Source organism: Alkalinema pantanalense CENA528 (assembly GCF_050753345.1).
Lineage (GTDB): Bacteria > Cyanobacteriota > Cyanobacteriia > Leptolyngbyales > Leptolyngbyaceae > Alkalinema > Alkalinema pantanalense.
Map to the genome: position 1 here is coordinate 1 of NZ_JBLZFX010000001.1, position 57,671 is coordinate 57,671.

Annotated in this window: 51 protein-coding genes and 1 tRNA gene (1 of these 52 running past the window's edge); 31 read left to right on the forward strand and 21 right to left on the reverse strand. The window is 49.7% G+C overall.

What is annotated here, in order from left to right; all coding sequences use genetic code 11:
* The first annotated feature begins 370 nt into the window (after window positions 1–370).
* Window positions 371–2,065, forward strand: coding sequence for a mechanosensitive ion channel family protein (locus ACN4EG_RS00005; protein WP_431627030.1), 1,695 nt, complete (start codon window positions 371–373; stop codon window positions 2,063–2,065).
* Window positions 2,066–2,104: 39 nt separating this feature from the next.
* Here the strand turns inward: ACN4EG_RS00005 and ACN4EG_RS00010 are convergent.
* From ACN4EG_RS00010 to ACN4EG_RS00025, 4 genes are all read right to left on the reverse strand, one after another.
* Window positions 2,105–2,178, reverse strand: a tRNA-Pro gene (locus ACN4EG_RS00010).
* A 128-nt stretch (window positions 2,179–2,306) separates the two neighbouring features.
* A complete protein-coding gene (locus ACN4EG_RS00015; protein WP_431627031.1) occupies window positions 2,307–2,672 on the reverse strand; it encodes a DUF1818 family protein in 366 nt (121 codons plus the stop codon).
* A 38-nt stretch (window positions 2,673–2,710) separates the two neighbouring features.
* Entirely contained in the window at window positions 2,711–3,235 is a 525-nt protein-coding gene (locus ACN4EG_RS00020) for a hypothetical protein (protein WP_431627032.1), read from the reverse strand.
* 129 nt (window positions 3,236–3,364) lie between these two features.
* Window positions 3,365–3,628, reverse strand: a complete 264-nt coding sequence (locus ACN4EG_RS00025) for a DNA-directed RNA polymerase subunit omega (RefSeq protein ID WP_431627033.1) — start codon at window positions 3,626–3,628, stop codon at window positions 3,365–3,367.
* 563 nt (window positions 3,629–4,191) lie between these two features.
* On the opposite strand from ACN4EG_RS00025, the gene ACN4EG_RS00030 reads away from it, so the two are divergent.
* Together ACN4EG_RS00030 and rdgB are read left to right on the forward strand one after the other, a co-directional pair.
* Window positions 4,192–4,911, forward strand: a complete 720-nt coding sequence (locus ACN4EG_RS00030; RefSeq protein WP_431627034.1) for a GDSL-type esterase/lipase family protein — start codon at window positions 4,192–4,194, stop codon at window positions 4,909–4,911.
* A 163-nt stretch (window positions 4,912–5,074) separates the two neighbouring features.
* On the forward strand, window positions 5,075–5,659 hold the full coding sequence (gene rdgB / locus ACN4EG_RS00035) for an RdgB/HAM1 family non-canonical purine NTP pyrophosphatase (protein WP_431627035.1): 585 nt from the start codon (window positions 5,075–5,077) through the stop codon (window positions 5,657–5,659).
* A gap of 61 nt (window positions 5,660–5,720) precedes the next feature.
* Here rdgB and ACN4EG_RS00040 read toward each other — a convergent pair whose 3' ends face one another.
* Both ACN4EG_RS00040 and ACN4EG_RS00045 read right to left on the reverse strand, forming a co-directional pair.
* Complete coding sequence (locus ACN4EG_RS00040; RefSeq protein ID WP_431627036.1) at window positions 5,721–5,966, reverse strand: DUF4351 domain-containing protein; 246 nt, start codon at window positions 5,964–5,966, stop codon at window positions 5,721–5,723.
* Between the two features lie 13 nt (window positions 5,967–5,979).
* A complete protein-coding gene (locus tag ACN4EG_RS00045) occupies window positions 5,980–6,939 on the reverse strand; it encodes a DUF4351 domain-containing protein (protein WP_431627037.1) in 960 nt (319 codons plus the stop codon).
* A gap of 313 nt (window positions 6,940–7,252) precedes the next feature.
* On the opposite strand from ACN4EG_RS00045, the gene ACN4EG_RS00050 reads away from it, so the two are divergent.
* Together ACN4EG_RS00050 and ACN4EG_RS00055 are read left to right on the forward strand one after the other, a co-directional pair.
* The gene (locus ACN4EG_RS00050; RefSeq protein ID WP_431627038.1) at window positions 7,253–7,480 is read left to right on the forward strand and encodes a hypothetical protein; all 228 of its coding nucleotides are present in this window, start codon (window positions 7,253–7,255) and stop codon (window positions 7,478–7,480) included.
* 428 nt (window positions 7,481–7,908) lie between these two features.
* Window positions 7,909–8,310: a hypothetical protein gene (locus tag ACN4EG_RS00055; protein ID WP_431627039.1), complete on the forward strand. Its 402-nt coding sequence runs from the start codon at window positions 7,909–7,911 to the stop codon at window positions 8,308–8,310.
* A gap of 302 nt (window positions 8,311–8,612) precedes the next feature.
* Here the strand turns inward: ACN4EG_RS00055 and ACN4EG_RS00060 are convergent, their stop codons facing one another.
* Window positions 8,613–8,987, reverse strand: a complete 375-nt coding sequence (locus tag ACN4EG_RS00060; RefSeq protein WP_431627040.1) for a DUF1823 family protein — start codon at window positions 8,985–8,987, stop codon at window positions 8,613–8,615.
* Window positions 8,988–9,124: 137 nt separating this feature from the next.
* Here ACN4EG_RS00060 and ACN4EG_RS00065 point away from each other — a divergent pair, with 137 nt between their 5' ends.
* The 11 genes from ACN4EG_RS00065 to ACN4EG_RS00115 all read left to right on the forward strand — a co-directional run bounded on the left by ACN4EG_RS00065 (window position 9,125) and on the right by ACN4EG_RS00115 (window position 22,429).
* Window positions 9,125–9,406, forward strand: a complete 282-nt coding sequence (locus ACN4EG_RS00065; RefSeq protein ID WP_431627041.1) for an acylphosphatase — start codon at window positions 9,125–9,127, stop codon at window positions 9,404–9,406.
* A gap of 231 nt (window positions 9,407–9,637) precedes the next feature.
* On the forward strand, window positions 9,638–11,050 hold the full coding sequence (locus ACN4EG_RS00070; protein ID WP_431627042.1) for an aminopeptidase P family protein: 1,413 nt from the start codon (window positions 9,638–9,640) through the stop codon (window positions 11,048–11,050).
* Between the two features lie 61 nt (window positions 11,051–11,111).
* Window positions 11,112–11,663 carry a hypothetical protein gene (locus ACN4EG_RS00075; RefSeq protein ID WP_431627043.1) on the forward strand — a complete coding sequence of 184 codons (552 nt, stop codon included), beginning with the start codon at window positions 11,112–11,114 and terminating at the stop codon, window positions 11,661–11,663.
* 68 nt (window positions 11,664–11,731) lie between these two features.
* Complete coding sequence (locus tag ACN4EG_RS00080) at window positions 11,732–13,351, forward strand: cyclic peptide export ABC transporter (RefSeq protein WP_431627044.1); 1,620 nt, start codon at window positions 11,732–11,734, stop codon at window positions 13,349–13,351.
* Between the two features lie 264 nt (window positions 13,352–13,615).
* Window positions 13,616–13,834: a hypothetical protein gene (locus tag ACN4EG_RS00085; protein ID WP_431627045.1), complete on the forward strand. Its 219-nt coding sequence runs from the start codon at window positions 13,616–13,618 to the stop codon at window positions 13,832–13,834.
* A 1,255-nt stretch (window positions 13,835–15,089) separates the two neighbouring features.
* Window positions 15,090–16,310 (forward strand): hypothetical protein, encoded by a 1,221-nt coding sequence (locus ACN4EG_RS00090; RefSeq protein WP_431627046.1) that lies wholly within the window; start codon window positions 15,090–15,092, stop codon window positions 16,308–16,310.
* The gene (locus tag ACN4EG_RS00095) at window positions 16,291–16,776 is read left to right on the forward strand and encodes a hypothetical protein (protein WP_431627047.1); all 486 of its coding nucleotides are present in this window, start codon (window positions 16,291–16,293) and stop codon (window positions 16,774–16,776) included. Before ACN4EG_RS00090 ends, ACN4EG_RS00095 begins: the two co-directional genes overlap by 20 nt.
* A 466-nt stretch (window positions 16,777–17,242) precedes the next feature.
* Window positions 17,243–19,126, forward strand: a complete 1,884-nt coding sequence (locus tag ACN4EG_RS00100; RefSeq protein WP_431627048.1) for a sensor histidine kinase — start codon at window positions 17,243–17,245, stop codon at window positions 19,124–19,126.
* A 154-nt stretch (window positions 19,127–19,280) separates the two neighbouring features.
* A complete protein-coding gene (locus tag ACN4EG_RS00105) occupies window positions 19,281–19,910 on the forward strand; it encodes an HD domain-containing protein (RefSeq protein WP_431627049.1) in 630 nt (209 codons plus the stop codon).
* 93 nt (window positions 19,911–20,003) lie between these two features.
* Window positions 20,004–21,158: an SPFH domain-containing protein gene (locus ACN4EG_RS00110; RefSeq protein ID WP_431627050.1), complete on the forward strand. Its 1,155-nt coding sequence runs from the start codon at window positions 20,004–20,006 to the stop codon at window positions 21,156–21,158.
* Window positions 21,159–21,217: 59 nt separating this feature from the next.
* Window positions 21,218–22,429, forward strand: coding sequence for a TFIIB-type zinc ribbon-containing protein (locus ACN4EG_RS00115; protein ID WP_431627051.1), 1,212 nt, complete (start codon window positions 21,218–21,220; stop codon window positions 22,427–22,429).
* A gap of 146 nt (window positions 22,430–22,575) precedes the next feature.
* On the opposite strand, the gene ACN4EG_RS00120 is transcribed toward ACN4EG_RS00115, so the two are convergent.
* On the reverse strand, window positions 22,576–24,513 hold the full coding sequence (locus ACN4EG_RS00120) for a sensor domain-containing diguanylate cyclase (RefSeq protein WP_431627052.1): 1,938 nt from the start codon (window positions 24,511–24,513) through the stop codon (window positions 22,576–22,578).
* A gap of 786 nt (window positions 24,514–25,299) precedes the next feature.
* Here ACN4EG_RS00120 and ACN4EG_RS00125 point away from each other — a divergent pair.
* The 3 genes from ACN4EG_RS00125 to nfi all read left to right on the forward strand — a co-directional run bounded on the left by ACN4EG_RS00125 (window position 25,300) and on the right by nfi (window position 27,759).
* On the forward strand, window positions 25,300–26,175 hold the full coding sequence (locus ACN4EG_RS00125; RefSeq protein WP_431627053.1) for a hypothetical protein: 876 nt from the start codon (window positions 25,300–25,302) through the stop codon (window positions 26,173–26,175).
* Window positions 26,176–26,266: 91 nt separating this feature from the next.
* A complete protein-coding gene (locus ACN4EG_RS00130; RefSeq protein WP_431627054.1) occupies window positions 26,267–26,905 on the forward strand; it encodes a ThiF family adenylyltransferase in 639 nt (212 codons plus the stop codon).
* A 179-nt stretch (window positions 26,906–27,084) separates the two neighbouring features.
* Window positions 27,085–27,759, forward strand: coding sequence for a deoxyribonuclease V (gene nfi / locus ACN4EG_RS00135; RefSeq protein WP_431627055.1), 675 nt, complete (start codon window positions 27,085–27,087; stop codon window positions 27,757–27,759).
* 97 nt (window positions 27,760–27,856) lie between these two features.
* Here the strand turns inward: nfi and trxA are convergent, their stop codons facing one another.
* Entirely contained in the window at window positions 27,857–28,174 is a 318-nt protein-coding gene (gene trxA / locus ACN4EG_RS00140) for a thioredoxin (RefSeq protein ID WP_431627056.1), read from the reverse strand.
* Between the two features lie 108 nt (window positions 28,175–28,282).
* Here trxA and ACN4EG_RS00145 point away from each other — a divergent pair, with 108 nt between their 5' ends.
* Both ACN4EG_RS00145 and ACN4EG_RS00150 read left to right on the forward strand, forming a co-directional pair.
* Complete coding sequence (locus ACN4EG_RS00145; protein ID WP_431627057.1) at window positions 28,283–28,837, forward strand: RNA 2'-phosphotransferase; 555 nt, start codon at window positions 28,283–28,285, stop codon at window positions 28,835–28,837.
* Complete coding sequence (locus ACN4EG_RS00150) at window positions 28,837–29,724, forward strand: GNAT family N-acetyltransferase (protein ID WP_431627058.1); 888 nt, start codon at window positions 28,837–28,839, stop codon at window positions 29,722–29,724. The genes ACN4EG_RS00145 and ACN4EG_RS00150 overlap by 1 nt, the downstream gene beginning before the upstream one ends.
* A gap of 32 nt (window positions 29,725–29,756) precedes the next feature.
* On the opposite strand, the gene ACN4EG_RS00155 is transcribed toward ACN4EG_RS00150, so the two are convergent.
* On the reverse strand, window positions 29,757–31,928 hold the full coding sequence (locus ACN4EG_RS00155) for a S8 family serine peptidase (protein WP_431627059.1): 2,172 nt from the start codon (window positions 31,926–31,928) through the stop codon (window positions 29,757–29,759).
* A gap of 179 nt (window positions 31,929–32,107) precedes the next feature.
* Between ACN4EG_RS00155 and dxr the strand changes: the two genes are divergently transcribed.
* Both dxr and ACN4EG_RS00165 read left to right on the forward strand, forming a co-directional pair.
* Window positions 32,108–33,289, forward strand: a complete 1,182-nt coding sequence (gene dxr / locus ACN4EG_RS00160; protein ID WP_431627060.1) for a 1-deoxy-D-xylulose-5-phosphate reductoisomerase — start codon at window positions 32,108–32,110, stop codon at window positions 33,287–33,289.
* Between the two features lie 109 nt (window positions 33,290–33,398).
* Window positions 33,399–33,506 carry a photosystem I reaction center subunit VIII gene (locus ACN4EG_RS00165; RefSeq protein ID WP_431627061.1) on the forward strand — a complete coding sequence of 36 codons (108 nt, stop codon included), beginning with the start codon at window positions 33,399–33,401 and terminating at the stop codon, window positions 33,504–33,506.
* Window positions 33,507–33,716: 210 nt separating this feature from the next.
* Here ACN4EG_RS00165 and ACN4EG_RS00170 read toward each other — a convergent pair whose 3' ends face one another.
* The 6 genes from ACN4EG_RS00170 to ACN4EG_RS00195 form a co-directional block, all read right to left on the reverse strand.
* Window positions 33,717–33,836 carry a photosystem II reaction center protein J gene (locus ACN4EG_RS00170; protein WP_431627062.1) on the reverse strand — a complete coding sequence of 40 codons (120 nt, stop codon included), beginning with the start codon at window positions 33,834–33,836 and terminating at the stop codon, window positions 33,717–33,719.
* Window positions 33,837–33,917: 81 nt separating this feature from the next.
* Window positions 33,918–34,043 carry a photosystem II reaction center protein L gene (locus ACN4EG_RS00175; RefSeq protein ID WP_431627063.1) on the reverse strand — a complete coding sequence of 42 codons (126 nt, stop codon included), beginning with the start codon at window positions 34,041–34,043 and terminating at the stop codon, window positions 33,918–33,920.
* Between the two features lie 23 nt (window positions 34,044–34,066).
* A complete protein-coding gene (gene psbF, locus ACN4EG_RS00180; protein WP_190574651.1) occupies window positions 34,067–34,189 on the reverse strand; it encodes a cytochrome b559 subunit beta in 123 nt (40 codons plus the stop codon).
* A gap of 33 nt (window positions 34,190–34,222) precedes the next feature.
* Window positions 34,223–34,489: a cytochrome b559 subunit alpha gene (gene psbE / locus ACN4EG_RS00185; protein ID WP_431627064.1), complete on the reverse strand. Its 267-nt coding sequence runs from the start codon at window positions 34,487–34,489 to the stop codon at window positions 34,223–34,225.
* Between the two features lie 357 nt (window positions 34,490–34,846).
* Window positions 34,847–35,887: a photosynthesis system II assembly factor Ycf48 gene (locus ACN4EG_RS00190; RefSeq protein ID WP_431627065.1), complete on the reverse strand. Its 1,041-nt coding sequence runs from the start codon at window positions 35,885–35,887 to the stop codon at window positions 34,847–34,849.
* Window positions 35,888–35,916: 29 nt separating this feature from the next.
* Window positions 35,917–36,339: a rubredoxin gene (locus ACN4EG_RS00195; RefSeq protein WP_431627066.1), complete on the reverse strand. Its 423-nt coding sequence runs from the start codon at window positions 36,337–36,339 to the stop codon at window positions 35,917–35,919.
* A gap of 361 nt (window positions 36,340–36,700) precedes the next feature.
* On the opposite strand from ACN4EG_RS00195, the gene ndhC reads away from it, so the two are divergent.
* The 4 genes from ndhC (at window position 36,701) to ACN4EG_RS00215 (ending at window position 40,819) form a co-directional block, all read left to right on the forward strand.
* Window positions 36,701–37,063, forward strand: a complete 363-nt coding sequence (ndhC, locus tag ACN4EG_RS00200; RefSeq protein WP_190574647.1) for a photosynthetic/respiratory NAD(P)H-quinone oxidoreductase subunit C — start codon at window positions 36,701–36,703, stop codon at window positions 37,061–37,063.
* A complete protein-coding gene (locus ACN4EG_RS00205) occupies window positions 37,060–37,773 on the forward strand; it encodes an NADH dehydrogenase subunit K (RefSeq protein ID WP_431627180.1) in 714 nt (237 codons plus the stop codon). Before ndhC ends, ACN4EG_RS00205 begins: the two co-directional genes overlap by 4 nt.
* 1 nt (window position 37,774) lies before the next feature.
* Window positions 37,775–38,296 carry an NAD(P)H-quinone oxidoreductase subunit J gene (locus ACN4EG_RS00210; protein WP_431627067.1) on the forward strand — a complete coding sequence of 174 codons (522 nt, stop codon included), beginning with the start codon at window positions 37,775–37,777 and terminating at the stop codon, window positions 38,294–38,296.
* A gap of 375 nt (window positions 38,297–38,671) precedes the next feature.
* Entirely contained in the window at window positions 38,672–40,819 is a 2,148-nt protein-coding gene (locus ACN4EG_RS00215) for a polyribonucleotide nucleotidyltransferase (protein ID WP_431627068.1), read from the forward strand.
* Between the two features lie 186 nt (window positions 40,820–41,005).
* Here ACN4EG_RS00215 and ACN4EG_RS00220 read toward each other — a convergent pair whose 3' ends face one another.
* From ACN4EG_RS00220 to ACN4EG_RS00230, 3 genes are all read right to left on the reverse strand, one after another.
* A complete protein-coding gene (locus ACN4EG_RS00220) occupies window positions 41,006–42,469 on the reverse strand; it encodes a GTP-binding protein (protein ID WP_431627069.1) in 1,464 nt (487 codons plus the stop codon).
* A 334-nt stretch (window positions 42,470–42,803) separates the two neighbouring features.
* Window positions 42,804–44,126: a hypothetical protein gene (locus tag ACN4EG_RS00225; protein WP_431627070.1), complete on the reverse strand. Its 1,323-nt coding sequence runs from the start codon at window positions 44,124–44,126 to the stop codon at window positions 42,804–42,806.
* A gap of 613 nt (window positions 44,127–44,739) precedes the next feature.
* Window positions 44,740–47,001, reverse strand: coding sequence for a RelA/SpoT family protein (locus tag ACN4EG_RS00230; RefSeq protein ID WP_431627071.1), 2,262 nt, complete (start codon window positions 46,999–47,001; stop codon window positions 44,740–44,742).
* A gap of 746 nt (window positions 47,002–47,747) precedes the next feature.
* On the opposite strand from ACN4EG_RS00230, the gene patD reads away from it, so the two are divergent.
* The 3 genes from patD to ACN4EG_RS00245 all read left to right on the forward strand — a co-directional run bounded on the left by patD (window position 47,748) and on the right by ACN4EG_RS00245 (window position 51,398).
* Complete coding sequence (gene patD, locus ACN4EG_RS00235; RefSeq protein ID WP_431627072.1) at window positions 47,748–48,269, forward strand: heterocyst frequency control protein PatD; 522 nt, start codon at window positions 47,748–47,750, stop codon at window positions 48,267–48,269.
* Window positions 48,270–48,332: 63 nt separating this feature from the next.
* A complete protein-coding gene (locus ACN4EG_RS00240; RefSeq protein ID WP_431627073.1) occupies window positions 48,333–49,964 on the forward strand; it encodes a dipeptide ABC transporter ATP-binding protein in 1,632 nt (543 codons plus the stop codon).
* 597 nt (window positions 49,965–50,561) lie between these two features.
* On the forward strand, window positions 50,562–51,398 hold the full coding sequence (locus ACN4EG_RS00245; RefSeq protein WP_431627074.1) for a glycoside hydrolase family 24 protein: 837 nt from the start codon (window positions 50,562–50,564) through the stop codon (window positions 51,396–51,398).
* A gap of 110 nt (window positions 51,399–51,508) precedes the next feature.
* On the opposite strand, the gene ACN4EG_RS00250 is transcribed toward ACN4EG_RS00245, so the two are convergent.
* Window positions 51,509–51,991: a hypothetical protein gene (locus ACN4EG_RS00250; protein ID WP_431627075.1), complete on the reverse strand. Its 483-nt coding sequence runs from the start codon at window positions 51,989–51,991 to the stop codon at window positions 51,509–51,511.
* Between the two features lie 288 nt (window positions 51,992–52,279).
* Between ACN4EG_RS00250 and aroA the strand changes: the two genes are divergently transcribed.
* The gene (gene aroA, locus ACN4EG_RS00255; RefSeq protein WP_431627076.1) at window positions 52,280–53,629 is read left to right on the forward strand and encodes a 3-phosphoshikimate 1-carboxyvinyltransferase; all 1,350 of its coding nucleotides are present in this window, start codon (window positions 52,280–52,282) and stop codon (window positions 53,627–53,629) included.
* Here aroA and ACN4EG_RS00260 read toward each other — a convergent pair.
* Window positions 53,626–57,671 carry the 3' portion of a response regulator gene (locus ACN4EG_RS00260; protein ID WP_431627077.1) on the reverse strand. 229 nt of this gene lie beyond the right edge of the window, so the window shows 4,046 of its 4,275 coding nt (coding positions 230–4,275); the start codon falls outside the window, past its right edge — the gene reads right to left on this strand; it ends in the stop codon at window positions 53,626–53,628. The genes aroA and ACN4EG_RS00260 overlap by 4 nt on opposite strands.

A 57,671-nucleotide genomic window follows, 5' to 3' on the forward strand; every position in this document is an offset into this window, starting at 1 on the left:
GTACAATATTTTCCATATGGCTATCCATCCGGTGCGTTTTGGATTAATTTGCACCCTATCCGATGGATAGCTTCTCTGTCCACTCCTGCCTCGCTAAAATTGTCCGGACTATTGAAATTAGAAACATAAGATTTAAGCTACTGGAATAACTCCTAGATTGATTTAATGATTTTCATAAATTAGACGGGAAATTCATTAATACAGCATTTTCATAATCTTTATATTTCAGTTTCACTGTTCTTTATTCGTAATGTGGATGATACGAAATCTCTTCTCTTTTCAGCGATCGCTTACTCGACGATCGCTTACTCGGCGATGGCCTACCATGCGTTCCCAGGCAACTTCCTCTAAATCAATGTTCTCAAAATCAATGTTCTCAAAAGTGGCGATGATCGTCACTGTAGGGTTACTCAGCTTGGCTTGCAGTTTGGGATGGGGGTTCAATTCTGCGATCGCTCAGCCTGCAACTGCCCAGCCCACCGCTTCCCCAGCCGCCGTTGTCATTGATGGGCAGCCGATCTTCCAAGTCAGTGCCTTTGGCCAATTTAGCGCGCAGGAACGAGCCGATTTAATTAATCTCCAAATTAAAGAAGCGGTGCAAGCCTCGGAGCCCATGCAGGTCAAGTTAGAAGAACGCAATGGCGCACCCACTATTCTTTTAGATAATCGCTATTTATTAACCGTCACCAATCCCGATACCGTTTCTGGCAATTCCCCATCTAACCAAGCGACTCTCTGGGTAGCGCAGATCCAAAACGCGCTCCAGCAGGCTCAAGCGGAACGATCCACCAGCTACCTACGCCAAACGACAGTACTTGCGGTGGGCTTAGTGATTGTGGCCTTTGGGGTGCAGCGGTTGCTGAGATGGTTAGAGCAACGATCGTGCCAACGTCTCCTGCAACGGATTGCAGCCACTGAAGGAGATTCGTCCAGCACCGATAATACTAAACTTTTAAAATTAATTTTTAAGCTCGGTGGGACGATCGCGCGGGTAGGATTGTGGATTGCGACAGCCCTATACATTACCAATCTTTTCCCCTTCACTCGTCAATGGAGCTACCACATCACTCGCATTCTCCTCTCAAGTTTTACATCGTCTATTTTGACCTTGGGGAACAAGTCCTATACGGTCATTGACGTACTGATCTTGGTGGGATTGTTAATCAGTTGGTTTATCCTAGCAGGCACCTTAAGCAATTTGCTGCGATCGCGGGTGTTGAGTTTTGCTGGGATCAATCGTGGGGTTCAAGAGGCGATCGTCATCCTCACTCGCTACAGTTTGATTGCCATTGGCACTTTGGTTGTGCTGCAAGTGTGGGGATTGGACATTAGTTCCCTAGCCATTTTAGCCAGTGCATTGGGGTTGGGAATTGGGCTAGGTTTGCAGAATATTGCCAAGAATTTTAGTAGTGGATTAGTCCTCGTGTTTGAGCGACCTATCCAGGTGGGGGATTTTATTGAAGTGGGAGAGCTGAAAGGTACTGTGGAACGCATTGGAGGGCGCAGTACAGAAATTCGCACCTTGGATCATGTGTCCATCATTGTGCCCAATTCGCGTTTTTTGGAGATGGAGGTGATTAACTGGAGTCATAGCAATCCGATTTCTCGCTTACATATTCCCGTAGGGGTGGCCTATGGCTCCGATCCCAAGGTGGTGCGATCGGCGTTGCTGGAAGCGGCCCAGGGCTATCCGGACATTCTCAAAACTCCATCCCCGAATGTTCTTTTTACGGGCTTTGGAGATAGTGCTTTAAATTTTGAGTTGTTAGTTTGGACTCGGGAACCCAGTCGGCAGTTTGTGCTCAAGAGTGAGCTGTTCTTTCGGATTTATGACGTGCTGACAGCCAAGCACATTGAAATTCCCTTCCCCCAACAGGATCTGCACCTCAGATCGGGTGCTTTAAGCTTTTCACCCCCGATCGAGTCGGCTCTGATTCAACTCTCGAGCCAACTGGCTCACCCGTCTCCCGCTGAGCCGAAAATTTCAGAAGGCCCGATCGAGGAGAGCCAGGAAGATGTCAAGAACAGCAATGGCACTAAACCAGACTTCAACAGTCAAAGCTAAAAAATGATAAAACCCGCTCTAAGAGCAGGTTTTAATCTATCGGAGCGGCGGGATTTGAACCCACGACCCCCACTACCCCAAAGTGGTGCGCTACCAAGCTGCGCTACGCCCCGTAACCAGTTAACTGAACTCGCGTTCAGCGCTCAGCTATACTAACACTACCAAATTCATTTATGCAACTCTTTTCTCAAGAAACTTATGGAACAAGTTTGCTGAAAAAGTTTGGAGGCCAATCTTGCCATCAAAACACCCGGATGGTTTGTAACACCTGCAAGAATTCTGCAACGACTGCACAGGGCCAAAACCCTTCTGCCCTTCTGCCTGTATTCAGAATGCAGCGCAGGCTGTAGGCATGGGGAAAGCCTTCCGCTTCCAACCAGAGCCGATCGGTTTCCAACTCACAGGCGATCGTTTCTTCGTCCATCAGTTCCGTGGCGATCGCCTGCATTGTCTGATCTAGCTGCGCTGCCAACTGGCACAAATCCTCAAATTCGGCGGCGGTCAGTTCGATCGCCCAATCTTCCGAACCTACTAGGGCCGGAAATTCCTCTGCCGTCGGATCCCAGCCGATCCGCCACCCTGATCCAGACTTCACCAACCGCGACATACTGTTTTTTGCTTAGCCAATGCGTTTGCGTTTGGATGTCACTTTAGCAAAGACGCGCCCCCCGTGCGAGGGTTGACGGGTTGGGGCTGAGCGGTTGGCATTGGAGTTGGCCGACTAGGGCGTTTGGCAGCGTTCAGCGTGTCTACCAGAGCTTGTACCAGGGCGTTACGCTGGGCACGATCGAGTTTTTGTATGGCCGATCGATCGGCCTCCATAGGATTGCTTTTCAGGGTGCCTGCGCCGGGATAGGTGGCGGGATCCATAATTTCGTTGGCCCCCAGATAATCGGCGAGGGTCAGCTTCCAGTCCAAGCGATAGTTGGCGGGTCGGCCCTTGGTGTAGAGGTGATAGCGAATAACCCGATTGATTAACGTGCCTTTGACATCTTGCTTGCCTGTAACGCGGCTCACGTACTGATTTTCCAGGGGCAGGAAGGGAAGTTGCTGATAGATTTGCTGACTGGCCTCGTTAGCACCTACGGTTTGGGCTACTAGGGGCTGGAGGGGCTGGGCGATGAGAAGCACCGCGATCGTGAGCGAGAGTCCAAAAAAACGCTTAAACATAGTGGATCTCAGAGCGGGTCATACAGGCCGTCATTCCTTCAGAAACAACGAAGAGACAAGCGAAGGGTTCCAAATTACCCTTAGCCTATCTCCTCAAATTCGGTGCCGTACAGCAGGTTCGGTTCGCTGTTATTCCCCAATAATTTCCGGCTGGGTCAGTTCATCGGACATTTCGATGATGGCTCGCATAACCGGCTTCATCATGGGATCTTCCACCGCATCAAATTCCTCAAAGCGACGACGCTTAGCTCGGTTAGCCACCTGCACGGTGATCCGGTAGCGGTTGGACGCGGCACTAATCAGATCATCCGCCCGCCGCATAAGCTGCTCAGTATCCAGGGTTGAGCGTTTATGAAGGGATCCGGACTTGGATGTAGTCTTGGACTTACGCAAAGCAGCCTCTCTCAAAAGATAAGACAACAGAAACTTTAAACTATCGACGTTTAATCGACTGTGAATCGATTTTGACCGATCGAGCTTGTAACCGATCGAACTTTGAATCATCAAAGAATCATCAAAGCTAAGGCAGATCAAACCGCTTCGATATCCAGCGTAGATCAAATTTCCCTAGATTGACAGGATAGCCTAGCACACTTTTTGGGGTTGTGACCCACGATCGTGCCCGGTGAGCCAATGGAGAAAGGGAAGTTTGGGAGAATTTACAATGACTTCGGTCACAGCGATAGTCAGCACTTCAGCCAAAATAAACTTGGACAACGGAATATGAAGATTTGAAAATTTTTCGGGGTAATGGTAGATTCCAAGCCAGGAAGGTTGGGTGGTTTACCGGATCGATCACGGCGATCGGTTGACGTGATCCCGTAGGTCTGCCCTGGGGACTAGACCCACGTTGCGCCTACGCTTTAATCTTCCCATCCTAGCCAATCTAAATTTAGTAATATCCACTCCTGACTGCGATTTCTGGATTCAACCCCTCTATTCAAAGCTCTGAATTTATGCACTTTTCGACTGCTACGATCGCGCAACCCATTCGGCTCAAACAACAAACCCAGCGCTGGATCGTCATGGGAGATAGCCTGGTTTATGGCTTTGGGGATCCGATTGGAGGGGGCTGGGTGGAACGGTTGCGTCGCCAGTGGATGAGCCCAGATTGTACTGACCATGTGCTCTATAACTTGGGGGTGCGGGGTGATGGCATCAATCAGGTGTTGCAGCGGTTGGAGACGGAATTTCGGCTACGGGGCGAGGTGCGCAATCGGCAGCCGGATGCGTTGATTTTATCGGTGGGAACGAATGATTCCCCGAGACTGGGCCGATCGGATGGCCGGAATTTTTTAGAGTTTGAGGCGTTCCAGTCGGCGATCGCGCAATTGTTGGATCAGGCGCAGAGCCTATGTCCGGTGTATTTTGTGGGGATGGTGCCTGTCAACGAAGCGGCGATGCCATTTTTGGACTGCTTGTACTACAACCATGCTGATCAGTTCCGCTACAAAGAGGCAACACGCAAAGCCTGTGAGCAACGGGGCATTCCCTATCTGGATTTATTTGAGCGCTGGATGGCCAAGGGCACGACCTGGTGCAATCATCGGTTGACGCAGGATGGCTTACATCCCAATGTGTTGGGCTATGAGACGATGGTGGCGGATGTGTTGGCGTGGGATGCGTTGGCGGCGTTAAGCCAGCAAGCGGGGAGAATGCAGGCGGGGGGCCATTGAACTGGATTTGATTGAACCGTGCCCGATCGAGGTTGGGATGATCGAGGTTGGGACGGTCGATCGGTTGGGGCTTGGGCGCATTGGGGCTAAGCTATTCTGGGGATGTTCGTTGTTTGACGTTCGCTCCGGTTGATCGTTGAATTGTGTTTGGGAAGGAAAAAGCATGACGGTGTTGGTGGTCGCCACTGGCAATCCTGGAAAGTTGCAGGAAATTCAAGCCTATTTCAGCGAGGATTCCGGCTGGGAGTTAGAACTGAAGCCGCCGGAGTTGGATGTGGAGGAAACGGGTGTCACGTTTTTGGAGAATGCTTGTTTGAAGGCGTCGCAGGTGGCGCTGGCGACGGGGCACTGGGCGATCGCCGATGATTCGGGGTTGGCGGTGGATGGGTTGCAGGGTGCGCCGGGGGTGTTTTCGGCGCGCTATGGCACGAGTGATGACGATCGCATCGATCGGGTGTTGCGGGAGCTAGGTTCGACGACGGAGCGGCGGGCGCAGTTTATTTGTGCGCTGGCGGTGGCGCGTCCGGATGGGACGATCGTGATCCAAGAGGAGGGGATCTGTCCGGGGGAAATTTTGTCGGAGCGGCGCGGTGAGGGCGGCTTTGGCTATGATCCGATCTTTTTTGTGCCGGAGATCCAGAAAACGTTTGCGGAGATGTCGCCGGAGGTGAAGCATCGGCTGAGTCACCGGGGACGGGCGTTTGAGCAGGTGTTGCCGCAGTTAGCGCAATTGCAGGGGCAGTTGTAGAAGGTTGGACTGTGCGGGAATTGTTGATGGATTTTCCCGCAGGCTCTGTTTTTTTTACTTTTTAGGTCACATTCGAAGCATCCAGCCAGGTGGTGAGGTCTTCGATCGATGTGAGGTCGAAGATCGCGAGGGCTAGGGCGTTGAGTTGCTCGATCGAGAGTTGGTGAATGCGCTCGTGAATGGGTTGGGGTAAAGAGCCAAATTTTCGTGCGAGTAACTGCAAGATAAGCAGTTCTTGGCCTTGTTGACGGCCTTCTTGGATGCCGCGTTCGTAGCCGATTTGTTCAACGCTGGTGACGTAAGGCATTCGACGATCCTCTTTAGGTCACATTCGCAGCATCCAGCCAGGTGGTGAGGTCTTCGATCGATGTGAGGTCGAAGATCGCGAGGGCTAGGGCGTTGAGTTGCTCGATCGAGAGTTGGTGAATACGCTCGTGAATGGGTTGGGGTAAAGAGCCAAATTTTCGTGCGAGTTGCTGCAAGATGAGCAGTTCTTGGCCTTGTTGACGGCCTTCTTGGATGCCGCGTTCGTAGCCGATTTGTTCAACGCTGGTGACGTAAGGCATTCGACGATCCTCTTCGTAGCGTTTTAAGTCTTCCCAGAAAGTTCGTTTTAATCCTTCTGGCAATATCATAACCCAGTCGATAAAGCGGAAGAGGTTGAGGATGGCCGATCGATTGTAGCCGCGTTCGTAGAGGCATTTGACGAGGCTGAATTTCCAGGTTTTGCGGGCGGAGGGGTCGGTTTTGGTTTCTTGGGCTTTGAGGTGGGCCATGACGACGATCGCGAAGGGGTTGGGGTTTTGTTCGAGGTCTGGCCAGCGCGATCGATAGTCGAGGAGTTTGATGGCGGTGAATTGGAATTGGAGGGAGCTGCCGGGGGTTTGGCTGGTGTATTGTTGGGGGTGCCAAGTGGGGCGGCTATCGCAGAGGATAGCGAGACTGGAGGGCATTTGGTGAAAGTATTCGAAGATGCGGATGGCGTAGGTGAACATGCGTTCGGGGAAGTGGTGTTCGGGTGCGGCTTGGATTTCGAGGTGGATGAGGAGGATGAGGGGGGTGCCGCGTTTGCGATGGACTTTGACGAGTTGGTCGGCGAAGCGTCGGCCTAGTTCTGCGTCGGGGGTGATTTGCTGAAATTCTTTGTCGAGGAATTCGATCGGGTGTGTCCAGTCGATGAGCCGATCGATTGCGGGAAAGAAGAAGGCGATCGCGTCGGGGAAGTGTTCCCGTAGAACCAGTTTCCAGGGGGAGTCTTGGTCGATCCGGGGGTCTTGCATGGTGAGGCGGGGCAATGATTGCAAATTATCTCAGTACTTGACAGGAGTTTGGTTTGTTCGTAGGCTTAGTTCTCATAGCTGAGTACAACCGTGTTTGACTTCCCGATTGAATCAGCTTGTTTCCCAAAAATTAAGGCGCTACCCAATGTTGATTGAGGCCAACAGAGGGCAGCTAAACCCCCAAGCTGAAACAGGCAGCTGGGCGGTCTGACACGGATTGTAACATTCGATCGGGCCACCCTACTTGTCTTGCGCAAAAGGGTGGTCTTAATTTTTGGGGTTTCTTCCCATCTCTACAAGTAGGAGAAATCCCATGTTTATTGGTTTTGATGAAGTCGATCGCGTAATCAACGACGATCGGCAGCCGTTGCAGTTTTATCTATTAGGCAGTCGCAGGGAAGTGCAGGCAGCAATCGATCAGTTGCATGTTTTGCGTTTCTCCGACCGTGTGCTCTGGAGCAGGCCGGTTCCGGTGCCGAGGTCTGAGTGGAAGTATGTGAGCCGGATGCAACGGCAGCAACCCACGGATTCGATCGGTTGAGCGGTGGTGTTCGGTCGGATGATGTAGCGGATTGATCGATCGATGCAACGGATCTGTTCTTAAAGTTCCCCTAGCTTCTAGGGAGAGGCTTAGCTAGGCACAAGGGGGAAATCCATCACACTGCTGTAAATTTCCCCTTTACAAACATCTTCAACAATCTATTTCACAGTTTTCAGCAAATAGATTGTGAATCAGAGTCAATTAGCAATGAAAACAATTCAAAATCAAAAATTAATCTAGGAAAAATCAGTGAGTTCGATCGTAATAACATCGCAACGATATCAAAGAAACATCGCAACGGTAACGGAATGACATCACAATCACGATATTCACTCAGTCAAATTCCGGTTTCTCTGGCTCCATTTTCCCTCAGTCTTTATGCAATACTAAACTTAACAATTCTCTAATCTAAGTTGAACCCCTGACCCATGAGCCAATACGAGCGTTTAATGATGATGGCGGAGGATGAGCTGACTCAGTACAGCACCGACGCCCGAAAACTGGAAAAACTGCGCCGCAAAGTCGGCATTTCTACCACTTTGGCCGATCGCCAAGAGGTCAAGGAGCAACTCAACCAAGAACTTCCGACGGATCCAATCAGCAAACTGGTGATGAACCAACGGCAAACCGTGGCACTGCCATTTTGGGGCATTGCGGGGCTGGGGCTGCTATTTGGTATTTCCTTTATGCAACCCGTCGATCTGATCGCCACGATCGCAGGGGGTGGACTCGCGATCGCAATTCAACGCTGGGGCTGGAAACTGCAAGCCAAACGACTGATTTGGCAAACCTTAGATGACCTCGAAAATCCTAAACCGGACGACAAATAATCGGTTGAACCTAACTCACAAATCAATGGAAAGTGAATCCCGCTGCTTAGTCCCGAATCCAGAAACCACAGGGATCTACAGCCGATCGTGGATCATTAATTGCCATTGGTGAATGTTCACTGTACCGTTTTCTGAGTACCGAATCATTATCATTGACTGTATAGCCGAAAGGGTTCGATCGGACAATCGCGATCGAACGATCGAACCTGTACTTCTAACTGAGCCTCTTCTGCTGCCAACTCGTAGGAAGGCCCCAAATTTAGAACTCCCCGTGCTTTATGCCGTTCCGCCTCAACTCCCACCTAGAGCGATAACGGGTGAATCGCCATGTAACTGAGCAGCCAATTCGTCATCGTCGCGCGGCGCGTTTTTCGGGGCACTAGCTCGTTGACTTTGTATCCTTCAAACCCCAACTGTTCCTTCAAAAGTTGCTTATTTTCTGCGGGAATCGATCGGGTCAGCTTCACCGTCGCCGGACGACTCTCAATGAAATTGGGCGGTTCTGGGTAGGCTTCCCGCCAGTCTTCATCAACCTGGGTATTGTCCCATTGAGCCGTTTCAGGATCGAACCGATAGCCTAGATAGTGCCAAACCAGTTGATTGGCCGTATCGTCATCGATCGCATCGCGTAGGATACCCCAGAGGGTTTCGGTGTTGAGCGGTGGTAACTCAGTCATAGAATTTGTCAACTTTCTGTAACGATTCTGTTGCCAATATTCGTAGATTACAGGGCTGCGGAACGCCATGCATAGGATAAATTGAAATATTTGGGGACTGAAAATTCATTCCAGAAAATTTTCGTAGGGAGGTTGCCATGAGTCAAGAGGTGGTTTGTGTCCATGTGTGGATTTCGGGCCGCGTGCAGGGCGTCGGCTATCGCTATTCAGCCAAGGCACAAGCCAATATTCTAGGGTTGAGCGGCTGGGTCAGAAATTTACTCGATGGTCGGGTAGAAGCCGTTTTTCAGGGCGATCGGGCTCAAGTTGATGCCATGCTGCGCTGGTGCCACCAAGGGCCACTCTCCGCCAAGGTCAACCAAGTCATCGTCAATAACGAAGACTCCCAACCCTTTGAAGGCTTTGAAATCCGCCGTTAGTTTTTTCCCCCTCGACAGTTCCAGCCACACCTGGGCTGAACTCTAGGCGGTTGGTGGAGGCACGAGTTGAGCCATCTGAGTTTGAGCCATCCGAGTTTGAGCCATCCAAGTTTTACCTGTCTGATATTGGATGATGCACCGTACAATGTGCGCCGTATGATGTGCGCCGTATGATGATAGTCAGGGCATTTTTCAACCCTAATCGCCATTTTCCCCATACTTGCCATCACCATGCCGATCGCCCAAATTCTGCAACAACGACGCCAAAAACTCGCGACACTGGTTGATTTTCCAGTACTTTTGTGGTCGGGCGATCGGCCCTCTCGGAATTTTCCGGCTAATCAATATCCCTTCCGCGCCAGTAGCCATTTTCTCTACTTTGCAGGTTTGCCCCTGCCCAATGCCGTTATTCATTTGCAAAATGGCCGCTTGACTCTGTTTATGGACGAGGCCCCGGCGGGAGCGGCGCTGTGGCATGGCGAGTCGCCCACAAGGGAACAGATCGCTGCTGAAATCGGGGCCGACGCAGCCTATCCCCTCGCGGAACTCTGGCCCAGGGAATTACCCACCGCGCAAACGGTTCTGCAACCTTCTAAATGGACGATCGATGCGGCGACGATCGGACTCTGTAATGAGCAACGCAGCGACCAATGCTACGTCCTCGATCGCAGTGTGAATGCGCCAAACTATCCGGAAGATCGCGATCTGGCCTTAGCCGAGGCGATCGTACAACTGCGGCTGGGCCACGATGCCGCCGCGATCGCGGACATGCGCCAAGCGGCAGCCGTCACCGTCCAAGCCCACAAAGCCGGGATGGCCGCCACTCGATCGGCCCAGAAATTAGCCCAGACGGAGGCCGCCGTGCGAGCCGCCATGGAACAGGTGATTCTGGCCCACAACATGACCACGGCCTACAACAGCATCGTCACCGTCCACGGCGAAGTCTTGCACAACGAGCATTATCACCATGTCCTACAACCCCAGGATTTATTGCTGGCGGATGTGGGTGCAGAAACGGCAAATGGCTGGGCAGCGGATGTAACGCGCACCTGGCCAACTTCGGGCAAGTTTTCACCCACCCAACGGGCGGTGTATGAGGTCGTTCTTGCGGCCCATGACGCAGCGATCGCAGCGGTCAAACCGGGGATGGAGTACCGGGAAATTCACCTGCTGGCCTGCGCCACCCTGGCAGCGGGGCTGGTTGACCTGGGAATTCTGCGGGGCGATCCGGAGGATTTAGTGGCAACCGATGCCCATGCCTTATTTTTTCCCCATGGGGTGGGGCATTTGCTGGGATTGGATGTGCATGATATGGAGGATTTGGGGGATTTAGCGGGCTATGCGGCGGGGCGACAACGCAGCGATCGCTTTGGCTTGGGCTATCTACGCTTAGATCGGCCTTTGCAAGCGGGCATGGTGGTGACGATCGAACCCGGATTTTACCAAGTGCCTGCGTTGTTAAATGATGCTAGCCGTCGTGACCAATATGCCGATCGGGTGAATTGGGAGCGGTTAGCCGAATTTGCCGATGTCCGAGGTATTCGGATTGAGAATGATGTTCTTGTGACGGACAACGGTTCGGAAGTCATCACGGCAGCACTACCAACAACAATTACTGAAATTGAAACGTTAATGGAAGTCTAAATCAATTTTTCAATCTCTAGAGATTGATTTGCCAACCATTCAGCCTCCAGGAAATTTGTCTATGAAAACGATTTTGAAGATTACGGTGATGGTAGCCTTCGCGATCGGGGTGCCCACCCTGCCAGCTTTGCAGAAAGCAACTGTTGCCCAGGAAACGGCTCCGACCACTGCACCGTCAATTTGGAAGCAATTCACCTCAGAGACCGGAAAATTCACGGTGTTGATGCCGGGAGAGGTCAAAGAACAGGTAGATCGAGATTTGCATTGGTTTGAAGTGGAGCGGACGCAGGAGGAAGTGCGCTATTCCGTCGCCTATGAGGATTTTTCGGCACCCATTTATCAAACAACTGCCGAATTAGAAGACGCCTTTGCAGGATTGCGCCGCACGATCGGCCAGGAAAATGGCAAAATTTTGGCGGAAAGTCGTATGACACTGAAGGGCTACCCCGGTATTGAGTTTAAGCTGACTTTTCCCAAGGAAGGGGCGACGGGACGAGCGCGGGTATTTATTGCGAAACAGCGAGTTTATACCTTAGTGGTCAAAACCAATCGAGAGAAAAATTTGACCCGCAGTGTGGATGGGTTTTTCCAGTCGTTTCAGCTATCCGATTAGTCGTTTCAATCTTTGATCCATTGAGACTTCGTCACGCCTTCGTCCCACTGTCACCTGTTACATCCTCCATGAACATTCTCTGGCTCCTGCTCAAAGCCTCCTGGCAAAACGTCACGATCGCGATTCTTACAGGATTAATTAGCGGTGGTTGCAGTGCGCAATTAATTGCTTTGATTAACCAAGCGATCGAGGGTAAATCCATATCGATCGGGCTGTTTGTTGTCCTGACGCTGCTGTCTTTGTTAACCACAGTGATGGCGCAGTTTTTACTAATCCGATTGGCACAAACGTCCATTTATCGACTGCGACTACGGTTGAGCCACGCCATTCTCAGCACACCCCTCTCCCAACTAGAAGCCCTCGGCCCTAGCAAGCTTCTGGCAGCATTGACGGAGGATGTGCAAACGATCGCCAATACCGTCTTTGCGATTCCCTTTCTCTGCGTGGACATTTCCATTATTGTGTCCTGCATGATTTATCTAGGATTCATTTCGATTCCTGTTTTTCTGGGACTTTTGGTGTTCATGGCGTTGTCGATCGTCAGTGTGCAGTATTTCCTAGGGCGAGCGAGGAAGTATTTAAAGCTGGCACGGGCAGAGGATGATTTTCTGTTTAAGCATTTCCGCACCTTGACCGATGGCGTTAAGGAACTGAAGCTGAGCTATGAGCGACGCCGATCGTTTATCAAACAGGATTTAGAAACCAGTGCCTTGAATTCCAAACTCTACAATGTGCAGGCACTGACGCTATTTTCCTTGGCGACGGGTTGGGGTAATTTACTGTTTTTTATGATTATTGGCATGGTGCTATTTGCATTGCCAAAATTGATTAACATTCCATCCAACACCCTGGCAGCTTTTATCTTAACGCTGACATTTTTAATGTTGCCCTTTCGGAATTTATTAGAGCGTTTACCGTTGTTGTTTAAAGCAAACGTCGCGTTGCAGAAAGTGGAATATATGGGGTTGACGCTGGAAAGTAATAAGGAAATTCCGGTGACCAGTGCGACCTTTATATCTTCCCGACAGGTGCCCCCCCAAGCAATTCAGCTTGACCAGATTGTTCATACTTACCGCACCGATCGCGATGAGCATCCCTTCCGTTTAAGCATTCCTGAACTCACGATTCCTGCGGGACAAATGGTATTTATCGTCGGGGGGAATGGCAGTGGCAAGTCAACGCTTGCGAAATTGCTGGTGGGATTGTATCGGGCGGAAACGGGAGCGGTGAAGTATGGCGGCACCACCATTACCCCGGCAACGCTGAGCGCCTATCGAGAAAATTTTTCCGTGGTGTTTGCGGATTTTCATTTGTTTGAACGGGTGGTAGGGCAGGACAGTCACGACCTCGATCGCCAAGCCCAGGATTACCTAGAGAAATTACAAATTGCCCACAAGGTGCAAGTGCAGGATGGATTGCTATCGACAACGGCCCTATCAACGGGGCAACGGAAGCGATTGGCATTGCTCCATGCCTATTTAGACGATCGACCGATTTATTTGTTCGATGAATGGGCATCGGACCAAGATCCGGTCTTCCGCGATTTGTTCTATAACCACATTTTGTTTGACCTAAAACAACGGGGTAAAACAGTATTGGTCATCAGCCACGACGATCGCTATTTCCATTTGGGCGATCGGATTATCAAGCTGGACTACGGTGAAATTGAGTATGACAAGTTGGTGTAGGTGGCTAGGCAGGATGAAGGGCTGTCTACGGGGGGGAATGGTCGATCTACCATGGGGACAGCATCTCCATGAGGTGAGGTGCTCAATGGTGCCGAGTTAAAGTTTTACAAGACGAATTGACAGAGACTCTACCTACAAAAAGCTAGTTGAGAATTTTAACAGTTGAGAATTTTAACATTCGATCGAGCCATTCTTGTTTGTGCTGTCAAACGGGGTGGCTCTCAATTTTTCATTTTTTCGATTCATAACAGGAGAAGCTTAATTATGGCAAAAGGTTCTAGCGATCGGAGTGATCGTGAAGTTCAACATGAGCGTCAACGCTTACAGATCCACTTAATCGGTCGTCCAGAATTCATTCAGGACACGATTAATCAATTGCATGTCCATCGGATTGCAGACAGAATTTATTGGAGTCAACCAATGAAGAGCATCCATTCCGACGGCCAATACATCAGCATCCTTAGCCGCGAACGACTGCGTTAACGATTGCAGCATCAGTGTCCCGCAGGTTACATGAGTCGTTTTATAGCCTGTGGGCACTTCAGCTAAGGAGATCAAGATTCTAGAAAAGGCGATCGGCTCATTTTCCCAGGAACCCGTCCACGGAAGCAGAGATGGTTGTCGTTGAGAGCGATCGGGGTGCTTTCTCCCTCATTTGTGTGATGCAAAGCTCGATCGACCTTTCAGATTGTTTTGTGGGCAGTCGTTTTCAGGCAAAAATCTAGAAAAACTTCATGATTAGCCCAGCCTAACCGATCGTCGCACCTAACTGGCGATGCTACACTGGTTCCAGCCAAATCAACTTGCAGCAGATGAACTTTGCATTGTGCCGCTGAGTTCAATCGTTGAGACAGTTTTTGAAGCTTGTATGTCAGTTTTCATGATTGAGGGTAGATGATTTGCTGAACGAGAACGATGCTGAACTTTGGGAACGCTATCTGGGTATTGAAGCAAGAGTCTCAGTCAGAGTGCAAAGACAGCTTCAGACAGGATTGCCAGCACAAATTTCTCATAACAGTAGAATAGTCTTCGTAACTTATGCCTATGCAGATCTTGAACTACCCAAAGAGTTTAGTATGATGTTTTGGGTTAATTGTGACGAGCGTGTGCGTTCCAACGATCGTGATGATTGCACATCGCTTCGACCTCACCATCTCGCCAGTGTCATTCACGCAAAAAGCCGTGTTGTTGCAGTCACCCAACAAATGGCTGTACCATGGCCAATCGTACAGCACGGGTGGAAGACAGTATGTGTGATTGAATTCCCAGAGGGCGTTCCATCCATGATTGATGACTTACCTCAAGTATCTGAATGGGGTATATCACGACACATGGTTTGTCTATGTGATTACCCAACCTGGTCAGCTTTGGTTGATAGAGATCCTTGTTAGTTAATCATGGTAGAGAACCGCTGCCAAACGCATAATGATTCCCATGGAAACCAATTTTCAAGTAAGGAGAAATTCGGCCAAATTCCCCCTAAATAAGCGGGAATTTAGGGAAATCTTATAGATTGCAATGACCAGTTGATTTGGTATTGTCATGCTCCAAGTGTCACTGAAAGGCCGATCGCTGGGAATGATGAGTTGGACTCAGATGATTTTAGCCAACAAACCATATGGATGCTAACCGTCTCTCTTTAGACTCCGTCTGGTACTCAGTCGATCTTCCTGGTTACCGGGAGCATATGGAAGACTGTGCGACCTATTCTCCCTTTCCCTATGCATTTTTGCCAGAAGTGCTGATTGAACAATTTCAGGGCAACTTTGAGTGGCTAATTGAAGCACACGCTCCCTATCACGATACTAATCTCGCCATTTTCCAGGGGGAGACCGATATTACTCAAGGAGCATTGCCCTTACCCGCCCAAGTTACAGTCATAGAAGAGAAAGCATCTGAGTTAGGGCTGAGATTGCCACCAGCCTGGGTGCAATTTCTGAAATCCGCAGAACTTTTTTGTCGTATCCGCTCAGTCACTTGCTGTTACTTTGAGTTAGGCGAAAGCTTTATTCCATTCCCGGTTGAACAGACTGGAGAAAACGGCTATTTAATGTTGTTTTTATCTGATTCCCAATCTTGTGTTCTCTGGTATCTCTATATCAATCCAGTCGGTGAACATTGTGTCATTAGTAGCAATCGTCGTCTCTACCCTGGTATTTTTGAAGATCAACAAACAGAAAAAGAAGAATTAGGGGATAACTGGGATGAAGATCTGGATGCCATCCACCTCCATTTCTGTGCTTCCAGCTTTGAGGAATTCATTTATCGGTTTTGGATCGAGAATGAAATTTGGTTCAAAGTACAACCTCCACGCCAATGTGAAATTCATAGAGAAGCCCCACTTTCAGAAGCACAACAAGCTTATGCAGATCATTACCGTAACCCAGTACAGTATTACGAAAAATTACGGCGGCAAATTCGGCAAATGATCACACAGGCTCCGATATCACCTTGGCAACTCGTGGCACAACAAGACTTCACAGTGCTAGATTCCGTAGGCTATGGGAGAGGAAGCGATTATATTTTATTGATCAGTGATACATCGCGCCAGGTTTACGATTGCCTTACAGGAAATCAATTGGCAGAAGTGATGCATGATGAAAGTGATGATTCTTGGTTTGATTCTGTAACATTATCTGTTGCCGGAATTGGGCCGTTGCAAGATCAATTGATCGCGCTGTCGGGGACAGATTCAGATATCCAAAGAGGAGAATTTAGACAATATACTGAGGATGGTTTTGGACTCTGGAAGATTGCGCCAACCTGGCCAGATTATCGTATCCTGCTCTCTCCCCCTGGTGCAGTCTTGCTGGAAAATTTGGATCAGTTTATCCAAGTTGCTCAGTACTATGAGTCTATGATTTGTGGATTTTCGCCAACGAGTCAGAGCTTTATTGTGGCAACCACACAGCAACTATTGATTTTTTCGCGAACCAGCCATGAATTACAAACAGCTTGAAGAAGAAATTCACAGTCTGCTCTCTAGTGCTGAACACAACCAGCTAATTCAGTTCTCCCTCGAATCCATTGAAATCCTTCACTTAGCGAGTACTAAGGCGATCGAAGCCGAACTAGAAGATTCAGAGCAAGATTTTCTCAATGAAATTTTACTCAACATTGAACATAGACCAGTAGAGGAAGTTCGATCGCACCTCGACGCGCTAGCTATCAGCATGACCGAAGATGATGTCCGAGCGGTTGAGTTTTCTTGTGAATTGGTTGAACTACTGGCCTGTATCGAGAGCTTCCTCCAATACAGAGTTACCCAGAGCGCAGATCAGATCTTTGATCTCTGTATTAGCATGATCAATTGGGCAGATTACAACACGAATAGTGATGAGTATTCCCTCGATAACATGCTGGGTGACCCCACGATGCGAGCAGAAATTGAGCGGCAGAGGAGACGCTTAGGGAGGCAAGCATAAGGGATATCATTCTCAGATTTGAGGTGCGGCTTGCAGCGCACCGTCCAAATGAGGGCCATCCGTAGAACCTTGTGCCAGAGCGGACTCGCAAGAGTTAATCTATAAGCAATACCTGGTTTGAAGTCGTTCACTGCAAACGTTAGTCGAATGATTGGGGTAGATCGCGCCAATCCATTCAAACACAGACTCGACACCATATACTACAGCTTGGCAGAAGCAGAAACTACATTATTAAATTCAGGAAATTCAATAGAACAAGCAACCCCATTGGAAACGACTTCAGCGATCGGCCACATCAATCCCCCCTGAGTTCGCTGAGGTCACCAGATGGACTGCGGTAATTACGGTAGCACAAGCACAGTCAGATTATTGATGGATGAAGCTCATCCTCTCAAAATGGGCATATTAACGCTAGCCTGCGTGACCTCCTTTGGGCAGAATACGGATCACCATTGTCATACTTGCCATGTTCTCTGAGACTTCTGAACCCAAGTCTGATTTACCTGCTTCGCCTTCCCGTAGTTTCCTATCTAACCTGTTATGGTGGTTTAACAGCCTGAAACTTCAACACAAAATTGCGTGGAGCATGGGCTTAGTGACCAATGTTGCGATCGTTGGTATGACCACAGGTTGGGGCATTGCAGAAAGTCATCTCAACCGTGCAAAGGCAGAGATTGCAGAGAGTGAAGCCGAGAATCACATGCTCAATGAGCTACAAGTGAGGCTACTGAAAATGCACCTGCACCAAAAAGGCAGTATTCTGACCTTGAACAATACATCCCAGTGGAAAGGGGTATACGATACCTTTATCGCCGATCGCAATCAATTCGATGCTAGCTGGACAACCTACATTGCCACCCACGGAATTGTTGAGGGCGATACTTCCTCTGATCAAAAGGAACGCCAGTTGATTGAAGATCTCAAGGCGAGCCACAAAAAGTTTTCTAAGGATCTTGATATCCTAATAGTTAAGTTAAATCAGCTCAAACTGGGTCAATTATCTGACTCACAGCGTCGGGCTTTACAAGTAGAACTCACTCAATTTAACAATGAATCATTGCGTCAAGATGCTTATCAGGTTCTTAACCTGGTGCAACAACTCAGTGATATTGAGGAGATACAACTCCAAGAGGCAAAAATAGCGTTAAATCAAGCAGATTTTTTACGAACGATCATGTTTGCTGGCAGTGTGATCGCTTCCATCGCGATCGCCTTTCTACTCCTTTCGCTCCTCAGTCGAAAAATTTCTGCTTCCGTCGAAAAAACTGCGGCCATTGCGGAAGAAGTCATTAAAACCGCCAATTTTGATCTCCAGGTACCCATCACCAGTACAGATGAAGTCGGTCAGCTATCTCTTTCCCTTAACCGCTTGATTACCCAAGTCAAACAACTCTTGCAGCAAGAGCAAGCCAAAACTGAATCCCTAGAACAAGCCCTCAGTGAAATTCAAGCAACCCAGTCCGTTTTGCTCCAAAGTGAGAAGATGTCTGCCCTTGGGCAGATGGTGGCTGGAATTGCCCATGAAATTAATAATCCAGTCACCTTCATCCATGGCAATCTTGAACATCTCACGTGCTATGTGCAAAATTTGTCCTATGCAGTGGAGCTATATCAACAACATTGTTCAGAACTCCCGCCAAGCATTGTACAAGCGCTAGAAGAAATTGATTTAGATTACCTGATTCAAGACATTGGCGATATTGTGAAATCCATGCAAATGGGAACCCATCGGATTTGTGACATTGTATTAGCATTGCGTAACTTCTCTCGTCTCGATGAAGCTGAAATTAAATGCGTCAACATCCATGACGGGATTGATAGTACCCTGATCATTTTGGCCCACCGGCTTAAGGCCAACAATCAACATCCTGAGATTCAAGTCATTAAGCACTATGACAGCCTGCCCCAAGTCGAATGCTATGCAGGTCAACTGAATCAGGTATTTATGAATATCCTGAGTAATGCGATCGATGCCCTTGAAGAAAGTAACGCAAATCGAACCTATCAGGAAATTGCAAGCAATCCCAATCAAATTCATATCTACACAGAAGTCATTGATCACAATCAGGTCAAAATTCGCATTCAGGATAACGGCCCTGGCGTTCCAGAACACATTATTGGCAAACTATTCGATCCCTTTTTTACAACCAAGGATGTGGGTAAAGGCACAGGCTTAGGGCTGTCCATTAGCTACAAAATTGTTACTGAAAAGCACCGAGGATCCTTGCACTGTTACTCTCAGCCTGCCCAAGGAACCGAATTTATCGTGCAACTGCCCATTTACCAATCTCAAGATCAGATTTCCCTGCCCGTCGCTGCGGCACTCAAGTATAAAACTGCTAGCGTATAAATGCGATCGCGAAATTAGCTCTGGTAAACAGCGATCGACTAATCCGCTTGCACACCGCCCGTATTCAGTTGTTGGTTGCATTCGACAAGTTACCAGCAGCGGGTGATTGGGAACGTTAACTGATCGATCGAGCAATGTGGGGCAGAAAACTAAGATGAATATTCGATGGCATACCCTACTACAATCCTGGGCAGTCAATGAACACGAAATTGCGAAAACCTATCGAGAAATTATAAAAGCCTACTCAGAAAGCCATCGCCACTATCACACCCTCCAACACATTACCCACGTCTTGGAAACCCTAGAAACCCTACAGCCCCAAGCCCAAGATTGGATTGCATTACAGTGTGCAGCCTGGTTTCACGACATCGTTTACGATCCCACCCAGCACAATAACGAAGCTCAAAGCGCTCTCGTCGCCCAACGTTATCTAGAAGCTTGGCAAGTCGATCGTGATCGCATTCACCACGTCATTCAACTCATCTTAGCCACCCAAACCCACCACATCCCTGCCGATTTACCCGATGCCGCCTTACTCCTAGATGCCGACCTCGCCATCTTAGGCAGTGCTCCCCAGGACTACGATCGCTACGCCGCCGCCATCCGCCAAGAATACCACTGGGTATCGCTGGCCGAGTATCAACAAGGTCGCATTGCGGTTTTACAATCCTTTCTCCAGCGCGATCGCATTTACCATACCGATCGCCTCTTTACCCAACTGGAACAACCCGCCCGCCACAACCTACAGACTGAGATCCGACACCACCAGCGATCGACGCAGTAGCCAACAATCCTGCTTTAACCTGATTCCCCGGAATCGCCCATGGGTACGCTGTAGATATCTATTGCATTTCAATCCATCGCGAGGCAGGCTCCCGTGGGACTTTTTGACAAAATTCGGGCTGAGTTTATCGATATCATCGAGTGGTTGGACAATACCAACGACACGATCGCCTATCGATTTGAGCGCTTCCAAAACGAAATTAAAATGGGCGCAAAACTAATTGTGCGACCCGGCCAAAAAGCAGTGTTTGTCAACGAAGGTCAAGTCGCCGACGCCTTTGAACCCGGAACCTACGAACTTACCACCCGCAACCTGCCTATCCTCAGCACTCTGCAAGGCTGGAAGTATGGCTTTAACTCTCCCTTCAAAGCGGAAGTTTACTTCTTTAGTATCCGCATCTTTACCAACCTGAAGTGGGGCACCGCCAACCCCATCATTGTTCGAGATGCGGAACTTGGCCCCGTGCGGCTGCGGGCTTTTGGGTCATATAACATTCGCGTTGCCGACCCCACCCAACTGCTGCAAGAACTGGTCAGTACCGACGGCCTCTTTCAAGTCGAAGAAGTCAGCGATCAAATTCGCAACATGATCATGACAGCCTTTGCCCATTCCGTCGGCGGCAGTCAAATTCCCCTATTAGATCTGGCCTCCCGCTATGGTGAATTGGGCGATCGTATTCGTCAAAATATGTTGCCTGAAGTGCAACGCTTCGGCCTAGATTTAACACAACTACTGATCGAAAATATTTCCCTACCACCGGAAGTGGAAGAAGCCTTGGACAAACGCGCTTCCATGGGCATCTTGGGCAATATGCAGCAGTACGCCCAGTTCCAAGCCGCCAACGCGATCGAAGCATCTGCCAATAATCCCAATGGCGGCGGCACCCCGGCCCTTGATTTTGGCGTCGGCATCGCCATGGGACAGCAACTCATGGGAGCCTTTGCCCAACAAAATCTGCAAACCATACAGGCGATGCAGAATCCCCAAATGCAAGCCCCCCCGCAGACCAATCCCCAACAGCCCGCTCCCTCCATGGCTCCCCCGCCCCCCGTACCGACTGTCCAGTGGTTTATCTCCCGTGGTGGACAAAACTTTGGCCCCTTTGCACCGGAGCAATTACTGCAAAATGGTCTGACTGCTGAAACCTACGCATGGCGATCGGGGATGGCAGGCTGGCAACGGGCCCAGGATATTCCAGAACTGGCCGCAATCCTCAACAGTGCGCCCCCACCCCCACCTGCCCTGTAATGCTGGCTCCGTGATCCCAGCCCTGTTATTTTGTTTAGACTGTACTCTCCCTTCCCGTCATGATGACTACGCCGTTGACTAACCTGCAAGAGTTTCCCTGCTCAAGTTGTGGTGCCAAGCTCGAATTTAATCCCAAGGCTGGGCAGTTGAAATGTCCCTATTGCGGCCATGAGGAAGCCGTTCCCGAGTTGCCCGATGGCTTGCAGGAAATTTCGTTCGAGTCCTTTTTGGCAGAACGAAAAGTCAAAACGGTACTCCTGTCAGACAGTGCCCTGGAAGTGGCCTGTCCAGGGTGTCGGGCCCGCATTACTTTCCAGCCGCCGGATGTGGCAGGTAAATGTCCCTTCTGCGGCACGGGTATTGTCGGTAAGGGCGAAAAAGCCCATCCCGTCGTAGAACCGGGGGGCGTCCTGCCCTGCAAAATCACCTCTAACCAAGCGCGGGATAAAATTCGTAAATGGTTGGGGAACAACTGGTTTGTGCCGAATGGATTGCAGGAAATGGCCCAGCAGCAGGGTTTACAAGGGGTGTATCTCCCGTTCTGGACCTACGATGCCCAAACCCACAGTTCCTACAGCGGACAGCGGGGAGAATACTACTACGTCACCGAAACTCGGACATACACCAATTCCGAGGGGGAAACGGTCACAACAACCGAAGAAGTGCGCCATACCCGTTGGTATTCGACTTCGGGTTATGTCTCCCGTTTTTTTGATGATGTGTTGATTCCCGCAACTACCCAGCTTCCTGAAAAACAACTCAATCGCTTAACCAATTGGAATTTAAAACAATTAGTGCCCTATAGTCCTGCCTTTTTGGCGGGTTTTAAGGCCCAACGCTATCAGGTGTCTTTGGAATCAGGACTCGATCGCGCCAAACAAAAGATGCAAGACACCATTCAGCAAGATGTCCGTCACGACATTGGCGGCGATGAACAGCATGTAGATTCTCTATCCACTCAACATAGTGAGATCACGTTTAAACACATTCTGTTACCTGTGTGGCTATCGGCCTATCGCTATAACAACAAAGTCTTTCAAGTGATTGTCAATGCTCAAACGGGCCAAGTCATGGGCGATCGCCCCTATAGCGCAGTGAAAATTGCGATCGCGGTCACGGCTGGTCTTGTGGTGTTGGTGGGAGGCTTCTTCCTGTTTTCCCGCATGGCTGGGTCATCTAGCCGGACGCCTAGTCGTTATCGTTCAACACCCACCTATCGCCTGAATCGATCGGCTTTGCCGGAATCTACGCTAACGCAATGGTTGAGCTAACAAGATTGAATACGAACTAATAATCGTAAGACCACATCAATTTGTGATTGCAACACATCATGACTGCTAAATCTCTGCGCTACGCTTGGGGGCTAGGGGAGCGGATTTGTAGGATTGATCTATCAATTAGGTATCAGCTAGCCAGATTAGAGCGCAACCTCTTGAGTCACGGCTTGGTTTCTGCCACTGAGTTTGGCTTGGTACAGGGCATGATCCGCGATCGTCACAATTTTTGAGGCATCAATATCATGGAGCGGCACCATGGTTGCAACACCAAAACTGAGGGTAACCCAGGAACTCACCTGGGACTGTTCATGTTGAATTTTTAAGTCGCTCAATTTGGTTTGAATACGGTCTACAATTTGAGCTGCTCCTCGGGCCGTTGTATTCGGTAAGATAATGCTGAACTCCTCGCCGCCATAGCGAGCCACAATATCCCCAGGCCGCTTAACTGCCCGTTGCAAGACAGCTGCCACCTGCCGCAGACATTCATCACCCATCTGATGGCCGTAGGTATCATTAAAGGCTTTGAAATAGTCAACATCACAGAGAATCAGGGACAGGGGCAAACCAGCACGTTCCAATCGTCGCCATTCCGCTTGCAAACATTCATCGAAGTGACGACGATTGGCGACTTGCGTCAGCCCGTCAATGTAGGCAATGCGCTGGAGCTCTTGATTCGCTGATTGCAAGGCCGATTCAACCACCATGCGTTCACTAATTTCCTGCTGGAGCTTCGCCGTTCGTTCACTAACTTTATCTTCTAGCAGACGGGAATATTCTTCCAATTGTCGCCGGGATTGTTGGATTTCTTGGATCATTTGGTTAAACGATCGCGCCACAACGGAAAATTCTGCAATGGGGCCCACCTTGGCTTTTTGACTAAAATCGCTGAGGGCAATGCGTTGACTTACGTTTAATAAATTTAATAAAGGCTCGGTAATGATGCGACTCACGATCGTACTTGCAAAAATGGAGATCACCAGCGCACTCAAAGAAAAAATGATCGTGGTTTGGGTATTTTGATTCACCTGCCCCGCAAAATCTGCCTTAGGAATTACCACGACAATCAGCCAGTCTAACCCTCGACTATCTCGTAGGGGTTGAATTTGTAAGAAATAAGGATTACCAGAAACTAAAAATTCTCGCCGATGGGAGCGCTTCAGGGTGACTGATGCAGGCCATTCCGCCATGACATATTTTGCAGCTGCTTTAGTCACAGGATGGATGCTCTCAATGGCGGAAGTCCGCTGGGCCCCATGAATCTGATTAATCGGTCGGAAAGGTTTTTCGCTGGTGGAGGTAGCCACTAGCAATCCCGATCGCTCAATAATAAAGCTTTGGCCCCGCTGACTCAGTTTTACTTCCCGGAGAAAATTATTAATCTGTGACAGATTTAAGCTACTAAATAAAATACTTTTTCGTTGAGAATCTAGCACTAAGGGCTGAGAGGCATACAAATAGGCAGTAACCCCGCTGACATGGGGAGAAATCGGACTCCAAGCAATCCCTTTTGCCTTAGTTGCGGCTTGGTACCAAGGCAATTTTTTAGGATCAAAGTTCGCTGTTGGGTTAATCGGTTTGGATCGACGTCCGGAATTCGTGATGTAAAAGGATTGCAATGCATATTGAGTGGATTGCCCAGAATTCCAAACCATGAGGGAATTATCAGGCAAACGTTCCACACCGATCGCCTCTCGATTGTCCAACCCTAAACCAAGAGAGGCGAGTACTGGATCAATTTCAAGCTGGCGACGAAAAATTGATTCCAGGGACTTCAACTGATTGACCTGGTTGACCTGACTAGAAGAAAATTTATTATTACGAATAATTAATTCACTATTCGCCATTGCCTGTTCTGGAATGGCTAAGTAATTGCGCAATTGTCGATCGATATGATTCGCAGATTCCGATAGTAAATAGCTAGCCGTTTCATTGACCGCCTGTTGCCCATTAATGTAAGACAGCCAACCCACCCCCCCAACAGACGCCACAATCTGTAGTACAAACGGCAAAACCAAGATGAGCCGCAGCGGAATCTGACAAGAACTGATGTCATGTTTGAAAAAAGGAGAAAGCCGCATAAGTAATTCAGGGGCAGCATTTACTGTTTAATATGCCAGTCTAATTAATATGCCAATCTAATGAGGGAGAAATGACATTCATGGCTCATCCGCACAAAAAAGTTGCACAAATTTTGCCGCGAGCTATAATACACTGTAGTATGCGAGTACACCCTGGTTCAACTGTTCGTTGGCCTGTCCACCGGACTGTCATTCTATCGGCTGGGCTTTGATTGAACTTTGATTGGACTTTGATTGGACTTTCAGAGGGACTGTCGTTGAACTGTCAGTTGAGCTTAATTGTCCAAATGGTTATTAGATACCCAAGCAATCGTATTGATCACCTGATTCCTTCCAATCTAGCTTGATTCAATCGTTTATAATTCAGCCTCCTTTTGGGGAAGTGAAATACCAAGACCAACATAATTGGGGGTTGGAGACTATTTTGGGAACTAAACGTTTTGGACAGAGCTAGTCGAGAGAGTAGTGTAGCAAATCGATAGCAGCATTGAGTGGCATTGGGTAGCAGAAAACGGCGAGGGAAAAACAACGTTTGATCTAAATGTAGGATGGTTGATTTTGCCTGCGATCGCTGTAACCTATCACACTCAAATACATTTAGCGGTAATCAGCGAAACTTCCAACAACTCAATACCACTCTGATGAGGTTGATGAGTTCTGAGTCTGATGAGTTCTGAGTATCCAACATTCAAAATAGAATGCTTAACATCAAAATTACAACAATTTGGTCTGTTTACATTAAGTTTATACAACCTTAGCAAATCCTCTTCGATTTATGTTTAATCCATGAAACCTATTTCTCAATTACTGGCAGCACTCTCTGCCCAGGAAATCCAGTTACGATCGACCACATTTTTCGCACCCTGTACAACCGGGGGACAGGTTCGCACCCGTATTTCAGGACTGGTGTATACCTTTCGTCCTGCTCCAGCTTCTTTTGCAGGTTGGGGCTGGTTCCAACCACTTAATGCCCAAACCGCTCAAGTCATTGAACTTGCATCTCCTGTAGTGATTGATGAATACCTGAAAAGGTTACCCAAATTTCATCTCCGGTTAATCTTTCAGTTGAGAGATTTAACTTGGTTAGCTTATCCTTCCTTCGAAGGAGATATACGACAACGCCTTAGTCGGTCAGGAGATTTATTATTTCAAGGATTGAAAAGTCCTGTGAAACCGATCGTGGTGCATTTAGTCGCTGAAGGGCAGCCCTTTGACCAGATTCTTGCTAGACAGCAGGGGGCCATTTGGTGGTTTCATGAACTCGATCGCTTGGCCGATCCTCGACAGGCGGAATTTCTACGCCGAGCACTCCATCAAGGAACCGCCCCCGCCGAATTACAGTTTTCAGGATTAACGCCAGAAATGCGCACGGCCTACCAACTGGCCTTTGCCACCGCCTTTCCCATGCCCCAGCCTGAGCAGGCAGCCCAGCGATTGCAAGCTGCCTTAGCGATGGGGGGCGGGGCTCTGCATAGCTTCCAGGATCAGGGAGACTATTGGACTGTGGAATGGCAAACTCGGGATGGGCAGCAGCATGTCAGCGCGATCGCCAAGGCAGATCTCACGGTCTTGAGTGCTGGTATTTGTTTAAGCGACCTCGATCAAGATTTCGATCTGCAATCGTTGGTGGGGGTTGTTGAACAACAGGACGAATATAACTGAAATGAGATAGCAATATGAAATGAGTCGCAACTCACTCTGACAAACTGACTGCAATCGATGGCAGCACCATCCGCTGATGGGGGAACTGATAATGTCGATCTTTCTACATGAGCAAATTTATCGCACAGCAACCGTGATGTCAAAACTGAAGGAATTTCCCGTCACCATTTGTGGAGCGGGAGCCTTAGGTGCCAACATCACAGAAAACTTAGCTAGATCTGGATTTCAAGAACTACGGGTCATTGATTTCGATCGTATTGAAGAACATAATCTCTCAACACAACCCTACTATCGATCGGAAGTTGGTGGGTTCAAAGCAAAGGTCTTATCGAACACAATGTATCGTGCATTGGGAGTAGAAATTCATGCAAACGTCCAGAAATTGACGCCAGATAATGCCGTCAAACTGCTTAAAGGCAGTCAACTGGTTATTGATGCCTTTGATAATAGTTCATCACGACAGACAATCACAGAAGTCTGTACTCAGCACAATTGGCCTTGTCTCCACGCGGGTTTGGCAGCAGACTACGCAGAGGTTATTTGGAATTCCCACTATCGCGTCCCCTCCGCCAACCAGGAGGATCGGTGTGATTATCCTTTGGCTCGTAATTTAGTGATGCTAACTGTGGCGATCGTCTGTGAAAGTGTGATGTCCTATGTGACAACTGGAGAACAACGAAACTTTACGCTAACGTTGAAAGATCTGGCTGTACAGCCGTTGTTTTTATGATTTCCGTGAGGAACTACCCCTTGCAACCGTGCCAACAAAATATCATGCTTACAAAATATCGTATTCACACAATACTCACGCAATATTATGTTGGATGATATTGGTCTGGAGGGACATTCAGTTGGCCTGCATCGACCACTTTCTAATTGTTCATTTCCTAACTGTTCATTGTCTGGATCATGATGTCACAACGTTTGCACTATGAGCCCCCCCCAACGATCGAAACTGCGATCGCCCTGCAAACGAAATTGCGTTCCCAAGTGATTCCGCAGGATCATTTTGGAGATTTGCGTTGGGTGGCGGGAGTAGATGTGGGGTTTGCAGGGGATCAGGCTAGGGCCGCGATCGTGATCCTCAACTTTCCAGACTTGACTTTCCAGGAATCGGCAGTGGCCACTGCCCCGATCGGATTCCCCTATATTCCCGGATTGCTGGCCTTCCGGGAATTGCCTGCCATTGTCAAAGCCTTTGAGCAACTAAAAATTCAGCCGGATTTGCTGCTGTGCGATGGCAATGGCTATCTCCATCCGCGCCGTTGCGGTTCCGCTTGCCAGATTGGTTTGTTAACGGGAATTCCAACGATCGGGGTCGCCAAGACCTACCACTTGGGGCAGCATGAACCCGTTGGCCATGAGCCAGGGAATTGGCAACCGATTTGGGATCAGGATGAAGTGATTGGGGCAGTGGTGCGATCGCAGACCAATGTGAAGCCCATTTACATTTCCGTCGGCCATCGCGTCAGCCTAGAAACAGCCATTCAACTCACGTTGCAATGTACCCGACAATACCGTTTACCCGAGACAACTCGCTGGGCTGATCACCTTGCAAATGGTCATACAAACACCCTGGTATAAACCTAGTCTGTTTGTGTGACTCAAATTGTGTTAGTCAAATGCTGGCCCATTTGCTGCGATTAAATTCATGACTGGGCTAGTTATGGGACTCAGTTGATTAGAGAAACGGTTGGATCTGGGCCAGAAGTTGTTTAGCTTGCACAAGCCCTTCAATGCGATGGACGGGTTGCCCTTGTTTGAAGAGAACGACAGTTGGCAGAGCTGTGACACGATGCTGGGACGCTAGTTGAGGATAGGTTTCAGTGTTGATTTTCACCACTTTGAGCCGATCGGCAGTCTGGGCGTTCACCTGTTCCAAGACCTGCGCCATCAACTGACAAGGCCCACACCATTCCGCATAAAAGTCTACTAATACGGGAATATCTGAGTCTGAGAGGAGTTCTTCTAAATTGCGAAATTGCTTTTTGACGGCCATAGATGTGACCTCACAGTAAAGAGTAACGGGTGCAAGAACCGGGTGCAGTAGACCCAGATACGAATTACCTCTATGCTAATCACTTTTTTTTGAATTTGGGAGGAAGCCATGAATCGCGATCGCCGTACCAAAGTTAGTAAATACCTCAGTTGTCACCTACGCCACAAACCGGACGAGATCGGGTTGCAATTGGAACCTGGCGGCTGGGTCAAAGTCACGGAATTATTGCAAGCCTGTGCCAAGCATGGGGTGGTGATCAGTCCTACGGATTTAGAAGAGATCGTAACGACCAATGACAAACAGCGATTTTCGTTTAATCCTGCGGGGGATAAAATCCGCGCGAACCAAGGCCATACCGTTGAGATCGATTTACGCCTAGAACCCCAGGTACCGCCGGACATTCTGTACCATGGAACGGGCGCACGATCGGTGGAAGCCATTTTGCAATCCGGTTTGCTGAAAATGACACGGCATCATGTGCATCTGTCCTATGAGATCACCCCCGCAAAAAAAGTGGGAATGCGCCATGGTAAGCCCGTGGTGTTGGTGGTGGATGCTGCCGCCATGCATCAAGCGGGATTTACGTTTTATCGATCGGAGAATGGCGTCTGGCTGACCGACCATGTACCAGCCCAATACATCTGTCCCCTAGAGGATTCCTAATGCAATTGCATCCCATCACCGATCTAGCCCCCATTTCCGCAGCGATTACTGAGTTTTTATTGCAATATCCTGCGGAAAACAACCTGCCATTAGGCGTCTGGCAAACGCTGACAGCAATGGAAAAAACTCGTTTGCAGCAATGCTTCGTTGCCTATTTAGACCATGCAGGCGAAATTGTTGGAGTGGCGCTGCAAATGCAGCCCTATCCGTTGTTACTGTCCTTTGGATGGGATCAGGTGGGCCTACAGCTTGTCATTCAAGCGTTACAAACCCAAGGTCGATCGGTGTCCGGTGTGTCCGCAATGGTGACGGAAGCCCAGCAGTTTGCCCACCTGTGGACGACTACCACGGGGCAGCCCCACGCGCTGGAAATGGGGATGCGGCTGCACCAACTAACCGCCTGTCAACCGATCTCGCCCACTCCAGGATTTCTGCGATTAGCCACTGCAGCCGATCGAGCTTGGTTGATCGAAGCCTATCGAATGTTCAATCAAGAGGTTTTTCCCGAGCGATCGGGTTCGAATGCTTTCAGTGATGTAGAAGCCTCAATCGATCTATTCCTCCAACAACAGCGAGCCTATCTTTGGCTGGATACTGTTGAAGATTCTAGAGCCGAGGCAGAACCTGTTTCCTTTGTGTGTAGCCAGCGCTTTAGTCCACAGTTTGCTAGAGTTGGCCCAGTATTTACGCCCCTACAACATCGCCGTAAAGGGTATGCAACTGCCTGTGTTTATGCGGTTAGCCAAATGCAACTCAACCAGGGTTGTCACTCCTGTTTTATTTTTACTGATTTAAAAAACCCAACCTCAAATCACATCTACGCCAAAATTGGCTATCGCGCGATCGGAGATTGGGCTATTTACAACTTTCTAGACTCTCCAGACTAGACCCTGAAGACAGTCACGCTCCACTGGCAGCGTTAAATCCCAAGCTTAAGTAGCCACCAGTTCAGCCTGCCAGAATCTGTAGGAACAGAATCAATCACTTGAACTTGCCAACGGCCTTGACTTGCTTCGCCCAAGAGCAAACGCAGTGCGGGAGTATTTTGCAAGTTATAGAGCGTTTGCAACTTGGTTTTAATACCCAATGTTCTGCCTTGGAGTAGGACGGATTGACCGCTAGGAGCCACGAGACGGATTTCTAGATCCCCTAAATAACCGTGATCAATGTCGATCGTGACACTAATATCCTGGACAGCGCCCGCATCATTGATTTGCACTGCGCTTAATAATCCCTGCGGATCACCATCGGGAATGCTTTGTGCAGTATTGTTTTGGGCCTGTACCGATCGGGGTGCAGTCAACGCTACCGCCCGTTTCTTCACCGCCATTTGTACTGCTTTTGCAGCATTGACTTTGCCGTAACCAAACCAATCCGATCGGCCACTGGCTTCATAGGTACCTTTGCGAAATCCTAACTGTGGATCAGGCTCTGGATCAACAATTTTATCTGCCGTTTGTTCTAGGATTTGTCGAACTTCTCTCGCAGTCAAATCCGGATTCGCCGACAGCACCAGAGCCGCCACCCCTGCCACCAACGGACAAGCACTAGAGGTTCCACCAAAATCTGGAGTGTAACTAGACGGATCATAACCCGCTGCCCCCACGCGATCGGTCGTGACAATCCCCAAACCGGGTAGATAAATATTCACCTCTGGCGGCGTGGCCACATAGCCCAAATCCGGTAATCCCACACCAGGGGGCGCGTTATTACTCGGTGCGCAAACGGAAACCTGCGGGCCCCAGTTACTATAGGCCGCTTTTTTGCCCATACTGGTGGAGGCCGCCACGGTAATCACATCGGGATGTACGGTAAAGCCGCCTAACCAGCGGGTCGGGCCTTTAATTGCATCGCGGGGCCAGCCGCTTTCATTGACGACGCCATCGGTGGGTCGGTTGGCATTGCCCGCCGCAAAGATAATTACACAGCCTTTACCCCGTCGCCCTTGGGTTGCCGCCCGAGTCAACACTGCTTTTTGTCGCAGGGACAGGGGATAGTAAACCGCACTCGGCCCCCAACTACAGGAAATAACGGAAGCGCCTTTGTTAATCGCCCAAAGAAATAACTCTTCGATCGATTCATCATCCAAAAATCCAGTGGTTCGAAGGGGCATGAGAGAACAGCCCGGAGCAGCTCCTACTGCCCCAATGCCATTCTCCTCCGCCACAGCCACCCCAGCACAGGAGGTTCCGTGATCTTCTCCGGGTTCATCGGGAAGGGGCATGAAATCCTTGCCACGAAAATCGCGGGGAGCCACAATTTTTCCTAAGCCCTGGAAGTCGGGATGATTCACATCGATCGCGTCATCCATCACGGCTACAACAATCGATCGATTGCCCCGAGTGACATCCCAGGCTTGTTCCGCAAAGACATGGGAACCCGATGCTAGCTGGTTTCCCCCATTATGGTTCAAATGCCATTGTTTTGCATATTGTGGGTCACGGGGACGGTAGTGTTGCTGGCTTTCGACAATAATATTTGGCTCAGCCGTTAGCACATCCGATCGCTGCATCAAGCGATTGGCTAGCTTAACTGGATTTTCTGATGATCCTTCAGTGACTTCAAACACAAAGGCATTTGCAATTCCTTCGATCGGCTTAATTCGTTTTAAGCCAAATTCATTGGCAATTTGAGCTACACTATGCTCACCCAAATGGGGGGCAAATTGTACCGTTAATTGATTGGTTAAATAAACCCGTGAAGCGGGGTCATCTTTAAAATAGTAAACGTGACTGGCATACTTCACTGCATCAGAATTTCGAATGTTTTCCATGGCTTGATCCCGCTGATTAGCAGGAACCACGAATTCGGACATTTTGGGCGGAGAATTCCGATTCACTTGTGCAGAAACCTGAGCCGCCAATCCCGGAACTTCTTCCTTAGAAGTGGCTTTAACCGTAAATCGATCTTCCGATTTTTCCAGGGCAATTTCTTCGCCGCCCCGTTGCAGAATTAACCCCCGACTGTCCTCGGGCATGGCTGCATTTCCTTTGGGGGCTGTGGCTGGATTAGAGCCTTGTGGATTCGTCATGGCGATCGCCTCATCGAAGTCAATTTCAGTGTAGGGGCTGGGCTGAGAAGTGGTAGACAAAATTTACAGATAATTACTGTCTTGTATTAAATGACTATCTTGCATTGCCACCCATGTCCTTCCTTGCTCTACGGGCTGGCATCCCCAATTTTCGGAAAGTGCCTGAGTTCCCCCGTGCCACGGATTAGGAAGTTCGACCCTTTCCCGTAAGATAAGGGAGACGTTTAGGTGTGGCGATCGTGAAAGCACTAACTCTTCTCGGTTCAACGGGTTCGATCGGAACGCAAACCCTGGATATTGTGGCACAGTACCCTGAGCAATTTCGCATTGTGGGGATGGCGGCAGGCCGCAATGTGGAGCTATTTGCCCAGCAGGTGCGGCAGTTCCAACCGGAAATCATTGCACTGCAAGATGAAAGCAAACTGGAGGAGTTGAAAGCGGCGATCGCGGATCTCACCCCCCAACCCATCATTCTTGCTGGTGAAGCAGGCGTGGTGGAAGTGGCCCGCTACGGGGATGCGGAAGTGGTCGTCACCGGAATCGTTGGCTGTGCAGGACTGTTGCCTACGATCGCGGCGATCGAAGCCAAAAAAGACATCGCCCTCGCCAACAAAGAGACCCTAATTGCAGGTGGCCCCGTGGTTCTGCCGCTCATTCAAAAACATGGGGTTAAACTACTCCCGGCGGATTCCGAGCACTCAGCCATCTTCCAATGTCTCCAGGGAGTGCCGGATAAGGGTCTGCGGCGAGTAATTTTAACTGCATCCGGTGGAGCCTTCCGCGATCGTCCCGTCGAGGATCTGGCCCATGTGACGGTGGCCGATGCCCTCAAACACCCCAACTGGGCCATGGGTCGCAAAATCACGATCGACTCCGCCACGTTGATGAATAAAGGCTTAGAAGTCATTGAAGCCCACTTCCTGTTTGGCATGGACTACGACGCGATCGACATCGTGATCCATCCGCAAAGCATTATCCATTCGATGATCGAGCTCCAGGATACGTCAGTGCTGGCCCAACTGGGCTGGGCGGATATGCGCCTACCGCTGCTCTATGCCCTGTCCTATCCCGATCGTATCTACACCGACTGGGAAACCCTGGATCTCGTGAAAGTGGGCAGCCTCACCTTCCGGGAACCGGATCACGCGAAATACCCCTGCATGAACCTGGCCTACGCAGCGGGTCGTGCTGGGGGCTGTATGCCTGCGGTGCTCAACGCCGCTAACGAACAGGCCGTCGCCCTCTTTTTAGACGAAAAAATTAAATTCCTAGACATTCCTAAACTGATTGAGCAGACCTGCGATCGCTACCAGGCTCAAAACACCCAGCAACCCGCCTTAGAGGACATCCTAGAGGCCGATCGCTGGGCCAGACAGGCCGTCCTAGAAGCCGCCGGGATGCGGGATTTAGTAATGCGTTAACGCCCAGTCCCATCTTGCAATTGTTAAGAATTCTAAGAACTGCAAACCAGGCTTCATCATTTCGCAGTAGATTCACAGGTGGAATCATTCGATCGATAGGAAAACGTTTATGTACGCAGCATCCTACTTAACCTGGTTTCTCATCCCCGCAGTGTGCTGGCTTCTGCCCCTCGTTGGCATGGGTCTGCTGTTCCTGTACATCGAAAAAGACGCTTAGTAGACAAGGTACTTAGACAAAGTACTGAAAATTAGTACTGATAGCCTAGGGGCGATCGAATTTTTCGATCGCCCCTTTCTCATTGCCGTCCCTGGCTCAAGATTTCAGCCACTGCTGCCGCTTCAAAGCTCCAAAACAGCCTTCAAAGTCAAAAACCGCCTAAATTTAGGCGGTTTTTGCATCGATACAGTTCTTGAATGCAGCAGAAAACTACATTGAAGACCCTATCCCTGCATAGGCACCGTAGAAAAACAGACCTACAACGACTAAAACACCGGTTCCGGCAACCGTAGCAACGATCCACAGAGGGATGCGACCATTCTGCAACATTGATTTTTTCTCCTAACCAGCAAGCTTCGTAAAGTCGAAATTGTAAAAAAACGAACCAACCCCAAACTAGCTGAGACTCAACTAGTTGAAGAAGTAGCTGGAGAACAAAATACCCAGCGTAAAAATTAGAAGCAAACCTAGGTAGAGGGACGTCCGGTTTAGTTCCACCGGCTGCTTGTTGGGGTTAGGACTTCTCTCCATTGCCATATCACTATCCTCGCTTTAATTATCTAGCGTTGAATGAACTGCATTGCAGCGATCGCGCCCAAGAAAAAGACAGAGGGCACAGCCAGACCGTGAATGGCCAGCCAACGGAACGTAAAAATCGGATAAACAGTGGGTTGATTAGCCATAGCAACTCTAACCTTGGGTAAAAAAGTGGACGACTACTTCTTCGACTTTTGGATGTCTTTCACGTATTGATCCATCTGCTGACGCGCATCTTGACGATCGCTCAGGATGGGCAATTCTTGACGTGCTGCGGGGAAATATTCATTGGGACGGGGCGTACCAAACACGTCGTAAGCCAAGCCCGTTGCCACAAACAACCAACCTGCAATGAACAGCATTGGAATGGTAATGCTGTGAATCACCCAGTAACGAATACTTGTCACGATGTCGCCAAATGGGCGCTCACCAGTAGTACCAGCCATCGAAGCCCCTCCACAAACAACAAGTTAATTTTCGATACAAATCATCATAGGACACGACTGAAACCGCCACAAGGGAGACTAACAGGGATTTACAACGGAAGTGGGGATCTGGAATGAGGGACATAGGATGAAATGAGACGATGCAAGGATGGCAGGAAATATTAAGTTCTATAAAGCTGTCTCATCCAAGCGATCGGTCATGTTTCTCAGAATCATCCTGCACCTACAACGACTGCACCTGCAACGACTAAACCTGCAACGACTAAACCTGCAATGGCTGAGCTTTCAATTCCTCTTGCTTTCAGTTCAGCTGTCAGTTCATCGAAGATTTGCCTAGGTCAAATTGTGTCCACACCCTTAGGCAGCAGCCCCCCGATAGCGTAGCAATGTGCCCCGTTGTCCCAGAATGTAGCCCTTGTTCTCGTTCAAAAACTCAATCTTGTAGAGATTAGCAGGCACCTCTTGATCCATGTTGGCGTCGTGATACCAAGTCTGACCGTTGTCAAAGCTGGCTAGGAGGGAACCACTGCCCCCAACAATCCACACCTCATCATTGGTGCGATAGGCCATATCCAAAAAGCCCCAACTGTTGAAGGATTCTGGAGCCTGAGCCTTTTGCCAATCTTCGGGGTCAGGGGAATTGGTGAATTGGATGCTGCCACCCCGAGCAATAATCCAGAGGCGATCGTCGGGGGTAAAGCCCATGTTTTGCAGACGGCGGGAACTATTGCGGTTGAATGGCTCCCAGAGTCGCGAGCCCGGTTTCCAGATGGAGAAGAAATTTCCCCGCGAGGACACGGCGACATATTGGCCATCCGCCGATCGATGCAAACTCCGCACGACCCCAAAAGCATCATCCACCATAGCTTTCCAGTTCACTGCGCCATCAGTGGTGTGATAAATTGCGCCTACATCGGTCACCATTTCCAAGTCACCCTTGCCCAAGGCTTCCAGGAATTCCGGCGAACCGGGCAACTTTTCGCTCAGGGGCATGCGTTCCCAGGACTGGCCTCCATCGGGAGTATGCAACAGAATAGCGGGCTGTCCCGCAATCCAGCCTTCATCGCCCGCAAAACTTACCGCACTGAAACGATATTTCTGGGTTCCCAAATCTAGGGGGCGCTCCTTCCAGGTTTGCCCCCCATCCAAGGTCTCCAGCAACATCGAATTCGTTCCTACCATCCAGCCATGGTTTGGATCACCGGTAAACGCTAAATCCAACGGACTTTCTTGGGTCGGCAAAGCCACCACTTCCCAGCGCTCATCGGGAAGATCCTGAAGACGGGCTGCGTTAGCCGGTGCCATTAGGGAAATGGTGCTCAGAAAGACGATCGCGCACACCCCAACCAGGCGTTTCCACCCTTGCAGGCGTTTCCAGCCATTCAAAATCCAATGCATGACTCGTAGCCTCTTGTCTAAACGTCAAACTATTGCAGCCCGTATAGGCTCAGAAAGAAGATAAAAAATAGTAACAAACTGCCAAAAATCAGCAGGTTTTTCTGACCCGGTGTCAGGGTATTGACCCCCAGCCCGTAGCGAAGATTTTCCTTAAACCCCGAGGCTTTGCCCGCTCGACCAATGTTTTGGAACCGACTTTTGGGTGCACCACAAACGGGACAGCGCCACTTAGCTGGCAGATCCTTGAACTCTGTTTCCGGCGGAATTTCACTACGGTTATCGCCTTTGAGCGGTTCATAGACATAGCCACAGGCAGCACATTCATAACAATCAAAGTCTTCAGGCATAGCCGTTGACTCTGTTGCTTCTGGGCTGACGAGTTGGATGACTTGTTCCTCTGAAGGAGTCTCCGCAGATTGCGCATTTGGATTGTCCGGTGTTTCGGTACTCATGGCTGAATAGGGCTAGGCGAATAGTCGAGCAAATCTGAAACCTTTGTTACAGAACTTATTATTACATGGCTGATTGCATGACTACTGACCTCCGCCTTGCTTCCTATACAGCACAAGGCATCTTGGGCAGCCAGTTCCTGCAACCGATTGATCCCAACCTGCCCATGGCGTATCCATAGAGCTAAGCTGGGACATCGTCCCCTGGTTGATAGGGTAGAGTGAATTCTTCTGATTGGAACTTTGTTAGGCTGAACGGTGAAATCGGCAAAATGCAAAGACCTGGGCTGACTATAATGAAAGTTAACTAAGTTATTTTGCTTACTCCACGAAGAGGCAGCACGGTCAATAGAGAGGCGGAATCGTGTTCGTACTAAGCGGTTATGAGTATCTCCTAGGGTTCTTGCTGGTTTGCAGCCTGGTACCCGTTCTGGCGTTGCTGGCTGCAAAGCTAGTCCGCCCAAGTCGACGTGGCCCTGAACGTCGCACAACCTATGAATCGGGGATGGAACCTGTTGGCGGCGCTTGGATCCAATTCAACATTCGCTATTACATGTTTGCCTTGGTGTTCGTCATTTTTGATGTGGAAACAGTTTTCCTGTATCCCTGGGCAGTGGCGTTCCATAAGTTAGGCTTACTTGCCTTCGTGGAGGCACTGATTTTCATCGCAATTCTGGTAGTCGGTCTGGTATACGCTTGGCGGAAAGGAGCGTTGGAATGGTCATGAATCCCGATCTAAAAACAGGTGATCAAAACCTGATCATGAACCCCGTTGAGCGTCCAACAGTGACGGAGGAACTGTCAGAGAATGTAATTCTGACAACCGTGGACGATCTCTACAACTGGGCGCGATTATCCAGTCTGTGGCCGTTGCTCTATGGAACCGCCTGTTGCTTTATTGAATTTGCAGCGTTAATTGGTTCAAGGTTTGACTTCGATCGCTTTGGCTTGGTGCCCCGATCGACCCCTCGACAAGCGGATCTCATCATTACGGCAGGTACCGTGACGATGAAGATGGCTCCGGCCTTGGTGCGGCTGTACGAACAGATGCCCGATCCGAAGTACGTCATTGCCATGGGTGCTTGCACGATTACGGGGGGGATGTTCAGTGTGGATTCGCCCACCGCTGTCCGTGGGGTAGACAAGCTAATTCCCGTGGATGTCTATCTGCCTGGTTGCCCACCGCGACCAGAGGCCATCATTGATGCGATCGTCAAACTGCGGAAAAAGGTTGCCAACGAATCGATCCAAGAGCGGGGCATGCTGCGGCAAACCCACCGCTACTACAGCACCACCCATAACTTGAAACCCGTTGACCCGATCGTCGATGGCAAGTATCTGATGGCGGCAACCCGCCAAGCTCCACCGAAGGAACTGATGGAAGCCTTTGGCATTCCCGTCGCGGGCGAGTTGGAAGCGGCTAAGGAGAAAGCATAGTATGGCAGATGAAAAGAAAGCAGCAGCTGAAGCTGGAGCAATCGTGGAAGCGGGAACCGTTTCCACGTGGCTAACGGCCCAAGGCTTTGACCATGAGTTCTTGGGTGTAGATGCCTCCGGGGTCGAGATGATCAAGGTGGATGCAGATTTTCTGATTCCCTTTGCCAGTGCGCTCTATGCTTACGGGTTTAATTGTTTACAATGCCAAGGTGCCTATGACGAAGGGCCTGGGGCCGCTTTGGTCAGCTTCTATCACCTAATCAAGGTGACAGATAATGCCACACGGGCAGAGGAAGTGCGCTTAAAGGTTGCAGTTCCTCGGGACAATCCTACCGTTCCCTCGGTGTATTGGATCTGGAAGGGAGCCGACTGGCAAGAGCGCGAGTCCTATGACATGTACGGCATTATCTACGAAGGGCATCCGCAATTAAAACGTATCCTGATGCCGGAAGATTGGCTGGGTTGGCCCCTACGGAAGGACTATGTCTCGCCCGATTTCTACGAATTACAGGATGCCTACTAGATAGAAAACTAGTTCAGCATCGGAATTCAGCTCAGCATCGAAAAAGGGTGGGAAATTCCCACCCTTTTTCATGGGATTTTGCTGCTGCCAACGATCGTTGCAGCGATCGTTGGAAATGTCGCTTAAATTAACGATCGGCTATCGTGATCCACTGGGAAAGAATCGTTTAGAATGCCCTTAAGGTGAGCGGCTAAAGAAAAGCAATAACCACGCAGTCACTGTTCTGAGCCATTCAAAAGGATAATCGGTAAACATCACCCATGACTTTAATGCCCTGATCCATGGGGCAAACGAAGGAACCTCTTGACTCGCTAAATCAGTGTTAGGATTGCGTCAGAATAGATAAAAGAGAAAAAGCAAAGGACAAAGGAATACATGGAAGAAGTGACCAAGTCGATATCTTTCGATGGACGAGAGATTCGACTGAAGATGGGACTGCTGGCTCCCCAGGCTGGCGGTTCTGTATTAATTGAATCAGGGGACACCGCCGTGTTGGTGGCGGTGACACGCTCCACAGCCAGAGAAGGCATTGATTTTCTTCCCCTGACGGTAGATTACGAAGAGCGGATGTACGCTGCAGGCCGTTTCCCAGGGGGATTCCTGCGCCGGGAAGGTCGGCCACCGGAAAAGGCTATTTTAATTGGACGGTTAATCGATCGCCCCATGCGTCCCCTCTTTCCAGGTTGGCTGCGGGATGATATTCAAATTGTGGCTACCACGGTTTCGCTGGATGAAAAAGTGCCGCCGGATGTTTTGGCTGTCACTGGCGCTTCAATGGCAACATTACTGGCCGGAATTCCCTTCAATGGCCCGATGGCAGCCGTGCGCGTCGGCTTGGTTGGCGATGACTTTATCCTAAATCCTACCTATGAAGAAATTGAACAGGGGGATTTAGACCTAGTCGTTGCAGGTTCCCCTGATGGGGTCATCATGGTGGAAGCTGGGGCGAACCAATTACCCGAAGCGGACATGATTGAAGCGATCGACTTTGGTTATGAAGCAGTTCGGGAATTAATCGGCACGCAGTTGGAAATCTGCAAACAATTGGGCATCGAACTGGTTAAGGAAGAGCCTCCAGAAGTCGAAAAACCCCTAGAGAATTTCATTGCCGATCGAGCCACCGCTCCAGTCAAGGAAATCCTAGGCCGTTTTGAAAAAGATAAAAACATTCGGGATGCGGCTCTGGATGAGGTCAAAGACGCCATTAAAGCAGAAATTGAATTGCTGTCGGACGAGGATCCCGTCAAAGTGGCCGCAACGGTAAATGCCAAGGCATTGCCGGAAACCTTTAAGTCCATCACTAAAAAGCTGATGCGCAAGCAGGTGGTGGAAGATGGGGTACGGGTGGATGGTCGCAAGTTAGATGAAGTGCGCCCCATCTCTTGCCGCGTGGGTATTTTGCCAAAGCGGGTGCATGGGTCCGGTTTGTTCAATCGCGGTTTAACGCAAGTGATGTCCGTAGCCACCCTGGGGTCTCCAGGGGATGCTCAGGAATTGGATGACCTCCATCCGGATAGCGAAAAACGCTATATCCACCACTACAACATGCCACCCTACTCCGTTGGCGAGACCAAACCAATGCGATCTCCGGGACGCCGGGAAATCGGCCATGGGGCCTTGGCAGAACGGGCGCTGTTGCCAGTCTTGCCCAAAAAATCGGACTTCCCCTATGTAATCCGGGTGGTCTCAGAGGTGCTGTCTTCCAACGGCTCAACTTCAATGGGATCCGTTTCCGGTTCTACATTGTCGCTGATGGATGCCGGGGTTCCCATTACCAAACCCGTCAGTGGTGCAGCGATGGGGCTGATCAAGGAAGGCGATGAAATCCGGATTTTGACGGATATTCAGGGAATTGAAGACTTCCTAGGCGATATGGATTTTAAAGTCGCAGGCACCGATGCCGGGATTACAGCGCTCCAGCTCGATATGAAAATCACCGGGCTGCCCATGGACGTGATTCGCAAGGCGGTCATGCAGGCTCTCCCCGCTCGCCTGCATATTTTGAATAAGATGCTGGAAGCGATCGACCAACCCCGAGCAGAACTCTCGCCCTATGCTCCCCGCTTGATGACTATCAAGATTGACCCTGAGCAAATTGGCATGGTGATTGGGCCAGGGGGTAAAAATATTAAGGGCATCACCGAAGAAACGGGCACGAAGATTGACATCGCTGACGATGGCACCGTCACGATTTCGGGTCTGGATGGGGCTAAGGCCAACCGCGCTAAGGCCATTATCGAAGGGATGACCAAACGGGTCAAAGAGGGCGATGTCTATGCAGGACGTGTGACACGCACGATTCCGATCGGGGCTTTTGTAGAATTTCTGCCGGGTAAGGAAGGCATGATTCACATTTCCCAACTCGCCGATCACCGCGTCAAGACCGTGGAAGATGAAGTCTCCGTGGGTGATGAAGTGATTGTTAAGATTCGGGAGATTGACAACCGAGGTCGCATTAACTTGACCCGATTAGGCATTCACCCTGATGAAGCAGCTTCTGCTAAAGCTGTTGCAAAACGCTAAGGTGCATGGCAACCGGATGAACTGGTCAGCGGATGTAAGGGTAACCAGATAGCGTCGGCTATCCGAAGCATCTCCCACTAGGAGCATTCTAAACCGCAGAAACGAGTGGACTGATTCTAGTTCACTCGTTTTTGTTACGAGTACGGAGGGGAGCGGAGAGGTGCCGTTTTCAGCAACCGTCTCTGACTACTGCTGCCTTCCGAGTTTGGCACGCAGTTCTTCCCGAATGCGACTGAGAATCGATCGCTCATCCAAGGACGATAAAATTTGATCTACCACAGCTTTTGGGCCATCGGGTCCCCAAGTTGCACCATTCGCCAGGTAGGCGCGGGCAATGTGGCCAATGCTGTAGGTGGCCACTCCAGCGACCCCTGCTTGAGCAATTGCCACCGATAGGTAGGGCAAGGCAGACAATCCCCCCGTGGCCGGAACTGCTAGTCCCAGTAGCCCCTTGAGAGAACTCAATCCCAAGTCAGCAAATAGCTCACTGGCCGTAATCCCCCCCATGGCGAGACCAATATTTTTCAGCAGCCCGATCGCCCCTTTTTCGGTCATGGGAATGCCATAGAGCTTAGACAGGCTGAGAATCAGCGCGACATCAATTGCAGCGCTGCTAAGAATATCTATTACCGTCACGGGATTGACTGCAACAGCAATCGCCTTTGCCATCACACTATTCCAGATTACGCGATCGCCACTCGCTTCCCGAATCTGGAGCTTACGCTCGACAATCTGTTCGTTAATCCCATCGGCAAATAACATCGAGTTCAATGCGAGGAGGGCTTTGCCTTCGCGATCGAGCACTTCCAAAATTTTCAGTTTGAGATCTTGTACCTGCGGTTCCCCAGCCACCATCCGCACCACAATCCGCCCATCGGCCTGCCGGGTACCGATGGGCATCAGAGGCGCAGCAGAAGCCATGACAATCTCATCGGGGGACAGCAACCTTTTCACCCGTTCATCCCGAATCTTGGCGTAGATACTCTGGCGATCGACCTCAGGATATTGATCAATCTTGTTGAAGACCAAAATCATCGGCTTGCCCACCTCCCGCAGTTGCGCCAGGGCCTGAAATTCCACTTGGGTCATATCCCCAGACACAACAAACAGCAACAGATCCGCCTGTTGAGCCACGGTTTTTGCCAGCAGTTCCCGATCTTCACCACCCACTTCATCAATCCCGGGAGTATCCATTAATTCAATCTGGGCCCCGACTTGACTGGTGGCTTTGCGAACAGATTGGCTCGTTGAGGGGAGACGCTCCTGATTGATTACCCAAGTAGCTTGATTCGTCGTTTGCGTGACTCCATGGATGGCCCCCGCTTGAAACACAGGTTGTCCGATCAAAGCATTGAGAAGGGAAGATTTGCCCCGCCCCACCATGCCAAAGGCGGCAATATGCACCACCGATCGCTCCAGCTTGTCCACCATACTGGAAAGACCAGCTAACTCCTGTTCTAACCCCTGGCGCTCCTGGGGCTGTAAATCGAGGCGATCGACCATCTCCTGCAAAGCTGTTTGAGCATTGCGGTAATTCAGTTCAGCTTGGATTTCATCGAAACTGAGGAGAGTCGCTTCAATTTCGGGATCAAATTCAGCAGGAAAAATCGGACGAGAATTTTCTTCGTTGGGGGGGAGAAAAGAGGTCATCACACCTAGGGGCTACTGTGGCACAACCAGAACAGGAAGGAAGCGCTTCACTCATCGATGCCTGTAATTGAACAGGTCATTCAAGAGCATTGCCTTGTCATGGCTGCGATCGTACCATTCGATTTTTCGGATTGCAGCCCATGGGAAAACTCACTGAATTTACCTATCCTAAGCGTCCGCTCTGATTCGCAACTTTCTGGGCTCACAACTTTCTGGTCTCGCAACTTTGAAGGGGGCTGAGCTGCGGTAAAGGATACCAATAGGGAGGGGAATTCGTAAAGGCGAGAAGTTACGATCGAACATCACGAATGGTCTGAATCTAAACCAGTGTCAGTTAAGCCAGTTGATGAACTAAGGCTACATTCATCTTGCCAAAGTTGGTGCTGAGGGCAATATTAAGGTGTTCCAGGGACGAAACCAGCCACTGCACAGATTCCTGGGCATAGGCTTCGTAATGATTAAAGAGAATCGAAAACCGCTTTTCTAGGTAGGGCTTCACTTTCCGACAAATCAACACAATCTTCAACAACAGACTCGTGGTGAAAACGGGGCCAATATTGGATAACAAATCGACAAATACAAAATGTTTAGGCTGCTGCGGACTTTCAACGATTAGGAAGTTGAGCAATTGACTACAGGTGCGTAGCAATAAGAACTCATTAAAGGGTTGAGCATGATTTTCCGGCAACACCCTATTCAGGCAGTCATAGAGTTGATTGTTGAACTGCCGACGACCATAATCTGGATCCACAGAAGGCAAGAGATATTCGTAAAGATCATCTTTAAAGGATTTGAACGATTGAGCCTCATGGGTATGGGTCAGAAACCGTTGGGCCAGATCGCGATGGGTACAATTGCCTTGCACTTTGCCAGCAAATTGCCGCAATGCGGAACAAACTTCTGGTTCAGTCAGCAATGTGGGATTCTTGACAGGATAGAGAGTGCGCCCCACCGTATCTGATCCCGTTTGGTTAAACAGATGCGAGCGACGAATTTGGTAAGTGACAAATTGCGACAGATCCAGCTCATACTGATGCTGCATCGTATCTTGCAAGTCCCGAATCGACTGCTGATCTTCAACAGAACTCGATTCACTGACCAAGCAGTGGGAATAGAGATAGGGATAACGGCGAATCAATTTGCCCAGGGGCAAGCGGGTTTGAGACGGATCGTTATTGCTCTCAAGAACATGCGCTAACCGACGCAGGGTGAGAAACTGTTCCGTTTCCAGAAAATATCGCATGAATTCCCGTAGCCGTTTAATCGCCTTAGCACGGCTAAACTCGTTCGTGGGTCGCGAGGGGGAACTTTCCAATAGGTGGATCAAGTCAGGGATGGCTGCTTGGGTCTGAGGCCGCCCTTGCCAGCGATTGGTCAAAATATGGATGCAGCGATTCAGAATAAACTGAAATTCTTCTATCTCAATATTGGAGAGGATGAGTCGATCTAAATTTTTAAGAACGTTGTGATCGGGATAATTGGTCCCTTCAATGAATAGCAGCCGCATCCGATCGATCAACTCTTGAGGGGTTTCTAATTGAACAATTTGCAGTAAGTGATCGTATAACTGTTGCTCTTCGGTGCCGATCGATCGAAAGTTATGGTTTACCCAATGATTCACGTCCACTGTGCCCCTGCTGCTATAACCTTCACTCATGGTTCTCCTAAGGTCAATCCCTGGGTCTTGAGCATCTTAAGCTGAGTCATCAGCCCCAATTGGTTAGACACATCACATCCCAGAAATTTGGAGATTTCTTTCTAAATCTAAAGAAAATTAACCAAATCTAGGAAGTCATATGGCCTGGGTACTGCGTATTTTTATACTACCTAAACCACAAAGGAACTCCGTGGAATTCCCCTTCCTTCATAGAATCTAAACACCAATTTGGCGATTTTTATGGCAGACACTTCAAGAAGTGTCATAGGATAGGGTCGATTTAAAGGACAAACCTTTGGGGGATTAGGTACTCCTGCTGCCGTATATATACGACTCTGCTGAACGACTTTATGCAGGAAGGAGGACGATGACCAGGGATTAAAGTTCCGCGAAAGAGGAAAAAGCTGAGTCGATCGTCTAGGGTAAAAAACGCCTCAATTCCAGCAAGGGAATTCCAGTTTGATGGCTCACTATCCAAGACCCCGTGATGCATTGCAATTTACACATCAGAGGTAGAAAGCGGTGACTGCCCTTGTTCAATTTATACAATCCTCTACTGAAAATCCCGGATAATTTTGCAATTCTTGAGATAGAACAAAATCATCAAAAATTGTCAAGCGAGTAGTGACTCATCAACCTGTGTGACTCGGCGTAAATTCAAAACATCTGTCATCTTACGAATTTGGGTGAAGGTATGTTCCAGTTGCCGATGGTCACAAATATCAATGCCCAGATCGATCGTGGCGGTTTGATCGGGATAGGTTTTGACTTGCGCATTCCGCACATTGATATTGTTATCCGTTAAGCGGGATAGCAGATCCTTCAGAACCCCCACCCGATCGATCACTTCAATTTGAATTTCTACAGGATAGGTCTGCTGCCGTCCGCGATCGTTCGTCGGATTCCAACTGACGGGGATAAGCCGTTCTCCCTCCACCCGTTCTAAGTTGGGACAACCTTGGCGATGAATCGAAATGCCATGGCCCCGCGTCACGACACCAATGATCGACTCACCTGGGACGGGGTGACAGCACTTCGCAATGTGGTAAAGCAACCCTTCAACCCCCGCGATCGGCGATTTGGAGTGCGTTGGAGTGGGTGCAGGAGGATTTTTTGGACTAAAGCTAACCGTAGCAGTCGTATTTTCTGATGGGGCAGCGGGAGACTGGGCTTTGACGGCATCCCGAATCCGATTTAAGGCATGATTGAGCGTTACTTCCCCATAGCCCACCGCAGCTAAGAGGTCATCCACCGTCTGGTAATTGCACCGTTCCGCTGCGGTTTGCATGGGTGGCGACTTCAGCAAGGCTTCAAAGCCATTCTTGCCCAAGGACTTTTCCAACATATCCCGTCCCCGAGCAATGTTTTCATCTCGGTGCGATCGCTTATACCATTGCCGAATTCGGTTGCGGGCACTGGGCGTCACCACAAAATTCAACCAGTCCAAGCTAGGACGGGAATTTTTTTGCGTCAGAATTTCAACAATGTCGCCGTTTTCCAGGCTAGTGTCCAATGTCACCATACGACCATTGACCCGCGCCCCTGCACAATGGTTTCCAACTTCGCTGTGAATTCGGTAGGCAAAATCAACTGGGGTCGCCTTAGGGCTCAGGGGAATGACTTCCCCTTGGGGCGTAAATACATAAATTTCGCTATCAAAGAGGTTATCTTTGATCGTATCCAAATACTCCTGCGCGTCCTTCAGATCGCTTTGCCAGTCAAGAAGTTGCCGCAGCCAAGTAAACTTCTCATCGGTCGTATTCATCTGGGTGGCCGTTGATCCACCAGATTCCTTATATTTCCAATGGGCCGCAATCCCGTATTCCGCCACATGGTGCATTTCCATGGTGCGAATTTGCACCTCCAACGGTCGGCCACCGAGGCCAATCACGCCGGTATGGAGCGATTGATAGCGGTTTGGTTTAGGTAGGCCAATGTAGTCTTTAAAGCGACCAGGAATCGGGCGGAACATATCGTGAACCACAGCCAAGGCTCGGTAACATTCATCCTTGTTTTCGACAATGATGCGAATGGCCGCGATGTCATAGATCTGCTCATACTCTTTCTGCTGCTTCTGCATTTTCTGGTAAATGCCGTAGAGATGCTTAGGCCGACCGCTGATATCCAGCCAGTGAATTCCTAGCTCTTCTAAACGCGGTTTCAGCATTTCCTTAACTTGGGAAAGCTGCTCTTCGCGCACTGTACGTCGTTCAGACACCCGTTGGCTAATTTCGCGGTAGGCTTCCGATTCCAGATATTTGAACGAGAGATCTTCCAGTTCCCACTTGATGTTGCCAATCCCCAGACGGTTAGCCAAGGGGGCAAAAATATCACGGGTTTCCTGGGAAATCCGCCGTCGTTTCTCGTCAGCCAGATGCTCCAGGGTTTGCATGTTATGCAGCCGATCGGCCAATTTGACCACAATCACCCGGATATCCTTGGCCATTGCCAGGAACATGCGCCGGAAATTCTCGGCTTGTCGCTCTTTTTTGCTGGAAAAGTTAAACTTCGAGAGCTTAGTGACACCTTCCACCAAAACCCGGACTTCTGGGCCAAATCGTTCTTCAATTTCCTCACAGGACACGTCGGTATCTTCAACAATGTCGTGGAGAAAACCAGCGGCAATCATGCTGCTACTGCCCCCCAAATCGCGCAAAATCCCAGCAACTGCCACCGGGTGGGCAATATACGGTTCCCCAGAGACGCGCCGTTGCCCTTCATGGAGCTGGTAAGCAAAGTCAAAAGCTCGACAGATCAAGTCATTCGCTTTCCAGGGATCAGGGTCATTGGGAGTGGCTGCACCATCCAATAGGCAGGCCCGCAACCAAGGGGGAAGGTTGAGATCGGTAGGAAGGGATCGGATGGGGAGATTCATGCTTGCCGCCCGAATGCACTAGATTTGGATTTGAAGAAAGAGTGATCTGGAATTGTGATCAAACAAGCAGTATGGGTCGTTGGTAAACTATCTTTGCATTTGCGAAATTGGCGAACGACCCATGAGAACTGCTAAACATGCGAACTAAATAGTTGAAGTTCTTGTTGAAATTCTTGGAAACCCCTGGAAATTCTTGAAAGTATCGAATAATCCTAGGATAGGCCTAGAAAATATCAACAAAATTTCGGCAAAAAGAGTGAAAAGTTATCCAGCAGCAACATGTGCCCCTAGATCCCAGTAATTTATCTTTACCAATCGTTGCTCCCTAGGATACTTAACGGTATCAATGGATGCCGATCGGCACTCTTGTAAATTTTTCTTTCAAAAAGCAAAAGCCCTACTGTTAAAAAATCCACTGTTTGGAAAGTTCTAACAACTTTCGCTGTTGCTAAGCACTTTTAGAAGATATCCCCCCATTCTATCAAGAATGTTGATACACTTCTTCATGTTTTAGATAAAGCCAACAATTCTCATTTTGAAAAAGGGGGCCTTTAGAAGCCTTGTACAAAGAGGCTTTTACAATTATTTGCAAACTATCAAATCGCTGAAACTCAGTAGACTCGTTCCATAATGAGAATTGCTGAGATCAAGCCTCGGTTCAAGGCTCGGTCTTAGATAGCCTCTCGGTACGATCCCCATCCCACTCAACACCATCAAATCGCCTCCTCATAGGGACAGGATGAAAGATGATTCCCCCAGCGCAACGTAGGATTTATGAAAACTTTCGGGATCAATTGATTCAACTGTTGCAGCAGGTGCGGGAAATCGCCCAGAGAAGTCAGGCTTCAGAGACTTTTTATCCTCTCGATCGAGAAAATTTTGCTGCGCCGATCGATCTCGAGAGTAGCGATCGCTCCGATGCTCCGAGCCCTGCTAACTCAAGCCCTACCAACTCAAGCCCTTTCGGGGTAATTTCCTCAGGATTGGCCAACCTTCAGGGAATGTTTCGGGAACAAGTTTTAATACTTCCCTTAGATGAAATTGATTACACCCACCAAACAAAGGTGCAATCCTATCAAGCTGAAATCAGTAAACAACTGCGTCTCGTAGGGCTAGATTGCACATTTCTGGCCGCAGCACGGCAGCCTCAGACGCAGGCTCGGCGAGTGCAACAGGTACTCGATCGGGTAGAAACCCTGATTCGTTATTGCAATGGAATTTTGGGTGAGCTAGAAGAAAATCCTGGGAATTCCCTCCAGCAATCCTAAAGCACCTTCAAATCTCAGGGTAAGATTGCTGCAATATCGTTTTCACCGATCGCGCCCATTCCTATGGCTGAAGCACTGCTCACGATCGATCACCTTAAGATTGCCTACAGGCCCCAAACCCCATGGGTTGTAGATGACGTTTCACTAGTGCTGCAACCGGGCGAACGGTTGGGCCTGGTGGGCGAGTCAGGCTGCGGTAAATCAACGATCGGGCGGGCGATTGTGCGTTTGTTGCCAGAGGGCTCGATCGTGGAAGGTCAAATTCAATTAGCAGAACGGGATCTCTACCAATTGTCCGATCGGGAATTGCGGCAGTTGCGTGGTGAGGAAATTGCACTGATTTTCCAGGATCCCATGACGCGGCTCAATCCCTTATTGACGATCGGGGAACATTGCTTAGAAACCCTGCAAGCCCATCGGCCAGGAATTTCTACCAAAGAGGCAAAATCCCGCGCCTTGGAAGTCCTACAGGCGGTCAACATTCCAGCAGAACGGTGGGCCCAATATCCCCATGAATTCAGCGGTGGCATGCGGCAACGGGTAGCGATCGCCCTCGCTCTCTTACTGAATCCCAAACTGATCATTGCCGATGAACCGACAACCAGTTTAGATGTGACGGTCGCCGCCCAAATTTTGCAGGAATTAAAGCGCCTCTGCGAAGAGCGCAATATGGCGTTAATTCTGATTTCCCACGATTTAGCACTGGTGGGTGAATATTGCGATCGCATTGCGGTCATGTACAACGGCCAGTTGGTGGAACTGGGAACTACGACTCAGGTTTTGCAACAGCCGCAACATGACTACACCCAAACCCTTCTGCAATCAGCACTTTCTTTGCAGGCGGGCGTTGCTTCTGCTGTAGACTCTCGGCCCGCCCCTGAACCATTATTACGTCTGCGGAGGTTAAAGCAGTACTACACTCTAGAAGCAAATTTGCTAGCTAAGTTTTTTTCGAAAGCGGACGATCGCACGATTCGCGCAGTGGACGGCATTGATTTAGATATCTTTCCGGGGGAAACCCTGGGGCTCGTGGGCGAATCAGGTTGCGGCAAGTCCACGCTGTCTCGCACCATTTTACAGTTGCTCAAGCCCACGGCGGGCCAGGTGGAGTTTTTAGGGCAGGATTTAGCCCGACTGAAGCGGCAGGAAATGCTGCGGCAACGGCGAGACATCCAAATGATTTTCCAAGACCCCCACGCTTGTTTAAATCCCCGCATGACGATCGGGGAGAGCATTGCCGATCCCTTGCTGATTCATCGGATGGCGACGCCTCAGGAAGCCAAACCTCAAGTGGAAGCACTGCTCCAGAGGGTGGGCCTGCATCCCCAGGAATTTTATGATCGCTATCCGAGCGAACTATCTGGAGGTCAACAGCAACGGGTCGCGATCGCGCGGGCATTAATTACCCGGCCTAAACTGGTGATTTGTGATGAACCCGTCAGTATGCTGGATGCCACCGTGCGCACTCAGGTACTGGAACTCATGCAGGAACTCAAGGACGAGTTTGAGTTGACTTATCTATTCATTACCCATGATCTCTGGGTAGCACGCTTCTTCTGCGATCGCATTGCAGTCATGTACCAAGGAAAAATTGTAGAACTTGACCAAACCGCCGCTGTATTCGATAATCCTCAGCATTCCTACACCCAAACCCTACTGGCCGCTGCTCCCATGCTGGAAATGGATTGTGCGTAAGTTATGCGCAAACGAGTGACCTAGGAATGAAGTCCATAGGAGATTACTCGATTATTGCATGTCGGTTATAAGCACTATCGGTTATGAGCACTATGCGATTGAGCACATAGGTTGTTTTTCCTAGCCATTTTTCTAGGATTCACCGAATGCAAGGGGTCTACGAAAGGGGTCTACGAAAGGGGTTGCATTTCCTCTCGGGCGCATCGAACCCATCGTTCCTTCTGGTTAAAGTGGAGTACAATGCCCAAGCAACGTTCCCGGAGTCTCCGACGGAGATCGGTTTATCCGTCATGGACGCTGGTTAAAATTTGGTCTGGGGTAAAAGCTCGATGCACATTTTTGCAAGATCAGTTACCAGATCGGTTGCAAGACAAGTCGCAGGATAGGTCGCAAGATAGGTCACAAGGCAAATTGCCAGACAGCTCGCAAGACAGGTCACAAGCCCCACTAAAGGGCCGGTTACAAGATAAATTCAAAGATACTGTGCGATCCAAACTCCGATGGCGACCAAAGGTTGGGTCACCCCCCCCCCTACGCCTATCCCGACTGCGCATCGTTCCTACCCTCAATCTGCTACCACTTTTACCCAGCAGTTTGTTGCGACGTACTCTACTGTTCAAAGCTGATGTCAGTATGGCCGATGATACCCCGTCCAAAGACTATACCCTTGGTAAATTTCTCGTCCATTGCACTATCATTCTGTGGTTGATTTTTATTTTGCTCAACCTGCGAGAACAGCGAATGCCGTGGGGTTCCAGCTTAGGGAAGGGGGCGGAAACACCGTTAGTTATGCAGGGCGGGGATCCCTATATTCGAGCTTTGATGCGCACCATCTCGGCCAGTGAGTCGAATGTGCAAAATCCCTACGCCGTGATTTACGGGGGCGAATATACCCAAGACTTAAGCCGACATCCCGATCTCTGTGTACCGATCGCCGTGGGGCCGAATGTGGGGCAGTGTACAACGGCTGCTGGACGCTATCAGTTCATCACCACCACCTGGGTGGAACAGGCCGAACGCTACCATCCCAATCCTGGAGGCTTTTGGCTTTGGCATCGCTATAGCTTTGAGCCGTTGTACCAAGATACAGTTGTATACCGTTGGCTCAGCGATGCCCAGGTATGGGGGGTTGATTTGTCTAGCTTATTGCGGCAGGGCAAAATTACGCGCGTGTTGGAAATTCTGTCTCCCACTTGGACCAGTCTGGGCTACGGCATTGAAACCAATTCCATGAGTGCTAGCTTGCCACAGGTCTATCAACGGGTGTTGCGCGAGGAATTGAGTCTTGCCAGTATGCCTACCATTCCCCAGATTCAGCCCAATGGCTCGATCGGGGCTCCAGCCAATCTGCCAGTCAATACTCCGAACCATGCCCCTCGTGGTATTGCCAATACCACTCAACCCCAGTCATACCGCTCAGCCAATCTGCCCTAGCCGCAATCCGTTCTAGTTCCCTATGGTTCATTAGCAAGCAAAAATCCCTTGAAATCCGTTTGCAAGTTTCAAGGGATGCTAATTATTGATGAAATTTGGCAGCAATCTGCTTAATGCTGAATATCTAATTGAAGCGTATAGCGCCCCAAGCGACTGTGGGCTGACCATAGTTCATACTCCAATGCCAACGAAGTGGGTAGGGGATTCCCGTCGAGGTGTAAACCCACTGTAAAGTTCCGCAGTTGGAGTTGGTGACTTTGGCCCACGGCATCCCCTTGGAGCCAATAACGACTCAAGCCATAGGCATTCCGTTCCCAAAGGTGTCGATAACTGAGTTTGCCATTGCCCTGCATCGTCATTGTGACGCGAAGGGGCGACATCTCGATCCAAATCAACCGGAGTTGATCCGCAGAGGGTAAACCAGGATGCTCAACTGGGGTACAAGGTTCGCAGACTTTGGGTTCCGTTAATAGGAGATGGAAGCGTTGGGCATCTCGTTGATAGAGGGTGCCAACGGTTTCGACATTAGAGCAAATCGCCAAGTCCGCAGACATCACTGAAAGACAAACAGGCCGACGAAAATGAGTCAACATAAGGGAAACCACACAATTGAGAAGTCAGAGAACAATTAAACTAAGTCGTTAGATTGAAAATTCAAATTATCCAGTCCACCCGGATCATCCTGTAATCAGAAACCCGTTAGAGACCCGTTAGAGACCCGTTAGAAATAGGCTAGAAACTGAAAACGATCAAACTAGGGGTTCTAGACATAGACCACATTGATTTGGCATCTAGAAATCCCTCTCGAATTTCCCATCTACGGCTTTCAATTCCTTGATAGGATAGACGATCGCAACTTTCGCCAGTCTATCCAATTCCCTATGGCCACAACCACCGTCATAACAGTGAAACCCGTCAGCCATCATCAGGATCTCGTGATACAGGGTGGCTCAGCTTGCAATGGACTCCGCGGACGGATTCAGATTCCCGGTGATAAATCCATTTCCCATCGATCGCTCATGCTAGGCGCATTGGCCGAAGGAGAGACGATTATCCATGGGCTACTGCTAGGAGAGGATCCGCGCAGTACGGCTGAGTGTTTTCGGGCCATGGGGGCAGAGATTTCGGAACTGAATACCCAAGAAGTTCGGGTTCAAGGGATTGGGTTAGGTTGCCTACAGGAGCCATTAGATGTGCTCAATGCAGGCAATTCGGGTACAACATTGAGACTGATGTTAGGTATTCTGGCATCCCATCCTGGGAAATACTTCACCGTGACGGGTGATTCTTCCCTGCGATCGCGCCCCATGTCTCGGGTCGTGAAACCGTTGCAAATGATGGGCGCTCAAATTTGGGGCCGTAAGGATGATTCCTTGGCACCGCTTTCCATTAAGGGGCAAGTGCTTAAGCCGATCCACTACCAATCCCCGATCGCCTCAGCGCAGGTCAAGTCCTGTGTCCTACTTGCCGGCTTGATGGCCGACGGCAAAACAACGGTGACGGAACCTGCTCTATCCCGCGATCACAGCGAACGAATGCTGCGAGCCTTTGGAGCTGAAGTCGAAGTCGATCCAGAAACCATTAGTGCCACCGTGACGGGGCAAGCACGGCTGCATGGACAAACCGTGGTGGTTCCAGGGGATATCAGTTCGGCGGCCTTTTGGCTCGTTGCAGGCGCGATTGTACCAGGATCCGATCTAACTGTGGAAAATGTGGGCATTAATCCTACTCGCACAGGAATTTTAGAAGCCCTGCAAGCCATGGGGGCGGATATTTCCCTAGAGAACGAACGGGAAGTGGCGGGAGAACCGGTTGCCGATCTGCGGGTGCGCCATAGTCAACTTAAAGCGACGCGCATTGCAGGGGACATCATTCCCAGATTGATTGATGAAATTCCGGTGCTCGCGGTGGCCGCTGCCTTTGCTGAGGGAACAACGGTGATTCAAGATGCAGAAGAATTGCGGGTCAAGGAGAGCGATCGCATTACCGTTATGGCGAACCAATTAAATGCCATGGGAGCCCAAGTCAGTGAGTTACCCGATGGCATGGAAATTACGGGCGGCCATCCTCTGACGGGCACCGAAGTGGATAGCTTTACCGACCACCGCATTGCCATGAGTTTGGCGATCGCGGCACTGAATGCAACGGGAACGACGACAATTCATCGCGCAGAAGCCGCCTCTATTTCCTACCCTGACTTTGTGGCCACGCTGGAGCAGATTGTGGGTTAAACCATGGCTGCAAACGGGCGAAGGCGGATTTTTAAATCTGCCTCGCCCCGATCGTATTCCCGTTGCGCTTGCTGAAGGAGGGGCAGAATTTGGGGCTGGGCTTGGTCAATACTGCCCTGCCGACCAAAGAGTTCTAGCTCTTTACAGATTTCGCTTAAGGGCAAGGCCCCGATCGCGGCACTGATTCCTTTTAAGGTATGGGATGCTGCTCTGAGGCCATTGGCATCCTGCTGGTCGATCGCCTGCTCCATTTGACGAAGACAAGTGGGCGCATCTTCAAAATAGTTATGAATAATTTCCACAAAGACGCTGATTCCCTCTTCACCCAACATATCGATGAGTTCGCTGATCGCTGCTTCATCGATCGCTGGCAGTTGGACGGGTTGGATGGGTGTTTCGGGCTCCATAGTACAAGCTTCAGAAGATGTAGTAGAGATTGGGAGGACTTCAGCAGTGAGGGTGAGGGTTGCAAGGCTGCGATTATCTAGCATGTCGGAGTCCTCTGAAGGAGTAAAGGTCAATCGCGGTTGTGTGTTTTTGAGCGCTTGGATGAGATCTTTAATGCGTACAGGTTTACTCACATAGTCATCCATGCCAGCATTGAGACATTTTTCTCGATCCCCCGCCATAGCATTGGCAGTCATGGCGACAATCCGGGGGCGTTGAGGAGCCGCATACCGCTTGCAGAGCTCCTGTGTTGCCGTCAAACCGTCCATTTCTGGCATTTGCACATCCATGAAGACCAAATCGTAGGTTTGGCGTTGCACGGCTTCCAAAGCTTCCAAGCCATTGCTGGCAATATCAGTGCGATATCCTAAACGTTTCAACAGTTGAATCGCTAGTTTTTGATTGACGGCATTGTCTTCTACCAACAAAATCCGCAGGGGGTGATGGGCTGCAAGTTGACTATCCAGTTGATTGGATGCAGAATTGGCCAAGGCTACGTCGGGCTTGGGCTGCCGATCGAAGATTTCCACCAGCGTGTCAAACAGTTGAGACCGTTTAGGCGGTTTAGATAAAATTCCCGCAAAATGTTGGTTATTGTTTGCTTCGCCCAGTTCACTGCGATCGAGGGAACTCATAAGCACCAAAGGTAACTTCGACCATTGCGATACCTGATGAATGGCTTGGGCGAGTTCCAACCCGTTCATTTGGGGCATTCGCAGATCGATAATCGCCAAGTCAAACGACGCATCCTGCTGGAGACAAGCCAGCGCCGATCGACCAGAATTCACAATCTGAGACACAATGCCCAAATTATTGAGTTGCTGGTGCAAAATCTTGCCATGGACAGGATTATCATCCACAATCAAGACCCGCTTACCATCCATCACATGAGAGGGCACGGCATGGGGCTGGGGGAGCGCTTGAAGGGGCTGGGCTGAAATCGTGAAATAAAAGGTGGTGCCGCGATTCACTTCACTTTCAACCCAAATGTGACCTCCCATAATTTCGATCAGCTGTTTGCAAATCACCAACCCTAAACCAGTACCGCCATATTTGCGGGTCGTGGAAGAATCTACTTGGCTAAAGGGCTTAAACAATCGATCCATCCGTTCCGGTGGAATGCCAATCCCGGAATCTTGAATTGCAAAACAGAGTTCTACGCGATCGATCAGATCATTAGAAGTATTCGAGGTTTCCACAGAACTGGGTGAAACATAGGGAGTAACAGACACCATAATTTCCCCGCGTTCTGTAAATTTCACCGCGTTACTTAGCAGATTGACCAAAACTTGGCGTAGGCGGGTCACATCCCCCAGGATACTCTGGGGCACCGCTGGATGGGTTTGGTGAGCAACTTCTAGCCGTTTTGCTTGGGCCTGGGGCATTACCAAATCCACCGCTTCCTCGAGGCAGAGTTGCAAATCAAAGGGCTGCTCCTCCAATTCCAACTTGCCCGATTCAATTTTAGAAAAGTCGAGAATGTCATTAATCACTGTCAGCAGGGTATCGCCACCGTTGCGAATCGTTTCCACAAAATCGGCCTGTTCTGGCGTCAGGGGCGTATCCAAAAGCAAACCCGTCATACCGATCACCGCATTCATCGGCGTGCGAATTTCATGACTCATCGTGGCGAGAAATTCACTTTTGGCACGGGTGGCGGCTAGGGCTGCATCGCGGGCTTGGGAAAGTTCTTGGGCCGCTTGTTGTCGTTCGATTTCACTGCCGATCCATTGTGCCATCAGATGCAGGATTTCCTGCTCGATCGATCGAAAAGGTTGCGTGCGATGCGAGAAACCATAAAACGCAAGTGTCCCGTAGAGGTGACCATGCACCCAGATGGGGGTACCCAGGTAAGACTGAATGTTGAGCTCGCGGTGGCAGGTGCGATGACGCCACTCGGAACCTGTGACCGAGAGAATGCTGATGGTTTTTTGGTGCTGTAAAACTTCTTGGCAGTAGGTTTCTGCTAACGGTAGTGTCACCTGTTTGCAGAAAGCGCCGCTGGAACACCAGGAATATAGCACTTCCACCTGATCATCGCTCACCTGGGACAGCATACCCATGTTCATGCCTAACTTCAGACAGCCCATTTTCAGCAGGTCACGGATCGCTTGCTCAAAGACTCGATCGGACTGGGAAATAATTTGATACAACTCCCGCATAGCGGCTTCGCTTTCTCGGAGTTCCTGTTCCGCCCGTTCCCGTTCCTTCAGTTCGGCCTGGGTTTGTTGATATAGCTGAGATTGTTGGAGAGCAATACCAATCTGAGTGGTTAACTGTTGCAGCAGGTCAATTTCGGGATCTTCCCAGTGGTGGGGCGCACGGCAATGGTGGGCAATCAGCAAACCCCACAGTTGATCGCCCTGCAAAATCGGCACACTGGCAATCGCCTGCACCTGCAACGCACTTAACCAGTCCACATAATCCGTTGAAAGGTTGGAATGATAAATATTGGAATGGGTCTCGGTAACTTGATCCTGGAAGATAATGGTTTGCTGCAATTGCAACGAATGATCAGCGGTGAAATGATCCTGGGGCAGTAACCAATTGGGGTCGCTCGATTCGACTAAAATGCCCCCCCCTAACTGTTCCGCAAAGCAGTAAAAGAGAACCCGATCGACATTGAGAAATTTGCGGACTTCAGCCGCAGCCGTTGTGAGAATTTTCTGGACATCAAAGGAGCGAGAAATTTCTAGGGTGATGCGGCGCATCACCCGTTCCTTATCAATCTGCTGGCATAGGTCAGCTTCTGCAAGTTTGCGTTGGGTGATATTGCTAACTGACCCCTCATAGTAAAGGATCTGGCCATCCTCTCCCCGCACCGCTCGCATATTCTCGGAGATCCAGAGGAAGTTGCCAAAGCGATCGCGAACTTGACACTCATGATCAATAATTGATCCGTTAGCAGTAACCTGATCAATTATTGTCTGACGATGGGTGGGATCAATATAAATTTCTGTGGCGATATTGCTGATGCTAGAAATAAAGTCTTCTGGTGAATCATACCCATATAGTTTAGCCAGAGCCGGATTAACACTAAGGTATTGCCCCTCGATCGTGGATTGATAAATGCCTTCCGATGCATTTTCAAAAATACTGCGATATTTTTCTTCTGCGCTGCGTAGTGCGGATTCTGCATCATAGCGGCGGCGTTCATTTCGGTAGGCAGCAATGATTCCACTACAGGTTGCTAAAAATGGTTTAAATTCTTCCAACAGTTCCGGCTGATACCCATTGGGGCGATTCGCCAGCCCAATCATCCCGACAAGGGCTCCTTCGTTGTAGAGGGGAATGCCTAAAAATGCATTGAGGGGGGGATGGCCTTTGGGTAAACCGCCGCGCCGTGGATCGGTACTAGGTTCGTTGGAAATTAGCGGTTTCCCCGTCACCAACACCGTCCCAAATAGAGTATTGAGGTTCCGGAACTCCATGCCTTTGGGTTCATACTCATCATAGAGTTGGCGGGTAGCCTCATCCCAGGCAATATTAGTAATGGAGTGGGTTTTTAAATAGGGGCAGCCCCGGATTTTCATATGGGCTTCTGGGAAGTAAGGCTCCTGGGTGGAACTGTAGAACACCTCGCCAATAAAACCGT

What these genes read in the sequence shown, in the direction of transcription:
- ACN4EG_RS00115 (WP_431627051.1), top strand. Translation starts at nt 21,218, where the DNA reads ATGATGACTACGCCGTTGACTAACCTGCAAGAGTTTCCCTGCTCAAGT.
- ACN4EG_RS00015 (WP_431627031.1), bottom strand. Translation starts at nt 2,672, where the DNA reads ATGTCGCGGTTGGTGAAGTCTGGATCAGGGTGGCGGATCGGCTGGGAT.
- ACN4EG_RS00240 (WP_431627073.1), top strand. Translation starts at nt 48,333, where the DNA reads ATGGCTGAAGCACTGCTCACGATCGATCACCTTAAGATTGCCTACAGG.
- ACN4EG_RS00175 (WP_431627063.1), bottom strand. Translation starts at nt 34,043, where the DNA reads ATGGCAATGGAGAGAAGTCCTAACCCCAACAAGCAGCCGGTGGAACTA.
- ACN4EG_RS00055 (WP_431627039.1), top strand. Translation starts at nt 7,909, where the DNA reads ATGAGCCAATACGAGCGTTTAATGATGATGGCGGAGGATGAGCTGACT.
- ACN4EG_RS00085 (WP_431627045.1), top strand. Translation starts at nt 13,616, where the DNA reads ATGGCAAAAGGTTCTAGCGATCGGAGTGATCGTGAAGTTCAACATGAG.
- ACN4EG_RS00190 (WP_431627065.1), bottom strand. Translation starts at nt 35,887, where the DNA reads ATGCATTGGATTTTGAATGGCTGGAAACGCCTGCAAGGGTGGAAACGC.
- psbF (WP_190574651.1), bottom strand. Translation starts at nt 34,189, where the DNA reads ATGGCTAATCAACCCACTGTTTATCCGATTTTTACGTTCCGTTGGCTG.
- ACN4EG_RS00075 (WP_431627043.1), top strand. Translation starts at nt 11,112, where the DNA reads ATGAAAACGATTTTGAAGATTACGGTGATGGTAGCCTTCGCGATCGGG.
- ACN4EG_RS00060 (WP_431627040.1), bottom strand. Translation starts at nt 8,987, where the DNA reads ATGACTGAGTTACCACCGCTCAACACCGAAACCCTCTGGGGTATCCTA.
- ACN4EG_RS00020 (WP_431627032.1), bottom strand. Translation starts at nt 3,235, where the DNA reads ATGTTTAAGCGTTTTTTTGGACTCTCGCTCACGATCGCGGTGCTTCTC.
- ACN4EG_RS00065 (WP_431627041.1), top strand. Translation starts at nt 9,125, where the DNA reads ATGAGTCAAGAGGTGGTTTGTGTCCATGTGTGGATTTCGGGCCGCGTG.
- ACN4EG_RS00195 (WP_431627066.1), bottom strand. Translation starts at nt 36,339, where the DNA reads ATGAGTACCGAAACACCGGACAATCCAAATGCGCAATCTGCGGAGACT.
- ACN4EG_RS00145 (WP_431627057.1), top strand. Translation starts at nt 28,283, where the DNA reads ATGAATCGCGATCGCCGTACCAAAGTTAGTAAATACCTCAGTTGTCAC.
- patD (WP_431627072.1), top strand. Translation starts at nt 47,748, where the DNA reads ATGATTCCCCCAGCGCAACGTAGGATTTATGAAAACTTTCGGGATCAA.
- ACN4EG_RS00150 (WP_431627058.1), top strand. Translation starts at nt 28,837, where the DNA reads ATGCAATTGCATCCCATCACCGATCTAGCCCCCATTTCCGCAGCGATT.
- ACN4EG_RS00070 (WP_431627042.1), top strand. Translation starts at nt 9,638, where the DNA reads ATGCCGATCGCCCAAATTCTGCAACAACGACGCCAAAAACTCGCGACA.
- ACN4EG_RS00040 (WP_431627036.1), bottom strand. Translation starts at nt 5,966, where the DNA reads ATGCCTTACGTCACCAGCGTTGAACAAATCGGCTACGAACGCGGCATC.
- ACN4EG_RS00225 (WP_431627070.1), bottom strand. Translation starts at nt 44,126, where the DNA reads ATGAGTGAAGGTTATAGCAGCAGGGGCACAGTGGACGTGAATCATTGG.
- ACN4EG_RS00205 (WP_431627180.1), top strand. Translation starts at nt 37,060, where the DNA reads ATGAATCCCGATCTAAAAACAGGTGATCAAAACCTGATCATGAACCCC.
- nfi (WP_431627055.1), top strand. Translation starts at nt 27,085, where the DNA reads ATGATGTCACAACGTTTGCACTATGAGCCCCCCCCAACGATCGAAACT.
- ACN4EG_RS00230 (WP_431627071.1), bottom strand. Translation starts at nt 47,001, where the DNA reads ATGAATCTCCCCATCCGATCCCTTCCTACCGATCTCAACCTTCCCCCT.
- ACN4EG_RS00165 (WP_431627061.1), top strand. Translation starts at nt 33,399, where the DNA reads ATGTACGCAGCATCCTACTTAACCTGGTTTCTCATCCCCGCAGTGTGC.
- ACN4EG_RS00045 (WP_431627037.1), bottom strand. Translation starts at nt 6,939, where the DNA reads ATGCAAGACCCCCGGATCGACCAAGACTCCCCCTGGAAACTGGTTCTA.
- ACN4EG_RS00050 (WP_431627038.1), top strand. Translation starts at nt 7,253, where the DNA reads ATGTTTATTGGTTTTGATGAAGTCGATCGCGTAATCAACGACGATCGG.
- ACN4EG_RS00250 (WP_431627075.1), bottom strand. Translation starts at nt 51,991, where the DNA reads ATGTTGACTCATTTTCGTCGGCCTGTTTGTCTTTCAGTGATGTCTGCG.
- ACN4EG_RS00170 (WP_431627062.1), bottom strand. Translation starts at nt 33,836, where the DNA reads ATGTTGCAGAATGGTCGCATCCCTCTGTGGATCGTTGCTACGGTTGCC.
- ACN4EG_RS00080 (WP_431627044.1), top strand. Translation starts at nt 11,732, where the DNA reads ATGAACATTCTCTGGCTCCTGCTCAAAGCCTCCTGGCAAAACGTCACG.
- ACN4EG_RS00100 (WP_431627048.1), top strand. Translation starts at nt 17,243, where the DNA reads ATGTTCTCTGAGACTTCTGAACCCAAGTCTGATTTACCTGCTTCGCCT.
- ACN4EG_RS00105 (WP_431627049.1), top strand. Translation starts at nt 19,281, where the DNA reads ATGAATATTCGATGGCATACCCTACTACAATCCTGGGCAGTCAATGAA.
- psbE (WP_431627064.1), bottom strand. Translation starts at nt 34,489, where the DNA reads ATGGCTGGTACTACTGGTGAGCGCCCATTTGGCGACATCGTGACAAGT.
- ACN4EG_RS00005 (WP_431627030.1), top strand. Translation starts at nt 371, where the DNA reads ATGTTCTCAAAAGTGGCGATGATCGTCACTGTAGGGTTACTCAGCTTG.
- ACN4EG_RS00125 (WP_431627053.1), top strand. Translation starts at nt 25,300, where the DNA reads ATGAAACCTATTTCTCAATTACTGGCAGCACTCTCTGCCCAGGAAATC.
- rdgB (WP_431627035.1), top strand. Translation starts at nt 5,075, where the DNA reads ATGACGGTGTTGGTGGTCGCCACTGGCAATCCTGGAAAGTTGCAGGAA.
- aroA (WP_431627076.1), top strand. Translation starts at nt 52,280, where the DNA reads ATGGCCACAACCACCGTCATAACAGTGAAACCCGTCAGCCATCATCAG.
- ACN4EG_RS00130 (WP_431627054.1), top strand. Translation starts at nt 26,267, where the DNA reads ATGTCGATCTTTCTACATGAGCAAATTTATCGCACAGCAACCGTGATG.
- ACN4EG_RS00120 (WP_431627052.1), bottom strand. Translation starts at nt 24,513, where the DNA reads ATGCGGCTTTCTCCTTTTTTCAAACATGACATCAGTTCTTGTCAGATT.
- ACN4EG_RS00095 (WP_431627047.1), top strand. Translation starts at nt 16,291, where the DNA reads ATGAATTACAAACAGCTTGAAGAAGAAATTCACAGTCTGCTCTCTAGT.
- ACN4EG_RS00210 (WP_431627067.1), top strand. Translation starts at nt 37,775, where the DNA reads ATGGCAGATGAAAAGAAAGCAGCAGCTGAAGCTGGAGCAATCGTGGAA.
- ACN4EG_RS00215 (WP_431627068.1), top strand. Translation starts at nt 38,672, where the DNA reads ATGGAAGAAGTGACCAAGTCGATATCTTTCGATGGACGAGAGATTCGA.
- ACN4EG_RS00030 (WP_431627034.1), top strand. Translation starts at nt 4,192, where the DNA reads ATGCACTTTTCGACTGCTACGATCGCGCAACCCATTCGGCTCAAACAA.
- trxA (WP_431627056.1), bottom strand. Translation starts at nt 28,174, where the DNA reads ATGGCCGTCAAAAAGCAATTTCGCAATTTAGAAGAACTCCTCTCAGAC.
- ACN4EG_RS00220 (WP_431627069.1), bottom strand. Translation starts at nt 42,469, where the DNA reads ATGACCTCTTTTCTCCCCCCCAACGAAGAAAATTCTCGTCCGATTTTT.